38 protein-coding genes are annotated in these 47,915 nt (G+C 68.4%); 17 read left to right on the top strand and 21 right to left on the bottom strand.

The window, feature by feature from the left end:
* Nucleotides 1-34 precede the first annotated feature (34 nt).
* Nucleotides 35-688, bottom strand: a complete 654-nt coding sequence (locus AC13GI_RS20080) for a YceH family protein (protein ID WP_099819467.1) — start codon at nucleotides 686-688, stop codon at nucleotides 35-37.
* A gap of 100 nt (nucleotides 689-788) precedes the next feature.
* Here AC13GI_RS20080 and AC13GI_RS20075 point away from each other — a divergent pair, with 100 nt between their 5' ends.
* The 6 genes from AC13GI_RS20075 (at nucleotide 789) to AC13GI_RS20050 (ending at nucleotide 7,738) form a co-directional block, all read left to right on the top strand.
* Nucleotides 789-1,709 (top strand): 5'-nucleotidase, lipoprotein e(P4) family, encoded by a 921-nt coding sequence (locus AC13GI_RS20075; RefSeq protein ID WP_089241807.1) that lies wholly within the window; start codon nucleotides 789-791, stop codon nucleotides 1,707-1,709.
* Nucleotides 1,706-2,431: an orotidine-5'-phosphate decarboxylase gene (gene pyrF / locus AC13GI_RS20070; protein WP_380657634.1), complete on the top strand. Its 726-nt coding sequence runs from the start codon at nucleotides 1,706-1,708 to the stop codon at nucleotides 2,429-2,431. The genes AC13GI_RS20075 and pyrF overlap by 4 nt, the downstream gene beginning before the upstream one ends.
* Before the next feature lie 219 nt (nucleotides 2,432-2,650).
* Nucleotides 2,651-3,475, top strand: coding sequence for a S1 family peptidase (locus tag AC13GI_RS20065; RefSeq protein ID WP_482996323.1), 825 nt, complete (start codon nucleotides 2,651-2,653; stop codon nucleotides 3,473-3,475).
* Nucleotides 3,476-3,792: 317 nt separating this feature from the next.
* Nucleotides 3,793-4,746 (top strand): hypothetical protein, encoded by a 954-nt coding sequence (locus AC13GI_RS20060; protein ID WP_380657638.1) that lies wholly within the window; start codon nucleotides 3,793-3,795, stop codon nucleotides 4,744-4,746.
* A complete protein-coding gene (gene plsB, locus AC13GI_RS20055) occupies nucleotides 4,746-7,382 on the top strand; it encodes a glycerol-3-phosphate 1-O-acyltransferase PlsB (protein ID WP_099819471.1) in 2,637 nt (878 codons plus the stop codon). Before AC13GI_RS20060 ends, plsB begins: the two co-directional genes overlap by 1 nt.
* Nucleotides 7,379-7,738 (top strand): hypothetical protein, encoded by a 360-nt coding sequence (locus tag AC13GI_RS20050; protein ID WP_099819472.1) that lies wholly within the window; start codon nucleotides 7,379-7,381, stop codon nucleotides 7,736-7,738. Before plsB ends, AC13GI_RS20050 begins: the two co-directional genes overlap by 4 nt.
* A 288-nt stretch (nucleotides 7,739-8,026) precedes the next feature.
* On the opposite strand, the gene AC13GI_RS20045 is transcribed toward AC13GI_RS20050, so the two are convergent.
* Complete coding sequence (locus tag AC13GI_RS20045; protein ID WP_482996324.1) at nucleotides 8,027-8,230, bottom strand: YdcH family protein; 204 nt, start codon at nucleotides 8,228-8,230, stop codon at nucleotides 8,027-8,029.
* A gap of 90 nt (nucleotides 8,231-8,320) precedes the next feature.
* Here AC13GI_RS20045 and ttcA point away from each other — a divergent pair, with 90 nt between their 5' ends.
* From ttcA to AC13GI_RS20030, 3 genes are read left to right on the top strand one after another with little or no spacing between them, the layout of a single operon-like run.
* Nucleotides 8,321-9,217 carry a tRNA 2-thiocytidine(32) synthetase TtcA gene (gene ttcA / locus AC13GI_RS20040; protein WP_099819473.1) on the top strand — a complete coding sequence of 299 codons (897 nt, stop codon included), beginning with the start codon at nucleotides 8,321-8,323 and terminating at the stop codon, nucleotides 9,215-9,217.
* A gap of 36 nt (nucleotides 9,218-9,253) precedes the next feature.
* Nucleotides 9,254-10,159 (top strand): recombination-associated protein RdgC, encoded by a 906-nt coding sequence (locus tag AC13GI_RS20035; RefSeq protein ID WP_089241793.1) that lies wholly within the window; start codon nucleotides 9,254-9,256, stop codon nucleotides 10,157-10,159.
* A 59-nt stretch (nucleotides 10,160-10,218) separates the two neighbouring features.
* Nucleotides 10,219-10,998, top strand: a complete 780-nt coding sequence (locus AC13GI_RS20030) for a M48 family metallopeptidase (RefSeq protein WP_482996325.1) — start codon at nucleotides 10,219-10,221, stop codon at nucleotides 10,996-10,998.
* 413 nt (nucleotides 10,999-11,411) lie between these two features.
* Here the strand turns inward: AC13GI_RS20030 and AC13GI_RS20025 are convergent, their stop codons facing one another.
* On the bottom strand, nucleotides 11,412-12,281 hold the full coding sequence (locus AC13GI_RS20025) for a methylglyoxal synthase (protein ID WP_099819475.1): 870 nt from the start codon (nucleotides 12,279-12,281) through the stop codon (nucleotides 11,412-11,414).
* Nucleotides 12,282-12,443: 162 nt separating this feature from the next.
* Between AC13GI_RS20025 and AC13GI_RS20020 the strand changes: the two genes are divergently transcribed.
* Nucleotides 12,444-14,867, top strand: a complete 2,424-nt coding sequence (locus AC13GI_RS20020) for a hybrid sensor histidine kinase/response regulator (protein WP_482997161.1) — start codon at nucleotides 12,444-12,446, stop codon at nucleotides 14,865-14,867.
* Here the strand turns inward: AC13GI_RS20020 and AC13GI_RS20015 are convergent.
* From AC13GI_RS20015 to AC13GI_RS20005, 3 genes are all read right to left on the bottom strand, one after another.
* The gene (locus AC13GI_RS20015) at nucleotides 14,853-16,298 is read right to left on the bottom strand and encodes an FAD-dependent oxidoreductase (protein WP_380656285.1); all 1,446 of its coding nucleotides are present in this window, start codon (nucleotides 16,296-16,298) and stop codon (nucleotides 14,853-14,855) included. The genes AC13GI_RS20020 and AC13GI_RS20015 overlap by 15 nt on opposite strands.
* A gap of 28 nt (nucleotides 16,299-16,326) precedes the next feature.
* Complete coding sequence (gene gltB, locus AC13GI_RS20010; RefSeq protein ID WP_482997160.1) at nucleotides 16,327-20,781, bottom strand: glutamate synthase large subunit; 4,455 nt, start codon at nucleotides 20,779-20,781, stop codon at nucleotides 16,327-16,329.
* Between the two features lie 172 nt (nucleotides 20,782-20,953).
* Complete coding sequence (locus tag AC13GI_RS20005; RefSeq protein ID WP_100554325.1) at nucleotides 20,954-21,343, bottom strand: I78 family peptidase inhibitor; 390 nt, start codon at nucleotides 21,341-21,343, stop codon at nucleotides 20,954-20,956.
* Nucleotides 21,344-21,459: 116 nt separating this feature from the next.
* Here AC13GI_RS20005 and AC13GI_RS20000 point away from each other — a divergent pair, with 116 nt between their 5' ends.
* Entirely contained in the window at nucleotides 21,460-22,521 is a 1,062-nt protein-coding gene (locus AC13GI_RS20000) for a DNA topoisomerase IB (protein WP_380656277.1), read from the top strand.
* Here the strand turns inward: AC13GI_RS20000 and AC13GI_RS19995 are convergent.
* Nucleotides 22,509-22,817 (bottom strand): putative periplasmic lipoprotein, encoded by a 309-nt coding sequence (locus AC13GI_RS19995; RefSeq protein ID WP_099819480.1) that lies wholly within the window; start codon nucleotides 22,815-22,817, stop codon nucleotides 22,509-22,511. The two genes, AC13GI_RS20000 and AC13GI_RS19995, sit on opposite strands and share 13 nt — an antisense overlap.
* Before the next feature lie 216 nt (nucleotides 22,818-23,033).
* Here AC13GI_RS19995 and AC13GI_RS19990 point away from each other — a divergent pair, with 216 nt between their 5' ends.
* Nucleotides 23,034-24,161: an SDR family oxidoreductase gene (locus AC13GI_RS19990; RefSeq protein ID WP_482997159.1), complete on the top strand. Its 1,128-nt coding sequence runs from the start codon at nucleotides 23,034-23,036 to the stop codon at nucleotides 24,159-24,161.
* Here AC13GI_RS19990 and AC13GI_RS19985 read toward each other — a convergent pair.
* Nucleotides 24,158-25,216: a serine hydrolase domain-containing protein gene (locus AC13GI_RS19985; protein WP_482997162.1), complete on the bottom strand. Its 1,059-nt coding sequence runs from the start codon at nucleotides 25,214-25,216 to the stop codon at nucleotides 24,158-24,160. The genes AC13GI_RS19990 and AC13GI_RS19985 overlap by 4 nt on opposite strands.
* Before the next feature lie 229 nt (nucleotides 25,217-25,445).
* Here AC13GI_RS19985 and AC13GI_RS19980 point away from each other — a divergent pair, with 229 nt between their 5' ends.
* Together AC13GI_RS19980 and AC13GI_RS19975 are read left to right on the top strand one after the other, a co-directional pair.
* Nucleotides 25,446-25,832, top strand: coding sequence for a BlaI/MecI/CopY family transcriptional regulator (locus AC13GI_RS19980; RefSeq protein ID WP_025876036.1), 387 nt, complete (start codon nucleotides 25,446-25,448; stop codon nucleotides 25,830-25,832).
* A 3-nt stretch (nucleotides 25,833-25,835) separates the two neighbouring features.
* The gene (locus AC13GI_RS19975) at nucleotides 25,836-27,779 is read left to right on the top strand and encodes a M56 family metallopeptidase (RefSeq protein WP_482997158.1); all 1,944 of its coding nucleotides are present in this window, start codon (nucleotides 25,836-25,838) and stop codon (nucleotides 27,777-27,779) included.
* Between the two features lie 69 nt (nucleotides 27,780-27,848).
* Here the strand turns inward: AC13GI_RS19975 and AC13GI_RS19970 are convergent, their stop codons facing one another.
* Complete coding sequence (locus tag AC13GI_RS19970; protein WP_482997157.1) at nucleotides 27,849-28,172, bottom strand: I78 family peptidase inhibitor; 324 nt, start codon at nucleotides 28,170-28,172, stop codon at nucleotides 27,849-27,851.
* Between the two features lie 189 nt (nucleotides 28,173-28,361).
* On the opposite strand from AC13GI_RS19970, the gene AC13GI_RS19965 reads away from it, so the two are divergent.
* Nucleotides 28,362-28,916, top strand: a complete 555-nt coding sequence (locus AC13GI_RS19965) for a hypothetical protein (RefSeq protein ID WP_482997156.1) — start codon at nucleotides 28,362-28,364, stop codon at nucleotides 28,914-28,916.
* A 52-nt stretch (nucleotides 28,917-28,968) separates the two neighbouring features.
* On the opposite strand, the gene AC13GI_RS19960 is transcribed toward AC13GI_RS19965, so the two are convergent.
* From AC13GI_RS19960 to AC13GI_RS19950, 3 genes are all read right to left on the bottom strand, one after another.
* Nucleotides 28,969-29,988 (bottom strand): ribonuclease H-like domain-containing protein, encoded by a 1,020-nt coding sequence (locus tag AC13GI_RS19960; protein ID WP_482997155.1) that lies wholly within the window; start codon nucleotides 29,986-29,988, stop codon nucleotides 28,969-28,971.
* On the bottom strand, nucleotides 29,985-32,474 hold the full coding sequence (locus tag AC13GI_RS19955; protein WP_482997154.1) for a DEAD/DEAH box helicase: 2,490 nt from the start codon (nucleotides 32,472-32,474) through the stop codon (nucleotides 29,985-29,987). The genes AC13GI_RS19960 and AC13GI_RS19955 overlap by 4 nt, the downstream gene beginning before the upstream one ends.
* Nucleotides 32,475-32,553: 79 nt before the next feature.
* Nucleotides 32,554-33,696: a hypothetical protein gene (locus AC13GI_RS19950; RefSeq protein WP_482997153.1), complete on the bottom strand. Its 1,143-nt coding sequence runs from the start codon at nucleotides 33,694-33,696 to the stop codon at nucleotides 32,554-32,556.
* A 239-nt stretch (nucleotides 33,697-33,935) separates the two neighbouring features.
* Here AC13GI_RS19950 and AC13GI_RS19945 point away from each other — a divergent pair, with 239 nt between their 5' ends.
* Nucleotides 33,936-34,457 (top strand): hypothetical protein, encoded by a 522-nt coding sequence (locus AC13GI_RS19945; RefSeq protein ID WP_482997152.1) that lies wholly within the window; start codon nucleotides 33,936-33,938, stop codon nucleotides 34,455-34,457.
* A gap of 37 nt (nucleotides 34,458-34,494) precedes the next feature.
* Nucleotides 34,495-35,169 (top strand): hypothetical protein, encoded by a 675-nt coding sequence (locus AC13GI_RS19940; protein ID WP_482997151.1) that lies wholly within the window; start codon nucleotides 34,495-34,497, stop codon nucleotides 35,167-35,169.
* A gap of 121 nt (nucleotides 35,170-35,290) precedes the next feature.
* Here the strand turns inward: AC13GI_RS19940 and AC13GI_RS19935 are convergent, their stop codons facing one another.
* The 9 genes from AC13GI_RS19935 to AC13GI_RS19895 are packed head-to-tail and all read right to left on the bottom strand — an operon-like array spanning nucleotide 35,291 to nucleotide 47,630.
* Nucleotides 35,291-37,096 (bottom strand): hypothetical protein, encoded by a 1,806-nt coding sequence (locus AC13GI_RS19935; protein ID WP_482997150.1) that lies wholly within the window; start codon nucleotides 37,094-37,096, stop codon nucleotides 35,291-35,293.
* Nucleotides 37,093-39,258, bottom strand: coding sequence for a hypothetical protein (locus AC13GI_RS19930; RefSeq protein WP_482997149.1), 2,166 nt, complete (start codon nucleotides 39,256-39,258; stop codon nucleotides 37,093-37,095). Before AC13GI_RS19930 ends, AC13GI_RS19935 begins: the two co-directional genes overlap by 4 nt.
* Nucleotides 39,255-40,376: a BatA domain-containing protein gene (locus AC13GI_RS19925; RefSeq protein ID WP_482997148.1), complete on the bottom strand. Its 1,122-nt coding sequence runs from the start codon at nucleotides 40,374-40,376 to the stop codon at nucleotides 39,255-39,257. The genes AC13GI_RS19930 and AC13GI_RS19925 overlap by 4 nt, the downstream gene beginning before the upstream one ends.
* On the bottom strand, nucleotides 40,373-41,269 hold the full coding sequence (locus AC13GI_RS19920; RefSeq protein WP_482997147.1) for a DUF58 domain-containing protein: 897 nt from the start codon (nucleotides 41,267-41,269) through the stop codon (nucleotides 40,373-40,375). The genes AC13GI_RS19925 and AC13GI_RS19920 overlap by 4 nt, the downstream gene beginning before the upstream one ends.
* Before the next feature lie 7 nt (nucleotides 41,270-41,276).
* The gene (locus tag AC13GI_RS19915; protein WP_482997146.1) at nucleotides 41,277-42,260 is read right to left on the bottom strand and encodes an AAA family ATPase; all 984 of its coding nucleotides are present in this window, start codon (nucleotides 42,258-42,260) and stop codon (nucleotides 41,277-41,279) included.
* A 13-nt stretch (nucleotides 42,261-42,273) separates the two neighbouring features.
* Nucleotides 42,274-42,981, bottom strand: a complete 708-nt coding sequence (locus tag AC13GI_RS19910) for a DUF4159 domain-containing protein (protein WP_482997145.1) — start codon at nucleotides 42,979-42,981, stop codon at nucleotides 42,274-42,276.
* The gene (locus AC13GI_RS19905; RefSeq protein ID WP_099819496.1) at nucleotides 42,981-44,315 is read right to left on the bottom strand and encodes a TldD/PmbA family protein; all 1,335 of its coding nucleotides are present in this window, start codon (nucleotides 44,313-44,315) and stop codon (nucleotides 42,981-42,983) included. Before AC13GI_RS19905 ends, AC13GI_RS19910 begins: the two co-directional genes overlap by 1 nt.
* A gap of 21 nt (nucleotides 44,316-44,336) precedes the next feature.
* Nucleotides 44,337-45,971, bottom strand: a complete 1,635-nt coding sequence (locus AC13GI_RS19900) for a TldD/PmbA family protein (protein ID WP_482997144.1) — start codon at nucleotides 45,969-45,971, stop codon at nucleotides 44,337-44,339.
* A gap of 27 nt (nucleotides 45,972-45,998) precedes the next feature.
* Nucleotides 45,999-47,630, bottom strand: coding sequence for a TldD/PmbA family protein (locus AC13GI_RS19895; protein WP_482997143.1), 1,632 nt, complete (start codon nucleotides 47,628-47,630; stop codon nucleotides 45,999-46,001).
* Nucleotides 47,631-47,915 lie beyond the last annotated feature (285 nt).

Here is a 47,915-nt window from a genome sequence, read left to right as displayed (position 1 = left end):
CCACCGTGCCGACCAACGGTCGGCACCCACCGCCTCAGCCGCCGCGCAGTTCCGCCAGCTGGGCCTGCAGCTCGGCCACGGCCGCTTCCAGCTGGGCCACGCGTTCGGCCAGGCCGGGCTCGGCCGACTCGGCACTGCCGCCACTGCTGGCGTACTTCGCTGCCAACGCCGCGCCGTCCACTTCACCGCACAGCAGGTGCATGTAGCGGTCCTCGCGCTGGCCGCTGACGCGCGGCAGCACCACCAGCAGGGCACGCTGCTGCAGGCGTTCGATCGCGTGGCGGGCTTCGTCGGTATCGGCGAAGCGATGCAGGCGCTCGGCACGGGTGACCAGTTCGCCCAGGGTCTGCGGCCCGCGCAGCAGCAGCAGGGCCAGCAGCACGGTCTGCTGCCGGGTCAGGTCCAGCGCGCTCTGCAGGCGGTGCTCGTAGCGGTCGGCGCGCGAGGAGAAGTGCTGGCGGGCCAGGCCCAGGGTCTCCAGCTGGCGCAGCGCATGCTCCACGCTGCCGGCGCTCACGTTCATCACCGGCTCGCGGGCGGTCTTCTGGTTGGCGGCCGATTGCGCGGCGTTGACCGTCAGTGGGTAGGTGTCCGGGGTGGTGGCTTCCTTCTCCACCAGGCAGCCCAGCAGGCGGGCCTGTACGGCATCCAGCAGCGGAACGTCGGGGGTCTGGGCAGGATCGGTCATGGCGGCTTCCGGAAGACAACAGGTCAACCACCAAGCATAGCCGTCCCGGCGGTGCCTTTGCCGGTAAAATGGGCCGGTATATCTGATTGCCGGTGAATCCATGCGTCGTCCTGTGTCCCTGTCTTTGACCCTGCTCGCCACCGCGGCGCTGGGCCTGTCCGCCTGCAAGCGCGTGGAAGCGCCTGCCGAAGCCGCCACCCCGCAAGCGCCGGCCGCTGCCGCCAAGGCCGACGGCGCGCTTGACGCGACCGCCAACGACAACCTCAATGCCGTGCTGTGGATGCAGCGCGCGCAGGAATACAAGGCGATCACCGAGCAGACCTACCGCGCGGCCGCCGACCACCTGGACGTCGCGCTGAAGGAAGCCCACTGGGATGCGCTGGTGCCGGAAGAGCGCGGCAACGAGGCCAAGGGCCTGAAGCCGGCCGTGGTGCTGGACGTGGATGAGACCGTGCTGGACAACTCGCCTTACCAGGCGCGCCTGGTGCGTGACGGCAAGGAATACGACGAACTCAGCTGGGACCAGTGGGTTGCCGAAAAGAAGGCCAAGGCCATTCCCGGCGTGGTCGATTTCGCCAAGGCGGCCAACGCCAAGGGCGTGACCCTGCTGTACATCTCCAACCGCGCCGTGCACCTGAAGGACGCGACCCTGGCCAACCTGCGCGAGCAGGGCCTGCCGGTGGCCGATGACAGCGTGTTCCTCGGCTTGGGCACCGTGGTCGAAGGCTGCGAGCAGGCCGGCAGCGAGAAGAACTGCCGCCGCCGCCTGGCCGGCCAGAAGTACCGTGTGCTGATGCAGTTCGGCGACCAGCTGGGTGACTTCGTGGAAGTGACCGCCAACACCAATGATGGCCGCGACGCGCTGCTGCAGCAGTACCACGACTGGTTCGGCGAGCGCTGGTGGATGCTGCCCAACCCGACCTACGGCGGCTTCGAGCCGGCGCAGTTCAACAACGATTACGCGCAGTCGCGCCAGGCCCGCCACGACGCCAAGCGTGCCGCGCTGGACTACGCGCCGTGAGCCGCGCCCCGCTGCCGCTGCGTGACGACGAGCGTCTGATCTTCGCGCTGGACGTGCCTGACCGCGTGCAGGCGCTGGAGTGGGTCGACCGCCTTGGTGACAGCGTGGCGTTCTACAAGATCGGCATGGAACTGCTCGCCTCCGGTGAGTACTTCCAGGTACTGGACGAACTGGCGCGCCGCGACAAGCGGGTGTTCGTCGACCTGAAGTTCTTCGATATCCCCGCCACCGCCGCGGCGGTGATCAAGCGCCTGGCGCAGTGGCCGGTCAGCTACGCCACCATCCACGGCTGGCACCCGGCGATGATGGAGGCCTGCGCGGCCGCCAACGGCGGCGACATGCGCTTGTTGGCGGTGACCGTGCTGACCTCGATGGGCCGCCCGGACCTGGCGCAGATGGGCATCGACCGCGAGCCGGTGGAGGTCGTGGTCGAGCGCGCGCTGGCCGCACAGGCTGCGGGCATCGACGGCGTGATCGCTTCCGGCCAGGAAGCGGGTCCGATCCGTGCCGCGACCGGCGCCGGTTTCTCGATCGTCTGCCCGGGCATCCGCCCCGGTGGTCCGGTCGGCGATGACCAGAAGCGCACCGTGGGGGTGGCGCAGGCGTTTGCCGATGGCGCCGATGCCATCGTGGTCGGTCGTCCGATCCGCCTGGCGACCGATCCGCAGGCCGCAGCACGGGCGATCCAGCAGGAAATCGCGACGGCTTTGGCCGCGCGCTGATCCCCGCTCCGACGGCGGTCACGCTGGCACTACGAACGCCATCCCGCCGAATGCGGGATGGCGTTCGCATTTGTGCCTGTTGCCCTGACGCACCCGACCCCAGCCCGGGAAACTGTGCGCCACATCGCGCTGCGCGGTTGGAGCGGCCTCTATCACTCGATGCACCAGCACGGACCGCGGCCGTGCCGGTTCCAACCATCGACAGAGGAATACACGGATATGTATCGCAGCCCCTCTTTGCTGTTCGCCAGCCTGTTGGCCGCCGCCATCGTCTTTCCCGCTGCGGCGGCACCCCAGCCCCGCGAAGCGCCGCGCATCATCGGCGGCGAGGCTGCCAGGCCCGGCGACTACCCGTTCATGGTCAGCATCCAGCGCCTGTCGTTCGGTGACAGTGACCACGGTCGCCACTGGTGTGGCGGCACGCTGATTTCCCCCTCATGGGTGCTGACGGCCTCGCACTGCGTGGACGGCGATCGCCCCGCTGATCTGGCCGTGCTGGGTGGCGTCACTGCGCTGTCGACCGAACCGTCGGCACGCGCATCCAACGTCACGGCCATCCACATGCATCCGGCGTTCAACAGCGGCAATTCGCTGGAGCATGACGTCGCCCTGATCCATCTGGGTACGCCGTTGGCCGATGCGCAGCCGGTGGCGCTGCGGTTGCGGCCCGATGCCAGCTATCTGAAGCCCGGCAGGCAGTTCACGGTGATCGGCTGGGGCGACACCGATATCACCGACGGGCGGCTCTATCCCACCCAGCTGCAGACGGTGCAGACCCCGTTTGTGCCCTTCGCCGAGTGCCAGCAGGCGTATGCAGGCGAGTTGGCACGCGGCAAGGTCATCTGCGCCGGCCGCGAGGGGGTCGACAGCTGCCAGGGCGATTCCGGCGGTCCGCTGCTGCTGCGCCTGCGCGAGGGCTGGACCCAGTTCGGTGTCGTCAGCTGGGGCGAAGGCTGCGCGCTGGCCGGGTATCCCGGCGTTTATGCCCGAATCGCCGAAAAACATGCCGTAGATTTCATAGAAGCGGTCTGGAAACGCGATTGATTCAATGAAATCAATGGGTTGAGTGATGTTTTGTCATGTGTTGCGTTAACTTTGCGGGCAGCGTAGGATCGCCGCCATCCGGTCTTCGGGCCGGACATGCGCCACAACACTGTCCACCGGCCTTGCGCCGGTTTGAAGAGTCTGCGATCCCTGTGATCCGGGCTCTTTTTTTTGTCCGTCCGGTGCGGGCAGGACCCGTCGGCGCATGTCGTGAATCCACCGCGCAGCGCAGGCCATGGCGGAAACCGTGACGCCCCGGCTTGCCGCTGTCATGTCGCAGGCCGCAAGATGCGGACCGGTCCGGGGAGTCCGATTGCATGAGCGTGGTAGTGCGAGGAAGGTCTGCGCGGGGATGGGGGTTGGCGGCCATGCTGCTGCTGGCCATCGCCGCGTGCCGTGAATCCGGCAGTGATCCGGCCGCCGCGCCGGCCGAACCTGTCGCCGCCGTACAGGCGATGGCGCAACGGCTGGCCGAGGACGACCTGGTCGGCTACGCAAAACTGTCGGTGCCGCCCAGCCAGTACCAGCGCCTGCAGCAGGCCTGGGCCGATGGCCACAGCCAGTGGCCGCTGACCGGACTGCCGCTCGGCGACCAGCTGCTGCCGATGCTGGCGGCGCTGCGCGAGCCCGGCGCCACCGTGCAGCTGCAGCACAGTTTTGACCGCCAGCTGGCCGGCCAGGCCCGCGCCGTGCGCCAGGCCGCGCAGTCGATGGGCAACTTCGGTGTGCAGTACCTGCGGCACCAGAAGGGCTACACGCCTGGCCAGCAGGCGCATTACATCCAGCTGGTGCAGACCCTGGCCGCGTGGGCCCAGGACGCGCCGATCAGCGACCGCGCCAGGGCCCGCAGCAGCATCGCCGCGCTCGTCGGTGCCGCGGCCCAGGTCGGCTTCCAGGACGACGCCGGCCTGCAAGCTGCGGGGATGGAAGGCAGCCTGCAGCAGCTGGCGCCGTTCATCCACACGGTCAAGGCTGTGCTGGCCAGCTACGGGCTGGGCGTGGACGAGGCGCTGCGCAGCGTGCGCGGCGAGCTGTTGTCGGTGGAAGGGGACAACGCCCTGGTGCGCCTGCAGTACGAGCTTGCCGGCCGCGCAATGACCGTGCAGGTGCCGCTGAGCCGGCGCGAGGGCCACTGGTACCTGACCCGCACCCTGGCCGATACCGACGCCCTGTTGCGCCAGGCCGATGCCGCCCGCGCCGCCGCTGCTCCGGACCCTGTGCCCGCCCCCGCAACCGATGGGGAAGCGGCAACGCCATCGGCTAAGCCATAATGACGTCGATGTCGAAACAGAACCCGCTGCCGTTCCCCGGCGAAGAATCCCAGCCGACGCCCGCCGACACGGCGCCTGCGTCCCCCTCGACCGACGCCGGCACGCCGCCAGCGGCGACGCCTGTGCACGCGCGTCCTGCCGGTCGCCGCCCGCTGTGGGCGCGCCTGCTCGGGCGTCTGGTGGAACCCTGGCTGTCGCTGAAGATCGAGCCGGAAGACCCGGGCCAGTACAACGATGGCCGCCCGGTCATGTACGTGCTGGAAGACTACGGCCTGTCCAACGCACTGATCCTGGACAAGGCCTGCCGCCAGGCAGGCCTGCCGTCGCCGCTGGTGCCGCTGGCGGGTGACCCCACCGGCCGCAAGCGCGCTTACCTGGCGCTGTCGCGCCGCAGCTCCAGCAACTCGCTGATTCCCGAACAGCGCGGCGCCAAGACCCATTCCGATTCGCTGGCCAAGGTCCTGCAGGCCCATCGCGTGCGCGACGATCTGGACGTGCACCTGGTGCCGGTATCGATCTTCGTCGGTCGCGCCCCGGACAAGCAGAGCGGCTGGTTCGCCGTGCTGTTCTCGGAAAACTGGGCGCTGGTCGGCCGTTTCCGCCGCCTGCTCGGCCTGCTGCTGAACGGCCGCAACACCATCGTCCGCTTCGCACCGCCGATCTCGCTGCGCTCGACCATCGACGAGGGCCTGGAGCCCGAGCGTACGGTGCGCAAGCTGCAGCGCGTACTGCGTACCCATTTCCGCCGCATCCGCGAGTCGGTGATCGGTCCTGACCTGTCGACCCGGCGCCTGCTGGTGGACCAGGTGCTGGCCGCCGAGACGGTGCGTGAGGCGATCGCCTCCCAGGCCAAGCGCGACAACAGCAAAACCAGCGATGCCTGGAAGAAGGCGCACGCCTACGCCTGGGAAATCGCCGCGGACTATTCCAGCCCGGTGGTGCGCTCGGCAAGCTTCATGCTCAGCCACGTGTGGAACCGCATCTACGCCGGCGTGCTGGTGCACCACCTGGACAAGTTCAAGGCCGCCGCACCGGGCCACGAAGTGGTCTACGTGCCCAGCCACCGCAGCCACATGGACTACCTGCTGCTGTCCTACCTGCTGTACGACCGTGGCATCGTGCCGCCGCACATCGTGGCCGGCATCAACCTGAACCTGCCGGTGGTCGGCACCCTGCTGCGCAAGGGCGGTGCGTTCTTCATCCGCCGCTCGATCCGTGGCAACGCGCTGTACTCGGCGGTGCTCAGCGAGTACGTCGCGCAGCTGGTCGCAGGCGGCTATTCCATCGAGTACTTCGTCGAGGGCGGGCGCTCGCGTACCGGCCGCCTGCTGCAGCCCAAGGGCGGCATGATCTCGATGACCCTGCGCGCGTTCCTGCGCCAGCCGCGCAAACCGGTGCTGTTCCAGCCCATCTACATCGGCTACGAGAAGCTGATGGAAGGTGGCAGCTACCTGGATGAACTGTCCGGGCGGCCGAAGGAAAAGGAATCGATCTGGCAGCTGCTGTGGGGCATCCCCAAGGTGCTCAAGCAGAATTACGGCCAGGTGGTGGTGAACTTCGGCGAACCGATCGCGCTGAACGACGTGCTGGCCGAGAAGGCCCCGGAGTGGGGTGGCGAGGCGGTGTCCGAGGACGAGAAGCCCTCGTGGCTGTCGACCACCGTCGACACCCTGGCAGAGCGCATCCAGGTGCGCATCAACGGCGCCGCCGACGTCAATCCGATCAACCTGCTGGCGCTGGCCCTGCTGTCCACGCCCAAGCATGCGATGGGCGAGGCCGACCTGATCGCGCAGATCGAGCTGTGCAAGACCCTGCTGGTGGAGATGCCGTATTCGGGCCGGGTTACGGTGACCCCGCACTCGCCGGAGCGGATCATCGCCCACGCCGAAGAGATCAACGTCCTCACCCGCATCAAGCACCCGCTGGGCGACGTGCTCAGCGTCAGCGGCGATACCGCGGTGCTGCTGAGCTATTTCCGCAACAACGTGGTGCACCTGTTCACCGCGTCGTCGTGGGTGGCCTGCTGCTTCCAGAACAACCGCCGCATGAGCCGCACCGGCCTGGTCCAGCTGGGCCGCACGGTGTACCCGTTCCTGCAGGCCGAACTGTTCCTGCCGTGGACCGAGGACGAGTTCGCCCAGCGCATCGACCAGACCATCGACGTGTTCGTGCGTGAGGGCCTGCTGCAGAACGTCAACGAAGACGACGGCGGCATCCTCGCGCGCAACACCGGGCAGACCGACGAAGTGTTCCGCCTGCGGGCGATCGGGCATTCGCTGCAGCAGGCGTTCGAGCGGTATTACATCGCCATTTCGGTGCTGGTGAAGAATGGCCCGGGCACGCTCGGCGCCGCCGAGCTGGAAAGCCTGTGCCAGCAGGCCGCGCAGCGCCTGAGCCTGCTCTACGCGCCGGCCGCGCCGGAGTTCTTCGACAAGTCGCTGTTCCGCGGCTTCATCCAGAAGCTGCGCGAGCTGCGCCTGGTGTGGCCGGACGAGAACAGCAAGCTGCTGTTCGACGAGCGCCTGGATGCCTGGGCCAAGGATGCCAAGTTCATCCTCGGCCGCGAACTGCGCCACACCATCGAACGGGTCAGCCCGGAAGCGGCGCGCCCGGACGAACCGGCACCGCAGGATTGAACCTGCGGCGCCTGTCGGGCCTGGCCGCGTTGATCGCGGTCGGAGGCCTTGCGGTTGTTGCTTCAGTGCAGGCTGCAGAGGCCTGTGTGGACGATACCCTGCCGGGGCGACTAGCCGATGCGCCGGTGCGGCTGTGTGTCGAGGCAAAGGCCGGGCAACCGGCGCGCTACCGTCTGTGGCTGGCTGGCGAGGTGCGTATCAGCGGTGATGAACCGGCTGCTCGGCAGGGTCTTGCCGGGGACTGGTACGGCCATCCGCTGGGGCTGCGCTGTACCGGTGCTAGCAACGTGCGTCGCTGCGACCTGACCGTGGACGGCGAAGCGGCCTGGAATGCGGAGCTGGTGCTGCCGCGTTGATGCACGGCCCCATCCACGCATGGCGTGGATCTACCGGGATGTCCCGGCGTGGCGTGGATCCAGGTGTTGCCGGGTCGCGTCATCCACGCATGGCGTGGATCTACCGGGATGTCCCGGCGTGGCGTGGATCCAGGTGTTGCCGGGTCGCGTCATCCACGCATGGCGCGGATCTACCGGGATGTCCCGGCGTGGTGTGGATCCGTGTGTTGCCGGGCCGGGCCGGGCCATCTGCTTTCGGGGCGGCGTGGGCCTGCAGTAGATCCACGCCATGCGTGGATGGGCCACCGGTTACGCCGGTTCGTCCGGAATCTGCAGGCTTTCCAGCTTGGTGATGCAGTCCTTCAACTGCAGCTTGCGCCGCTTCAGCCGCTTGAACTCCAGCTCATCCTCGCCGTTGGCGGCCATGCGCGCGATCTGTTCATCCAGCGACCGGTGCTCGGCGCGCAGGGTGAGCAGGCGTTCGACGATTTCGGCGGGGTTGTAGGTGTCCACGGTCTCCGAGCATACACAGCGACGATGACTACCGGGAGAGGGGAATCCCGACCCCGGGTCCGGGCTGCCGCAAGCCGGTAGAATGGCGCCATGTCCGCCGTGATCTCCCTGCCCGATCCCCCGCAGCGCGCTTCGCGCGATCCGCGCGTGGCCGGGCACCGGGCGGACAAGCTGGGCAAGCACCTGCGCCGCCAGGTCGGCCAGGCCATCGCCGACTTCGGCATGATCGAAGCGGGCGACAAGGTCATGGTCTGCCTGTCCGGCGGCAAGGACAGCTACACCCTGCTGGACCTGCTGCTGCAGCTGCAGAAAAAGGCGCCGGTGCCGTTCGAACTGGTGGCGGTGAACCTGGACCAGAAACAGCCCGGTTTCCCCGAGCATGTCCTGCCGGAGTACCTGGCCGGGCTGGGCGTGCCGTACCAGATCATCGAACAGGACACGTATTCGGTGGTCAGCCGGGTCATCCCGGAAGGCCGGACGATGTGTTCGCTGTGCTCGCGCCTGCGCCGTGGCGCGCTGTACAACCACGCCAAGGTGCATGGCTTCAGCAAGATCGCGCTGGGCCATCATTGCGATGACGTGGTGGCGACGTTCTTCCTGAACCTGTTCCACCATGCCAAGCTGGCCGCCATGCCACCGAAGCTGCTCAGCGACGATGGCCAGCACGTGGTGATCCGCCCGCTGGCGTACGTGCGCGAGCACGACATCGCGCAGTACGCGCAGGCCCGCCGTTTTCCGATCATTCCCTGCACCCTGTGCGGCAGCCAGGAAAACCTGCAGCGTCGGCAGGTCGGCCTGATGCTCAAGCAGTGGGACCAGGACCATCCCGGGCGCATCGAACAGATCGCACGTGCGATGGCCGACGTGCGACCTGCGCAGCTGGCCGATGCCGCCCTGTTTGATTTCATGGCCCTGGGCCGCCGTGGCGATGCGGCGCATGCCGATGCCTGGCTGGCCGACGCAGTTCCCGAGACGCCTGCCGTTTAAGGTCGGGCGCCCTTCTTCTTCAGACACCGGAATTCCATGTTCTTTCGCAACCTGACGTTCTTCCGCTTCCCGACCTCCACTGATTTTTCCGAAGTCGATACCCTGCTGCCGCACGCCCTGCTGAAGCCGGTCGGCGCGCTGGAAATGAACTCGCGTGGTTTCATCTCGCCGTTCGGCCGCGAAGAGAAGGAAGCGCTCTCGCACCGCATTGCCGAACACCTGTGGCTGACCGTCGGTGGCGAGGACAAGATCCTGCCCGGCGCGGTGGTCAACGACCTGCTCGAGCGCAAGCTGGAAGAGATCGAGGAGAAGGAAGGCCGCCGCCCCGGTGGCCGTGAGCGCAAGCGCATGAAGGACGACCTGCTGCATGAACTGCTGCCGCGCGCCTTCGTGAAGTCCTCGCGCAACGACGCCTTCATCGACCAGTTGCACGGCTACGTGGTGGTGGACACCTCCAGCCGCAAGACCGGCGAGTACTTCATGTCCGACATCCGTGGCCTGCTCGGCAGCTTCCCGGCGATGCCGCTGAACGCCGAAGTCGCGCCGCGCTCGATCCTGACCGGCTGGATCGCCGGCGAGCCCCTGCCCACCGGCTTCAGCCTGGGCGAGGAGTGCGAGATGAAGGATCCTGTGGAAGGCGGCGCGGTGGTCAAGTGCCAGCACCAGGAACTGCGCTGCGACGAGATCGACAAGCACCTGGACGCCGGCAAGCAGGTGACCAAGCTGGCCCTGGTGTTCGAGGACAACCTGTCGTTCGTGCTGGGCGACGACCTGATCGTGCGCAAGCTGAAGTTCCTGGACGGTGCGCTGGACCAGCTGGAGCACGCGGACGAAGACGGCCGCCGTGCCGAGTTCGACGCCCGCTTCGCCCTGCAGAGCGCGGAGATCCGTCGCCTGTTCCTGTTGCTGGAAGAAGCCTTCAAGCTCAGCAAGGCTGACTGAACAGGCAGGCCGTCGGCCGCCGGTCATCCGGCGGCCCCGCACGGCGCTATGCTGGGAGCATGAGCCGTCTGCTGCGCCGCCTGATCTCGCCGGTCCCTGCCGCCACCGTACAGCGCGACACCGTTCGCCTGCGGCTGGAGGATGTCGAGATCGAGGTACTGCGTGTGCGCGATCCGCGCGCGCGCCGGATCAAGCTCAGCGTCGATGAGCGCGGTGCACGACTGACACTGCCGCCGCGTGCCAGCCTGGTGATGGGCGAGCGTTTCCTCGAACAGCATCGCGACTGGCTGGGCCTGCAGCTGCGCGTTTACCAGGGACACGGCCTGCCCGCCGCGTTGCAGCCCGGTGTTGAAGGCGTGCTGCCGCTGCGCGGCGAACTGTTGCCGCTGCGCTGGCAGGAAGGGCGCTACGCGCGGTTGGAAATCGACGAACACGGTGCCTGCGTGCAATGGCCGAGCCGCGGCGGCGATGCGACCCTGCGTCGCCTGCTGCGCGAGTTCTACGAAGCACAGACCCGCGCCGATGTCGGCCGCTGGCTGCCGAAGTACCTGCCCGGCCTGCCGCGCGCACCCAGCCGCCTGCGCTTGAAGGTGATGTCCTCGCAATGGGGCTCGCTGGCCCCCGACGGCAGCATGGCGCTGGATCTGGCCCTGGTACTGGGCAGCCCCGCCGCGTTCGAGTACGTGCTGGTGCACGAACTCTGCCACCTGATCCAGGCCAACCACTCGCCCGCGTTCTGGCACGAAGTGGAACAACGCTTCCCCGACTGGCGCGAACAGCGCGACTACTTCCAGCTGGAAGGGCGCAGATTGAAAGCAATGCTTCGGCAGCTGCTGTAGCGCTGTGATTTTGTAGAGCCGAGCCATGCTCGGCTATCGCGCGCGGCGCGGATGTTCAGCCACCGCGACCAAGAGCAGCCGAGCATGGCTATGCCGGTCGTCCTGACCGGCACCCTCCGGGCCGTCGCAAGCGACGTTGGCAGCGGCTCCTGCCGCTACCTTCGGCACTACAAAAGCGCGCGCAGCGCGCGACCCGCGTTGCTCCTGCTCTTCTTTTTCTCTTCCGTGGTGAGCACGGAAACCCTCCGTGGCCGGGCGGGGTGGGTTGCGCAGGGGCGTGAGCCGCATGGATGCGGCGACCGAGCTTACATGGACGTACTTGCAGCGACCCCTGCGCAATCCACCCCGCCCGGCCAACCACGGCTTTTGATTTGAACGGCCACCACGAGGGGCTCAGCCGTTGGCCGAAAACCTCATCGACCCACGCGCAATGCCGCCGCCTCGGCCCATCGCGCCGCCACCCGCGGAGCGGTGATGCACACCGCCTGATCGGTCACCGTGGTCACCGCCCGCTCCAGCAGCTGGATGTCCGCCTCGTGCTGGCGCGCCACATGCGGATCCTCGAAGAAGATCGCGCGCTGGCAACGGCCTTCCAGCACGCGGTCGGCAATCTGCGCGTCGCCGCCCATCGGGCCACTCTGGTAGCGCGTCACCCACGCCGTATCCGCGGGCCAGCCGCGGCTCCAGGCCAGCTCGTTCAAGCGCTGGCCGGTGGTGCCGGTGGCTACCCGTTCGCCGAAGCGCGCCAGCACGTCGAAGTGTTCATCGGCGAACGCCAGCATCGCCGGCTTCATCGCATCGTGCGCGATCAACGCCAGCGTCTGCCCTTCGAACGCATGCAGGTCGTCGGCGCCGGCATCGGCAGCCAGGCCCGCATGGACGCGCTCCACCTCGATCCAGTCGCGGGCGGTGGCCACGGTGGAAATGAACGGCTTGCCGTGGATCACGCACTGGCGCTTGAGCGCGGTCGCCTCGGGGAACACCGAGGAGGGGTCGACCGGATCCATCAGGTAGACCGCACCGTCCAGCGTGCGCTCGGCGCCCATGCCCACCACTTCGGCCACCAGCTTCATCAACCCGCCTTCGCGACCGTACGGATAGCGCTGCAGGCCGTCGTAACCGGCAAGGAAACCGTTGCGCTGGATCGCATCGTGGGTACGGCCGACCGCACACAGGGTCACGCCCAGTTCGCGCAGCCCGGGTTCGCTGGCGCGCAACCAGCGGAACAGTGCCGCGCGCGCGTCGTGATGATGGAGACGGTTGGCGGCCAGGCCGATGCGCATCGAAAGCTCCGGGATCGGTAGAAGCGGCAGTGTATGTCGCTATTGGCGGTTTCGGAGGGTTTTACACATTTCCTCATTGTTGCTGGGAAATGCGTCGCTAGCGTGGCAGGAGGTCGTATCGCAATGCGGCCACGCCCCTGCTGCGACATGAGGATGTCCACCGTGAATGTCGCTGGCCGCCTGGCCCGCATCGTCGTCCTGTCGCTGTTGTCGGCGCCGGCCTGGGCCGGGCAGTGCGAAGGTCCCATCCTGCTTGCCTATCCCGCCGATCGTGCACCGTTGTCGTCCAGTCAGCACGACCAGCCACACGGCCTGGTGGCCGCCTACCTGGCGCTGCTGCAGGAGCAATACCCCACGCTGCGCGCCACACCGGTCGCGGCGACGGCGCTGGCCGCCGCCGCGCTCCCGCCCGGGACCCACGCCGTGCTCGGTTGGCCGCGCGCGCAGAAGCCGAAAGGCTGGGTGGCCAGCGTGCCCTACCTGCAGGTGCCGCAGGTGATCGTGCGACGCCCCGACGCGCCGCCGATCATCGGCCTGGGCGGACTGCACGGTCGCGGCGTGGCCAGCCCCGACATCGTGCCGCTTGCCAGCAGGCTGGAGGAAGCCGGCGCGGACGTGCCGCTGCTGCAGGTGGCGGCGCTGGACGAGGCATTGCAGCTGCTGATCAGCGGTCAGATCGATGCGGTGGTGGGCAACCTCGTGAACGTGGAAGCCACCCTGCGCAATCAGCCGGGCGGCGCGCTGGACGTAGCGGCGCCGGCCGGCTTCAGCGACGCACTGGTCCTGGCCACGCTGCCGGCGTGCGCGCATCTGGTGGTCCGCTTCAACCAGCTGCAGGCAGGCATGACGCCGGAGCAGCGCGAGGCGTTGCGGGCCCACTGGATCTCGACATCCCCTCGCCGTGGCCTCGCGCCGGTGTCGCCCCTGCGCGGGTCGATCGCCGTGCTGCTGGTGCTGCTGACACTGTGCCTGGTGTATGCGTTCGGCTACTGGCGGCTGCACCGCGAAGGCCTGCGCAGGCAGGCGCTGGAACAGCGCCTGCAGGAGGTCACCGCCAACCTGCCGGCGGTGGTGTACCAGGCGCGGCGCAGCAGTGCCGGCGAGTACAGCGTTCCCCACATCGCCGGCGACGTGCATGCCCTGTTCGGGATCAGCGTGGACACCGCGCGGGTGGACCATGGAAGCCTGCTGGCTGCAGTCCATCCACAGGACCGCCGCTCGGTGCTGGCCTGCGTTGATGCCGCCGCACTGGTGCGCGGGCCCATCGACATCACCTTCCGCACGCGCGGCCCCAACGGCTGGCGCTGGGTACGTTCGCACGGGCGGCCGATTGCCTGCAGCGACAGCGGCGTGGAATGGAGCGGATACTGGATGGACGTGACCGAGGCGCGCGCACGTACGCAGGCACTGAACGATGCCCGGCGTGACGCGGAGCAGGATGCCGCCGCGAAGGCCCATTTCCTGGCCACCATGAGCCACGAGATCCGCACGCCGATGAGCACCTTGCTGGGAATGCTGGAGTGCTTCGGCAGCAGCGCACTGGATACGCGCCAGCGCCAGGTGCTGGCGACCATCGATGATGCAGCGCAGATGCTGCGCCAGATCCTCGATGACGTGCTGCACAGCCAACGCCTGCAGTCCGGCCCGCAGCCACCGCAGTGCCTGCCCACCGACCTGGCCGAGCTGCTGCGGGCGGTGCAGCGCCTGCTGGTACCGGTGGCGGCAAGCAAGGGGCTGCATCTGCGCTGCGAGGTGGATCCCGCGTTGCAGCGGGGATCGTTGGCCGATGCGCTGCGCCTGCGCCAGATCCTGTTCAACCTGGCGGGCAATGCGCTGAAGTTCACCCTGCAGGGTGGGGTGGACCTGCAGGTGCGGGTGCTGCAGCAGCACGAGCAGGGCCAGCAGCTGCGACTGCAGGTCACCGACACCGGCGTGGGCATCAGCCGCGAGCGCCAGCGGGCGGTGTTCGCAGCGTTTACCCAGGCCGAAGCGTCCACCACCCGGCGCTTCGGTGGCAGCGGCCTGGGCCTGGCGATCTGCCGTGAGCTGGCGGCGTCGATGGGCGGGCAACTGCACCTGTGCAGCACGCCGGGCGCGGGCACCACGGTGTGGCTGGACCTGTACCTGCCGGCCTGCGAGGCGCCATTGGCGGAGCATCCTGGCGGTGCGGCTGGCTTGCCAGCGTTGCCGCCGGTACGGGTACTGGTTGCCGAAGACCATCCCACCAACCTGCAGCTGCTGGTCCAGCGCCTGCAGGAACTGGGACTGCAGGTGCATGCCACCGCCAACGGCGAGCAGGCATGGCAGGCGTGGCAGGCACACCGCTTCGCGCTGGTCATCACCGATTGCCACATGCCGGGCATGGACGGCTTTGCGTTGGCCCGCGCGATCCGCGCCGATCCACGGGCCGACGCGGCGCAGGTGCCGATCGTCGCGTTGACCGCCAGCGTGCTCGACAGTACCCGTCAGGCCTGCCTCGACGCTGGCATCGATCGTTTCATCGCCAAGCCGGTCGAGCGCGACGCACTGCACGCCACGCTCGCCGCGGTGCTGACACCGCTGGCCGGTCTGTCAGTGCGCCAGTAGCCGGGCGATGCTGGCGGCAGCGTCGCGACCTTCGGCCACCGCGGTCACCACCAGGTCGGCACCCCGCACCGCGTCGCCACCGGCGAACAGGCGCGGATGGGCGGTCTGGAAGGGCAGCTTGCCCTTGCCTCCAGCAAGGATGCGGCCATTGGCCTGGCCTTCCACGCCGTGCTCGGCCAGCCACGACGGCACGCTGGGCGAGAAGCCGAACGCGATGATCACCACGTCCGCTTCCAGCAGCGACTCGCTGCCCTCGATCTGCACTGCGTTCTGGCGGCCGTTGGCATCGGGCTCGCCCAAGCGCGTCTCGATGACGGTAACCCCGATCACTTCGTCATCGGCGCCGGCTTCGATCGACAGCGGCTGGCGGTTGAACAGGAAGCGCACGCCTTCCTCGCGTGCATTGGCCACTTCGCGCGCGCTGCCCGGCATGTTGGCCTCGTCGCGGCGGTAGGCGCAGGTGACCTTGGCCGCGCCCAGCCGCACCGCACTGCGCACGCAGTCCATGCCGGTATCGCCACCACCGAGGACCACCACGCGCTTGCCATTGAGGTCGGGCAGGGTGATCTGGTCTTCCCAGCCGGCGATCGGCCGGCCCTGCGGATCATCGCCGCCGACGATGCGGCTGTTCTGCACCAGGAACGGCAGCGCCGGCAGCACGCCCTTCAGGTCCTGGCCGTCGAGGCCACCATCGGTGTAGCGATACGCGCCGGTACCGACAAACACCGCATCGTGGGTGTCCAGCAGCTGCTGCAGGCTGATGTCGCGGCCGATCTCCACGCCCAGGCGGAACTGCACGCCCATGCCTTCGAGCACGTCGCGGCGGCGGCGGATCACGTCCTTGTCCAGCTTGAAACTGGGGATGCCGAACTGCAGCAGGCCACCGACCTGTTCGTAACGGTCGTAGACCACCGCGGTGATGCCGGCATGCGCCAGGCGGTCGGCACAGGCCAGGCCTGCCGGGCCGGCACCGATCACGGCCACCGTGTGGCCGGTGGGCTGCACCGCCGTCATGTCCGGCCGCCAGCCGGTGGCCAGTGCGGTGTCGACGATGTACTTCTCCACCGCGCCGATGGTGACCGCGCCAAACTCCTCCAGCGTGCAGCTGCCTTCGCACAGGCGATCCTGCGGGCACACCCGGCCGCACACTTCCGGCAGCGGGTTGGTGCTGTGGCACAGCGTGGCCGCTTCATGGATGCGGTTCTCCTGCACCAGCTGCAGCCATTGCGGGATGGCGTTGTGCACCGGGCACTTCCAGCTGCAGTAGGGGTTGCCGCAGTCCAGGCAGCGGCCGGCCTGGTACTGCGCATCTTCCTTGCCGAACTTTCCGTACAGCTCACCCCAGTCGCCGGAGGTGCGCAGTTCGACCGGGATGCGCTGCGGCATGGTCCGGGGCAGGTCGAGGAACTGGAAGGCGTGCTTGCGGCTCATGATCGTCTCGGCAGTGCGGTGCGCGCGCTCACGCGGCGCGGCGCAGGGTTTCGGTCAGCGACTCGATGCTGGCGGCCTTGGGTTTGACCAGCCAGAACTTGCCGATGTAATCGCGGAACTCATCCATGATCTGCTGCGCCCAGATGCTGCCGGTCAGCTCGCGATGACGGCCGATCAGGCGGTGCAGGTGCTGGCGGTAGTTCTCGAAACCTTCGGCGGATACACGATGGATGTCGATCAGCTCGTGGTTGTAGCGGTCGACGAAATCGCGGTCCACATCCAGCACGTAGGCCAGGCCGCCGGTGAAGCCGGCGCCGAAGTTGAGGCCGACCTTGCCCAGCACCAGCACCACGCCGTCGGTCATGTACTCGCAGCAGTGATCGCCTGCGCCTTCCACCACCGCCAGTGCGCCGGAGTTGCGCACGGCGAAACGTTCACCGGCGCGGCCGGCGGCGAACAGCTCGCCACCGGTGGCGCCGTACAGGCAGGTGTTGCCGATGATCGCGGTGCTGCGTGCCTCGAAGCGTGCGCCACGCGGCGGGCGCACCACCAGGCGGCCACCGGCCATGCCCTTGCCGACGTAGTCATTGGCTTCACCTTCCACTTCCAGGTGCAGGCCGCCGACGTTGAAGGCGCCGAAGCTCTGCCCGGCGCTGCCACGGAAGCGCAGCTCCAGCGGCGTTTCCGCCATGCCCTGGTTGCCGTGCGCGCGTGCCACCGCTCCGGCCAGGCGGGTGCCGATGCTGCGGTCGGTGTTGTGGATCAGGAAGCGATGCTCGCCGCCGCGCTTGTGCTCGATGGCTTCGGCCAGCAGGCCGTCCATCTGCGTGGCCAGGCTGTCCGGTGATTCGTACAGGCGCTGTGCGGCGCAGTGGCTGCCCGGGTAACTGGCGTCGGCCAGCAGCCGCGACAGATCCACGCGCACGTCCTCGCGCGGCGAGACCTCAAGCTGGCGCAGCAGGTCGGTACGGCCGACGATCTCCTGCAGCGAACGTGCACCCAGCACCGACAGCCAACCGCGCACTTCCTCGGCCAGCAGGCGGAAGAAGTTCTCCACGCGCTCGGGCTGGCCGGTGAAGTGGTTCTCGCGCAGGCGCTCGTCCTGGGTGGCCACGCCGGTGGCGCAGTTGTTGAGGTGGCAGATGCGCAGGTACTTGCAGCCCAGCACGATCATCGGCGCGGTGCCGAAACCGAAGCTGTCCGCGCCCAGCAGCGCCGCCTTGACCACGTCCAGGCCGGTCTTCAGGCCGCCGTCGGTCTGCAGCAGGGTGCGCCCGCGCAGGTCGTTGGCCACCAGCGCCTGGTGCGCCTCGGCGATGCCCAGTTCCCACGGCACGCCGGCATAGCGGATCGAGCTGACCGGCGACGCGCCGGTACCGCCGTCGTGGCCGGAAATGGTGATGAGGTCGGCGCCGGCCTTGACCACGCCGGCAGCGATCGTACCGACGCCGGCATGGCTGACCAGCTTCACCGACACCAGCGCGGTCGGGTTGACCTGCTTGAGGTCGTAGATCAGCTGCGCCAGGTCTTCGATGGAGTAGATGTCGTGGTGCGGCGGCGGCGAGATCAGGCCGATGCCCGGCCGCGCATAACGCAGCCGTGCGATCAGTTCATTGACCTTGTGCCCGGGCAGCTGGCCGCCTTCACCGGGCTTGGCGCCCTGCGCGACCTTGATCTGCAGCACTTCGGCATTGACCAGGTATTCGGCGGTGACGCCGAAGCGGCCGGACGCCACCTGCTTGATCTTGCTGCGCTTGTCGGTGCCATAGCGTGCCGGGTCTTCGCCACCTTCGCCGGAATTGCTGCGGCCACCGAGGCGGTTCATCGCAATGGCCAGTGCTTCATGCGCCTCGGGCGAAAGCGCACCGAGGCTGATCGCTGCGGTATCGAAGCGCGGGAACAGCTCGCTGGCCGGGGCCACCTCGTCCAATGGCGTCGGCGTCGCCGCCGGCACCAGCTGCAGCAGATCGCGCAGCGCCGAGGGCGGGCGTGCATGCACGGCGTCGCAGTACTGCTGCCACGCACGCGGGTCACCGCTGCGCGCCGCGCGCTGCAGGGTGGTCACCACGTCCGGGTTGTACATGTGGTATTCGCCGCCGTGCACGTACTTCAGCAGGCCACCGACATCCACGCCCTGCTGCGCATCCCAGGCCTGCGCGCACAGTTCACGTGCATCGGCATCCAGGCGCGCGAAGCCGGCGCCACCGATGCGCGAGGCGGTATCGGGGAAGCACAGATCCACGACCTCCGGCTCCAGGCCGATGATCTCGAACAGCTGCGCGCCGCGATAGCTGGCCACGGTGCAGATGCCCATCTTCGAGATGATCTTCGACAGGCCCTTGTAGATGCCCTTGCGGTAGCGGCGGCCGATCTGCGACTGCTCACCGCCCTTGCTGAGCTTGAGGATGCCGCGACGGCCGAGGTCGAACAGGGTCTGGTAGGCCAGGTACGGATAGACCGCCGTGGCACCGAAGCCGAGCAGGCAGGCCATGTGGTGCGCATCGCGCGCGCTGCCGGTCTCGACGATCAGGTTGACGTCGCAGCGCAGGCCCAGGCGTGACAGGTGGTGGTGGATGGCACTGGTGGCCAGCAGGGCGTGCACCATCGGCCGCCCGGCCACCGGGTAGCGGTCGGACAGCAGCAGCATCACCATGCCATCGCGCGCGGCCTGTTCGGCTTCGACGCAGATGCGTTCGATGCCTGCACGCAGGCCTTCCTCTTCGCTGTAGGACAGGTCGAGCAGGCGGTTGGCCTGCACGTACTGGTCCATCTTCAGCAGCTGGCGCAGCTTGCGCTGGCTCAGCACCGGCGAATTGAGGATGACGTGGTTCACCGTCTCCGGGCCGGCATGGAAGATGTTGGTCTCCTTGCCGAGCTGGGTGGACAGGGACATCGCGCAGTCTTCGCGCAGCGGATCGATCGGCGGGTTGGTGACCTGCGCGAAGGCCTGGCGGAAGTAGTCGTACAGCGGACGGCTGCGCTGGCTGAGCACGGCCATCGGCGTGTCATCGCCCATCGAGCCGGTGGCTTCCTGTTCGGTCTCGGCCAGCGGCCGCAGCACCTGCTCCACTTCCTCGCTGCTGAGCTGGTACAGCTTGTGGTAACTGCGCAGGGTGCTTTCGTCGAAGGGTTCCTCCACCAGCGAGGGATCGATCAGTTCGGTCTGCAGGTAGGTGACGCCCTGCTGCAACCACTGCTTGTACGGTGCACGGCCGCGGTTGATGCGATCGATGGCTTCCGAATCGAGCAGGTCACCGCGCTTGAGGTCGATGGCGATCATCTCGCCCGGACCGAGCTTGCCCTTGCGCACCACGCGCTCGGTCGGCACTTCCCACACACCGGCTTCGGAGGCGACCAGGAAGTGGCGATCGGCAGTCAGCATCCAGCGTGCCGGGCGCAGGCCGTTGCGGTCGAGGGTACACACGGCGTAGCGGCTGTCGCAGGCGACGATGCCGGCCGGGCCGTCCCACGGTTCACTGTTGAGGCCGTGGAATTCGTAGAACGCAGCCAGATCCGGGTCCTTGAATTCCAGCGACTGCGTTGCCGGCGGCACCAGGATGCGCAGGGCCTGGATCAGTTCCATGCCCGCAGACACCATCAGTTCCAGCATGTTGTCCAGGCTCTGCGAATCCGAGCCGTGCATGGAGATGACCGGGTCGAATTCGCCGATATCGAAGCGCGGCGTCTTCCACACCTTGCTGCGTGCCTGCGCCCAGCGCCGGTTGCCTTCGATGGTGTTGATCTCGCCGTTGTGGGCGAGCATCCGGAACGGGTGCGCCAGCGGCCAGCGCGGCAGCGTATTGGTGGAGAAGCGCTGGTGGAACACGATGGCGCTGGAGGCCAGTTCGCGGCGCTGCAGGTCCGGGAAGAAGCGGCTGAGCTTGTCCGGCAGCACCATGCCCTTGTAGCTGATGGCGTTGGGGCTGAGCGTGGTGACGTAGTAGTCGGCATGCGCGCGCAGCAGCTGCTCGCTGCGGCGACGGGCCAGGAACAGGGCCAGGCCGAAGCCGGCGTCATCCTGGCCGACGCCGGCGTCGACAAATACCTGTTCGATACGCGGCAGGGTATCGCGCGCCAGTTGCCCGCAGACGCTGTCGTCGGTCGGCACCTCGCGCCAGCCGGCCACCTTGCAGCCCACCGCCTCGATCTGCTGCTGCAGCTGTGTGCGGCAGGCCTGGGCGGCATCGGCATCGTGCGGCAGGAACACCAGGCCGGCAGTGAAGCGCGCGCCGACGGCAATGCCCGCTTCACTGGCCAGCAGTTTCAGGAAGGCATCGGGGCGGCGCAGCAGCAGGCCGCAGCCATCACCGGTGAGGCCGTCGGCGGCGACACCACCCCGGTGGGTCATGCGCGAAAGCGCGGCGATGGCGGTATCGACCAGCAGACGCGAAGGCTGGTCGTCGAGCTGGGCGACCATGCCAAATCCACAGGCATCGCGCTCGGAGCGCGGGTCGTAAAGCCCTTGGCGGTTGCGGGGGGCCATCTCTACCTCGATGCGTAATGAAATGAGCAGGGACACTCGTGCCCGCTCACTCCCTGGAGCGCATCATGAGGCCACCGGATGCCTCGACTAGATCACAGGTTGCTGCAACGCCGCAATACACGGTTGCAGGCGCAACCAAAGCGCCGGCAAACGCATGCCGGCGCGGGATGGGTCAGCCGCAGCGGACGCCGCTGACCACGTCCTTTGCGTCCACCTCGATGTTCAGGCGGTCGCCCACGAACTCCATCGTGGTGACGTCATTGGGGTGCAGGACGCGGATCTGCTTGGCCGCTGCATCTTCCTGGGCCTGCTTGCCCAGTGCTTCGGTATAGGCCTGGCCGACCAGGCTCTGCACCTGGCTGGCGTCGCAGTTGCCAACTGGCGGTGCTTCGGTGGCCTTGCCGGCTTCATCGGCCGGGGCCTTGGCGGCTTCGGCGGCCTGCTGTGCGTGGGCGGTGGCCGAGTCCTGCTCATCCAGCGACGGCGCCTGGCAGGCGGTCAGGGCCAGCACGGCCGGCAGCAGCAGGGCGGAGAGGGAACGGGCGCGGATCGGGAACGACATCATGACTCCGGAAGGGAAGGGACGGTGAAAGGCCGAGCATAGCGGCGAACCCACCCTCACGTGTTTGTCTTGCGTTATTGACGTGGCCACGCCGCCCCGCTCGGCAGACTGACGGCATGCCCGCTACCCCCACCCCCGAACGCCAGGCCGCGCGCGCCGCCGGCCTGCGCTACGTCGATGACACCCAGCCCGGTTTCAGCCGTGTCCGCGCCGGCAAAGGCTTCTCCTATCGCGATGCCGACGGTCATGCCATACGCGATGCCGCCACGCTGCAGCGCATCCGCTCGCTGGCCGTGCCCCCGGCCTATACCGCGGTGTGGATCTGCGCCCATGCCAACGGCCATCTGCAGGCCACCGGCCGCGACGCGCGCGGGCGCAAGCAGTACCGCTACCACGCCGACTGGGCGGCGGTGCGGGATGCCGGCAAGTTCGACCGCATCATCGCCTTCGGCCAAGCGTTGCCGGCGCTGCGACGGCGCCTCGGCCGCGATCTCAAGCGCAGTGGCTTCCCCCGTGAGAAGGTGCTGGCGGTGGTGGTGGCGCTGCTGGCCGACACGCTGGTGCGGGTGGGCAACGAGACCTATGCGCAGGAGAACAAGTCGTACGGCCTGACAACGCTGCGCAACCGTCACCTGGACCTGCTTCGGGGCGGCCGGGTGCGCATGCGCTTCCGCGGCAAGTCCGGCCAGTTGCATGAGGTGACGGTGGGCGACCGTCGGCTGGGCGCGCTGGTGCGCGGCGTGCAGCAGCTGCCGGGACAGGCCCTGTTCCAGTACCGCGACGACGCGGGCGAGGTGCAGCCGGTGGATTCCGGCGCGGTGAACGACTACCTGCGCGAGGTGATGGGCGAGGATTTCACCGCCAAGGATTTCCGCACCTGGGGCGGCACGATGGCGGCAGTGCAGGCCTTCGCCGCCACCGAGCTGCCCGAACCGCCCAGCCAGCGCGCGCTGGCCAAGGCGCAGCGCGAGGTGGTGTGCCAGGTGGCCGCGCGGCTGGGCAATACGCCAGCGGTATGTCGCAAGGCCTACATCGATCCCTGCGTGTTCGCCGGCTGGGAGCGCGGCGAGCTGACTGCACTGGCGGGCCTGCGCGGCCCGCGGCAGTGGGAACAGGCGACACTGAAGGTGCTGCGCCGGGCGCGGCGGCTGAGCCGCAAGGCAGGTCAGCCGCAGTAGATCGCGGTGATGTTGTTGGTGCGGCCCTTTTCGATGGTCAGGCGCTCGCCGCCCTCGCTGGCCGGCGGCACGCGCGGACCGTCGTGACGCAGCACCTGCACGTGCAGGCTGTCGCTGTCGACGCGGGCGCGCTCGACGGTGGCATCCGATGCCGCCAGGCCGACCGCACCGCGCACCATGTCCGAATGGCACTGGCCGGAAATCACCCCGTCGATCGGCTGGATCTGGGCGACGGGGCTGCTGCTGCAGGCGGCGAGAGCGAAGCAGACAGTGGCGGTGGCAATGGCATGTTTCATGGGGACATTCCTCGTGTTGTGGCCTGCAGGGTGCGACGACACGCGTGGTGGCGGAATGAATGCCGTGCACGCGACGGACACGGTGCGCTCACTGCCGCCAACAGCCTGCGTGGAGACACTGCACGAGCGGCGCACGCCGCCCCCGGTACTGCGGCGCACGCGCCCCGGTAGTGCCGGCCGCTGGCCGGCAACCCCCATCCCCCCGAGGAGACCTGCATGGCCACCACCAAGAAGACCCCCACCCGCCGCAAGGCATCGCCGAAGGTGCGCAAAGGCACCCAGGCGGCGCCAGCCACCGCCGAGACCACCGCATCCGAGCGCCCACGCGTGGTGAAGACCGCCACCCGCAAGGCCGCCGCTTCCGATCCGCGCGCGGCGCGTGTGGCCGCGCGGCAGCGGCGCCTGCAGGACCAGGAAAAAGCGAAGGACGTACGCGCAGCGAAGAAGGCAACGAAAAAGCCGACAAAGAAGACCGCTACCCAGGCTGGCCCACGCCGTCAGCCGGAGACGATGCCGGCGCAGCAACTGGCCAAGCCAGGCCATGAGCATGCACTGCAACTGGCACCGCGCTTCCTGGCACCGGACTATGTCGGCAGCGGCAAGCTGCAGGGCATGCGCGCGATCGTCACCGGTGGCGATTCCGGCATCGGCCGCGCGGTGGCGGTGCTGTTCGCCCGCGAAGGCGCCGATGTTGCCGTGCTGCATCTGGACGAAGCCGAGGACGCCGAGCTGACTCGCCAGCACGTGGAGAAGGAGGGCGGCCGCTGCGTAGTGATCGCCGGCGACGTGCGCGACCCGCGCTTCTGCAACAAGGCCGTCAAGCAGGTGGCCAAGGCCTTCGGTGGCATCGATATCCTTGTCAACAACGCGGCGTTCCAGCTGCACTGCGAGCGCCTCGAAGACCTGGAAGACGCGCACCTGCAGGAAACGCTGCAGACCAACATCGGCGGCTACATCCAGATGGCGCGCGCGGTGCTGCCGCATCTGGGCGAGGGCGCCAGCATCATCAACACCGGTTCTGAAACCGGCCTGTTCGGCAGCAAGGCACTGATCGATTACTCGGCCACCAAGGGCGCGATCCATGCGTTCACCAAGGCGCTGGCCAGCCAGCTGCTGCCGCGCGGCATCCGCGTCAACTGCGTGGCGCCGGGCCCGGTGTGGACGCCGTTGAATCCGGCCGACAAGCAGGCGAAGGATGTGGCCGAGTTCGGCAAGGACAGCGACATGGGCCGGCCGGCACAGCCGGAAGAGCTGTCGCCAGCGTATGTGTTCCTGGCCTCACCGGCCTGCGCCAGCTACATCAGCGGCGTGATCCTGCCGGTGATGGGTGGGCCGCGCGGTTAGCGCGCGGCGGAATAGAAACCGGCAATACGCGGGATGAACTGCTGCGGATTGGCACCGACCAGATTGGTCAGCACGACAACAGCGAGGTCGCGCTCGGGATAGACGATGAAAGCCGAGCGCGCGCCGCCCATGCCACCCACCTGCAGGTCGGGCGCGGTGTTGAACACCGGCCAGCCGGCGGCCCAGTCGCCGGTGCTGCCATCGTTGAGGCGCTCGGCCGTCCACATCTGCTGCACCGCGCGCTGCTCCAGCAGGCGACCCTCCTGCAATGCAACCAACCAGCGTGCGGCGTCATCGGCCGTGGTGAGGATGCCGCCCCCCGCCCACAGGCTGGGCGGCATGTCGTAGAACCAGTGCGACAGCCGTGGCGTCGCATCCTTGGCATCGGTGGCGCGTGGCAGGTAGCTGTACATCGTCGCTGCGTCCGGGATCAGATCGTAGCTGTCACCGAACGTGGTGCGCGGCATGCGCGCGGTGGAGAACTGGCGTGTTGCCAGGAAGCGTTCGTAGGGCATGCCGGATTGCCGCGCGATGATCCGCGCCAGCAGCACGTAGTTGGTCTGGTTGTACTGGAAGCGCTCGCCCGCTACGGCCTCTGCCGGCAGCGCGCGGACTGCCTGCCATGCGTCCTGTTCAGAACCACCGCCCAGCAGTCCGTCTGCATCGAGGATGTCGGGCAGGCCGGAGGTGTGGGCGAGCAGCTGGCGCACGCGCACCGCCTGCCAGCTCGCGGGCAGGTCGTCGAGATAGCGGGAGGCGGGCGCGTCGAGATTCACCCGCCCATCCTGTGCCAGCTGCGCCAAAGCGACGCCGGTGAAGGATTTGCTGGCAGAGTTGAGCGGGAACCGCGTGCTGCGGGTAGCGACCACGCCGTTCTCGACGTTGGCCAGGCCGTAGGTTTCCGACAGCACCATCTGGCCATCCTTGACCACGGCGATCTGCAGGCCGGGGATGCGCTGTTCCTGCATGGTCTGGCGGATGAAACGACGGGTCTGGTCGTTGGCCTGGTCCTGGTTGGCGGAGACAGCGGCGAAGGGCAGCAGGCTGATGATCATGAGCAGGGTGGGTAGCGTCTGGCGAGGCATGCGGGATCCCGGAGGGCAGGAAGATCGGCGGCGATGACGGCGGCCGCAGGTGACAGGCCATGGGTCGGATGCGCGCCCGGCGGAAAAGGTTTAAGCCGGCCGCGTGCCCTACCGTTCGTCGGCCCATGACTTCCGGGGGGTTGACTACAGGTGTCGTCATGGCAACAGTAGCGACACGTGTAGTCAAGGGAGTGTTGTCATGCGTGGCAAGACCATCGGGGACCAGGAACTGGCCCTGCTGCAGTATGTGGACGAGCAGGCACCGGCCAGCGTCGGCGAGGTCGCCAGTGGCTATGGCGAACCGCGCGGACTGGCCCGCTCCACCGTGTTGACGATGATGGAGCGCCTGCGCGCCAAGGGCTACCTGCAGCGCCGGCAGCAGCAGGGTGTCTACCGCTACCAGCCCACCCGCGGCCCGGAGAGCGTGCTGCAGGGTGCCGTCGCCCAGTTCGTCGACAACACCCTGCAGGGCTCGGTCTCGCCGTTCGTGGCGTACCTGTCGCAGCGGCAGAAGGTCAGCGACAACGAACTGGCCGAACTGGAAGCGCTGGTGGCCGAACTGCAATCGCGTCGCCAGGAGGACTGAGCCATGGATACCTCGATGTTGATTCCGATGCTGGAACGGCTGGGCTGGACCAGCCTGCAGACCCTGCTGCTGGTGGCACTGGTGTACCTGCTGTGCCGCGCGTTGCCGGCACTGTCGGCGGCCACCCGTTGCCGCCTGTGGTGGCTGGTATCGCTGCAGGCCGTGGTCGGCCTGTTGTGGAGCCAACCGCTGCAGCTGGCCTGGTTGCCTGCACCCGACGCGGTCGCAATGACGACCGTGGATCTTGCCGCGGACGCGGTGTATCCGATGGCACCGGAGGCCGCCGCGCAGTTGCTGGCGAACGTGCCGATGGGCGATGTCGGCAGCACCCCGGTTGCCTGGTGGGCAGTGGCGCTGGCTGCGCTGTGGATGTCCGGCGTGCTGCTGATGGTGCTGCGGACCTTCGGCGAATGGCGCCGTTGCCGTGCGCTGCTGGCAGCGTCGTATCCGTGCGAGGACCAGGCGCTGGTGCAGGCGCTGCAGCTGGCCTCGGATGCGCACGGCCTGCGCCGCGCACCGCGCCTGTGGATGAGCGACCAGGTGGACGCGCCGCAGCTGGTCGGGCCGTTCCGTCCGGTGCTGCTGTTGCCGGCGGGAATGAACGCGCTGCAGGGCGATGCGCTGGATCTGGCACTGACCCACGAACTGCAGCACCTGCAGCGTCGTGACCTGCAGTGGGGACTGCTGCCGGCCCTGGCCCAGCACCTGTTCTTCTTCCATCCGCTGCTGCGCCTGGCCGTGCGCGAATACGCCCAGGCCCGCGAGGAAGCGGTGGATGCGGCCGTGGTCGGCCAGCATGGCGCCAGCCGCCACGCCTATGGCCGCCTGTTGCTGCAGCTGGGTGTGGCGCCGCAGCCGCACCTCGGCGTGGCCAGCGCAGCGCCCAGCACCACCAGCCTCAAGCGCCGCCTGCTCTCGCTGCAGTCACACCGCGCGTGCCCCCGCCTGCTGGCCGTCGGCCTGACCCTGGTGGTGTTGGCCGTGGGTGTGGCGCCGATGCGCCTGGTGGCCGCGCCGGTTCCGCCCGCGCCGCCGGCACCGCCGCGCGCTGTACCTGCGCCGCCGCCGCCGCCCGCAGCACCTTCGGCACCCTCGGCACCGCCAGCACCGCCTGCCGCAGCGGTACCTGCAGAGCCGGCCGACTGGGCCGAGCCGGCAGAGCCCACCGAACCGGCCGACGTCGATGAAGACGAAGAACAGGACGCACGCACCCATACGCACTCGAAGACCACCATCGTCACCCATGGCCAGCTTGATCTCGGCACGCCGCCGCAGCAGGCCTTTGTCCTCGTCGATCACGGCCAGGCATTCGCCAACGCCGGCATGGACGACGTGATGCAGGCGCGCAGCCGCATTGGTGACGGCCCGGCGCTGTGGTTCCGTCAGGGTGACAAGCGCTATGTCGTGCGCGATCCGATGCTGATCCAGTCGTTGCAGCGTGCCTACGCCGGCGCCGTCGATCTGGGCCGCCAGCAGAGTGAACTGGGGCGCCAGCAGAGCGCGTTGGGCCGTCAGCAGGGTCAGCTCGGCCGCGAGCAGGGCGAGCTGGGCAGGCTGCAGGGTGAAGAGGCGCGTGAGATCGCCCTGGCCGCCGCACGTGCTGCGCGCAGTGCGCTCAACGATCGCGACATCAACCGTGAAGCGGCAGCCGAAGCGGCGCGGGCCACCCGTGGCGCGGTGGATGATGCGGCGATTGCACGGCAGGCAGCGGCTGAAGCACAGCGCGCGTCACAGGTTGCCCGCAACCAGGCGCTGCAGTCCGAGCGCAGCCGCGAGATGAGCCGTCTCGCCAGCCAGCAGGCCGCGCTGGGAAGCCAGCAGGCGGCACTGGGCAGCAAACAGGCGGCACTGGGCGAACGCCAGGCGCGGCTGCAGGCACAGGCGTCGAAACAGGCAGAGCAGGTAATCGCGCGTGCGCTGGCCAGCGGCAAGGCCGAGCAGCTGTAACCCGGTAGTGCCGGCCGTTGGCCGGCAATGTGGGGGTGCCGGCCAGCGGCCGGCAAGACCCCGGATCGATCAGCCGCAGCTGGCGCGCTCGATGCGGTTCTGCGCGTCCACCTGCACGGTCACGCGGTCCTGGCGGAAGTCCATGGTGACCGCCATCCCCGGTTTGACCACGCGTGCATTGCGCGCGCCGCTGTCGGCCACCAGCTTCTTGATCGTCGCTTCGTCGGCGGTCTTGCCGGTGAAGGCTTCCAACGCATCGGGCCTGCATTCCTGCGGGCCATCGGACACCTTGGCCGGCAGGCTGCCGGTACCGGCGGTGCTGCCGCTGCCGGCATGGCTGCACGCCGCGAGTGGCAGGATGGCCGCAAGCAGCAACAGGGAGGATCGACGCATGGGAATACTCCTGGGTGACCTTCGGTAGCGGCAGTGTCGCCGGGACGTGTGTCAGTGGTGTCAACGCCACCTGAACCCGTACCGCGCAAGCACCGCAACGCACGCCACCGTGCCCACGACCGATCTGATTGAAGCCTGTGCGGGCAGCGGTTAGTGTCTTCCCCCCCAGGAAATCCGAGGTGCAAACCCATGGTTGAGCGTGTCCAGCGATTGGCCGATGCGGTGTCGTCTATTCCTGGCGTGCGCAGCGCGTCGGTGACCAAGCATGATCTGTCGGAGATGGCCGTAGGCGAACTGTCGCAATTGCCCTATGCAGACCTGCCGCTGGCCGTGCTGCGGCGTAGCAAAGGCAGCTTGCCCCATGAACTGCTGATCGGTATCGAGTTCGACCTGAACGGTGGCGCGGAAGGGTGGCTAGCGCTTGAGTTCTTGTCCTGGTGGGTGCGCGATGCTGCGAGGAGTGGTTCGCTGATGCAGCTGCGCAGCCTGGCACTGCCGCCGCTGGAGCAGCAGTTCGGCGAAACGCTGAAGTTCACCATCGACTGGTTCCATGCAGACCCGGAACAGGACATGGAACGGCTGTTGGTTGCCGTGGACGAACTGGCCGCGCACCTGGCGTCGACTCTGGACCACTACGCCATTGCCGAACGGATCACCGCAGCGGCGAGCCAGACGTCCAACCCAGGCACCGCGCCTGCGCAAGGTGGATTTGTTGGACGCCTGCGGAATCTGTTTACAGGCTGAAGCGCCAGGGAAAAGCCGCAGCGGAGCTGCGGTGCGTTGCACTGCACACGATCTACCCGGCAACCAGCGCCAGCGTCTCCCGTTCGCGCTGCTCTTCCCGCACCAGCCGCTGCAGCAGCAGCGCCAGGGTCACCACGTCCTGGTGGTTGTGGTCGGCCACCCGGCGCAGGTTCAGCGCATCGCCGCCGCGCAGGTAACGCAGCCAGGCAGCGGGAGCTTCCGAACCGGGCAGATCGTCCTCGCGCACCACGCGCAGCAGTTGCCGCTCGATGGTGGACAGCTTGCAGTTCTCCCACGTGCCGCGATAACGGCGGCGGGTGGGATACAGCAGGTCGACGTGGTCCCGTGCAGTGATGGGATCGGCCTGCCGGGCCAGCCGGTAACGCGTCTTCAGCAGTGGTGCGTCGTAGCTGCGGCCGTTGTAGCTGCAGAACACGGTATGCGGCTGCAGCCAGCGGGCGAAGGTGGCCAGCATGGCCTCTTCAGCGGCCATCGTGGAGATCAGCAACTGGCGGATGCGCAGGCCCTCGCCGCGCTGCGGGCACACGTGCCAGTCGGCGGCGCCGATCATGAAGGCGCGGGTGCCGGTGCCGCCGGCCAGGCCGGTGGTTTCGGTATCGAAGAACAGCAGGTCGCGCGCAGCCACGTGCTGGTCTTCGCGCTTGGCGAACGCCAGCGACAGCGGCATGGTGGGAATCGGCTGTGGCTGCAGCGACTCGATCAGGAACAGGCCGGGCGCGATCTCTTCACCGGGCAACTGCCGGTCCTGTGCACTGGCACGTGCCGGCGCCGGGCCGCCACGCGAGCGCATGCCGAGCAGGCGATGCAGGCTGCCGACCTCGGGCCGTCGCAGTGCTGGCGGCGCAGGCGTGGAGGTGGCGGTGCCGGTCGGCTTGTGGCGGATCTCCTGTTCCACCCAGGCAAACACCGAACGCTCGGCCGGTGGCTGCCGCGCATCGTTGGCGGCCACGGGGGCCGGTGGCGTGTCCTGCGCCGGCGCGGCAGGCGTGCCCGCTTTCGGGTCACCGGCCTGCTTCCGCAGCAGGCGCAGCTTGTCCAGGCTCAGGCTCACGGGGCGATCAGCTCCATCGGGTCGCGTGTGCTCACCACCACGTCGGCGACATGCTGGCAGGCATTTGCATCGAACAGGTCGAGCACGCGCAGCGCCAACGCACGCGGTGAGGTTTCGTCTTCTTCCTGCGCGGCCAGCACCGGGCCGACGCAGGCCGGACAACCCGCCCTGCAGTCGCAGCGCTGTACCAGTTCGCGCGCGCGTTGCACCAGCTCGGCCTGGCGCTGCCACAACGGCTCGCTCAGGCCGACGCCACCGGGGAAGTTGTCGTACAGGTACACGGTCGGCACGAACTCCTGCAGCAGTTCCACCGCGCCCGGCTCGCCATCGCTGCCACGCAGCTGGCCGCGGCCGCTCTGGTCGGCAATCGCGATCCAGGTGCCATCGCCGTTGCCCACCGACTTCTGCAGGTCGCGCGCATCGGCCATCACCGCCACCGTGGCGACGATGTGCAGCGCATAGGCCGCGCCGAGGAACCCATCCAGCGCATCCTGCTTGCTGGCGAAGGCGCGCAGCAGCAGCGCCTGCGGCAGCTGCCACCACACTGCGGTGGTGTGCAGTTCCTGGTCGGGCAGGTTGACCGGACCGTAGCCGATGTTCTCGTGGGTGTAGTAGCGGATCTTCTTGTAGCCGGCCACGCGGCGCACCACGTGTACTTCGCCATGGTGCGAATCGCCACGGCCGGCCACGCCACCATCGAAACGGTCCAGCACCTTGAGCTTGGTGAAGTCGATGCTGTCGGTGTAGTAGTCCACGTGGGTGCGGGTCACGTAGGCCTTGCGGCCTTCCCAGTCCAGCGTCTCCACCTGGTAGGGGGTGGACTGCACCATGTGGATGGCGCCTTCGTACAGGGTGAGCGCGGCAGCCGAATAGTCGACCTCGGCGATGATCTGCTGGCGGCCATCGCTGCGGTCGACCACCACGAAGTTGCCGTCGGCCACCGCGCGCAGGCTGACCGCGTTGGCCGGGTAGCTGTCGGCGATCCACTCCCAGCGCTCGCCTTCGCGATGGATCACCTCGGTTTCGGCCAGTGCTTCCAGGAACACTTCCGGATCGATCGGGCCGAAGCCATCGCCGACCCGGAACGGCAGCTCGAACGCCGCGCAGCGGATGTGGTCGAACAGGATCAACGGCTGGTCGGGCGCGATGCGCGCGTGTTCCGGCGACGCTTCGGCGAAGAAGTCCGGATGGCGCACCACGTACTGGTCCAGCGGCTGCGAGCTGGCCACCATCACCCCGAGGGCAGGCTGCTGGCGGCGGCCGGCGCGGCCGAAGCGCTGCCACGTAGCGGCCACGCTGCCGGGATAGCCGTTGAGGATCACCACGTCCAGGCTGCCGATGTCCACGCCCAGCTCCAGCGCCGAGGTGCTGACGATGCCGTCGATGTTGCCGGCACGCATCGCACGCTCGGTCTCGCGGCGCTCGGTGGGCAGGTAGCCGCCGCGGTACGCGCGGATGCGCGGTGGCTTGCGCGGGTCGTGGTCGAAGATGTCCTTCAGGTACTTGGTCAGCACCTCCACCATCAGCCGGGTCTGCGCGAATACCAGCGTTTTCAGCCCGGACTTGATCGCGATGCGGGCGATGCGGTTGCTCTGCGAGCGCGCCGAGGCACGCAGGCCCAGGTCGGGGTTGATCACCGGCGGGTTCCACAGCAGTACCTGCTTGGGGCCGCTGGGCGCGCCGGATTCGGTGATGGCAGTGACCGGCGCTTCGATCAGCGCCTCGGCATGCGCCTGCGGGTTGCCGATGGTGGCCGAGCACAGGATGAACTGCGGTTGCACCCCGTAGAACGCGCAGATGCGCTTGAGCCGGCGCAGCACGTTGGTGACGTGGCTGCCGAACACACCGCGATAGGTGTGCACTTCGTCGATGACGATGTAGCGCAGGTTCTCGAAGAACTGCGCCCACTTGGTGTGATGCGGCAGGATCGCCTGGTGCAGCATGTCCGGGTTGGAAACCACGATGTCGCCATGCAGGCGGATCGCCTGGCGTGCATCGCCGGGGGTGTCACCATCGAAGGTAAAGGCCTTCACCCCGAGGTCGCCGGCGCGGTTGAGCTCCAGCAGCTCGGCCACCTGGTCCTGGGCCAGTGCCTTGGTCGGGAACAGGTACAGCGCCTTGGCCTTGTCCTGCATGGCGGCGCTGACCACCGGCAGGGTGTAGCACAGCGACTTGCCACTGGCGGTGGGGGTGACGATGGCCACGTGTTCGCCGCGCTGGCTGGCGTCCCAGGCCTCGGCCTGGTGGCTGTACAGCTGCTCGATGCCGCGTGCCTTCAGTGCCGCCGCCAGGGCCGGTGGCACGGACTCGGGAATCGGCGCATAGCGGCCTTCGCGGCCGGGAATGGCGAAGCTGCCGGTGATGCGGTCCTGGTAGCGGCGCTGCAGGCGTGCGCTGAGCAGGGCGCCATCGCGGGCGGGCAGGCCATCGCGGGTAGCGAGCTGCTGCTCCGCATCGGCGGTGCGCTTGGCGAGTTCGTAGGCCATGGGAAGAGGATTTTCGGGGGATCACATGGCACCACAGATGGGTCTCAGCATGTGAGACACGGCGACTGGAGGGCGTGAATCATTCAGTGCCTGGGGCCGGGCGTGCCTCGAACGCGGCGCTACGCGCGGCAGTGCGGCTGACCGACCGACGAACGCACACAACGAGCATCAGCGCGTGCCAGGCCGCCGCCAACAGCGCGAACATCTGCCAGTGGAGTACGCCCGGCCAGCCCAGGTCCAGCCGCTGCGACAGGGGCGCCCAGAGGGCGCCAAGCACCAGCAGAAGCAGCAGCATGACGAGCCAGGCCAGATGCCGGAATCCCCCGCTGGACGGGTAGCGCAGCCGGTCGCTGGCCAGGCACCAGCTTGACCCTGCGGCCAGCACCTTGCCATCACCTTCGCGTACATCCAGGCGCAGCGCACGGCCGGTGGAGAATCCCGCGACGTCCAGCCACTCCCATGGAAGCTGCACGCGCAGGTCGCTGCCCAGCAGCCACGCCTGCGATGTCTGTGCGTTCCGCTGGTACGCGCGCAGGCGCCCTTGCACCTGCAGCACGCGCTGTGCCGTCGCCGGGCCCCTGCGGCGCGGTCGACCCAGCCAGACTGCCAGGCCGGCGAGGGCGAGCAGGGGTACACCTGACAGGTAGCTGACGTCATGCGGCAGGGACATGCAGAGCAGGCCGGACGCATCGGCAGCGGCCCATAGCGCCAGCACCGCGATCAACAGCGCAGGCAGGCGCAGCCCGGGTCCGCGTCGCATCGCGATTTCTTCCGGCGTCTCCAGACGCTCGCCACGAAGCTGGCTGACGGCTGCAACCGGCCGCATTGCGGTCACATGGAATCCATTGAGACGCACCACAACGGCCCAGCGCTCGCCCAGCACCACTTCGGCGTCATTGTCCGCAGCAAGGTGTGGGCATGCCTGCCGCGGCAGCAGCACGGGAATGCCGCCCAGCAGGCCGTCGGAGACCGGGTAGTGGCGGCTGACGGCGCCTCCGGTGAACCTTCCGCGCAGTACCCGCACCTGGTCGCCATGGACGCAGCCGGTCAGTGCGCGCACCGTTGCCAGCGCCGTGTGTTCATCGGCCTCCAGCGTGCGCAGCACGCTGCTCCGGCGCAGCGAGGCCAACCCTGTGCGGACGCGGGACGTCCATTCGGCAACGGCGGCTACGATCATCGCCAGCAGCGAGGCGAGTACGACCAGCAGTGCAGCGCGGGACATCAGCGGCCGAACCGCTGCAGCGACATGGAGGTGGAGGGAGGTGCCATGGTCGACATCGGGGCGGGGAAACAGCGCAGCTTGTCGGCCCAGCGCCCCGATGGGAATGACGATTGTTGCAAACGTCGGCGCAGCAGCCGGGTCCGGTGAAGCGGGATACAGCCTGAACGCCCACGTGGTTGCCAACGAAATCTGAAGCCTGCATCCGTATCCTTGGCCGCTGGACGCAACCAACAGGGTGGATGGCTGTGGCACGACGTGGAACGCAGGGAGCACTTCTGGCCAGCCTGCTGCTGACCGGCATCGCGCAGGCGCAGCAGGCCGCGCCGGTGACGCTGCCCGATCCTGCGCCTGCTCCCCCTGCGGACGTACCGGCGGCAACCACCGCGCCGGTTTCCACCACCCTGCCGCAGGACAACGTCACCACGCTGGGTGAAGTGCGTGCGCTCAAGCCTGAAGACGACCAGCCGCTGGACCTGTACCGCTTCAAGAACCCGCTGAAGGCCGAGAACAACCGCTTCAGCCGCAACTGGAGCGAGCCGCCGTCGCCCGAACAGGTCAGCATGGCCGGTGGCTACATCATGATGGGCGTGGTCAAGGGGGTGATGGCGGCCGCGAAGGGAGTGAACAAGCTCACCGGTGGCCCGGACCAGATCCAGTCGGCCATCGCCCGGCCGCCACCGGAACTGAGCGCGGAGCAGCAGCGGCGCGCGCTGCAGTTCTGCGCGCAGCAGGACGGTTGCGGCGCGCCGCCGCAGAAGTAGGCGGTATCCTGAGGGCCTTCCCTTCGAGGCTGCCTGGATGCTGCGACGTACCCTGTTCCTGCTTGCGACGCTGAGCCCGCTTGGCGCATCCGCCAGCGACCTGACCGATGGCGGTTCCTGCCGCAATGGCGCGTTTCCTTCGGAACAATCGGGCTTTGCCCTGGCCAGGGTGGTCGGCACGCCACGCCTGTACCTGCTGGGCGACATGGATGGCTGTCCCGCGAAGGGCGAACCCGCCTGTCGCCAGCGCAGCTACGTGGTGAGTGGCGATACGGTGGTGACCGGGCGCGATCTTGGCGGCTACCGCTGCGCGTTCTTCCCGAACAAGGTGGGTGGCAGCGCAGGCTGGGTGGATCGCAGCAAGCTGCAGGCGTTGCCGGTGCCCGCGCCTACGCTGCAGGCCTGGTCGGGAGACTGGAAGGACAGTGACAACGGCCTGCGGATCCGCGTGCGCGACGGCCAGCTGCACGTGCAAGGCGATGCCTACTGGCCCTCGGCCAACCCGACGCCGGCCGAACGCCCGGGTGGCCCGAACATCGGCGCGGTGAGCGCGCAGGCGGTGCCGCGTGGTGCCCAGGTCGACTTCGTGGAGGACACCTGCACGGTGCACGCGCAGCTGCTGGGGGACGTGCTGATCGTGGCCGACAACAGCGAGTGCGGCGGCATGAACGTGCGCTTCAATGGTGTGTACCGGCGCGCGGCGAAACGTTGAACGGCGCATTCCGTCGATTCACGCATGGCGTCAGTAGATCCACGCCATGCGTGGAGGGTGTCTGCGATCCAATCGGTGGGGTCAGAGCCCCTTCGCACGCGAAAGGGGGCCGACCCCGGGCTCAACGTCGTCGCTCAAGCCACCACAGCAGCGATGCGCACAGCACGAACGCCAACCACCACGGCCAGCGCGACCCCGGCACGCGCTGGTCCGCCTGCGCGGTAGCCGGTGCGGCAGCGGCCAGCCGTTGTGTGGTGGCATCGATCATCGCCTGCCGGTGCAGCGCCGGGGCCTGCTTCGGATCGAACACGTAGCGCCAGTGCGGGCGGTCGCCGTGCTGCAGGCGCTGCCAACCGGCCTGGCGCGGCCACCAGCCCGCGCATCGCGCTGTGCTGGTACCGCTGTCGACGATCAGCGGCACGCCCTTGCCGTGCGTGTCGAAGGCCTGCAGCGGTGCCTGCACGCCACACAGCGACTGGCGTTCGCCGGCCCAGGCCAGTGCCTGGGGCGACCATGGGCCTTCGCTACCGGGCTGCGCGCGTGCCAGGGTGGCAAACACTGAGCTCCACAACTCGCCGTGGCGATCCTCGCGGCCGGCCAGTACCCAGCGCCAGCTGTCAGTGATCGGCAGCACGCCGATACGCCCCTTGCCGACGGCGCGCCAACCGCCGATGGGCTTGCCGTCGCGATCCTGCAGCAGGGCGCGGCTGTCGACAGCCTGCAGCGCCAGGGACTCCAGCGGCGGCAGTGCCGCTGCGTGCGACGCGCGGTCGGCGTCTTCGCCGTCACCGGTGGCCAGGGTGCCGGCGGCCAAGGGCCCGCGACGTGCCTGCAGCATCGTCGCGTCACCCTCGGCGGCCATTGCCGCGACCTGGCTGCCGGCATCGCCCTGCAGCGGCAGGCCCAGATCGCGCAGGCGTTGCCGTGCGCTGGTCGATGGCGCGCCGGTACTGCGCACCAGCAGGCCCAGGCCGTCGCGCAGGGCCTGGCGCACGGCCGCCATCTGACCGGCGCCGAGTGCGGCCAGGCTGCGCTCGTCGAGCAGCAGCAGGTCGCTGCGCGCCAGCGTGGCTGCGTCCAACGCCACGCTGCCATCGCCCAGGCTGAGACCAGCGCCGGTCTCGGCCTGTACCTGCACGCGGATGCCGGCATCGGTGGCCCAGCGGCGCAGGTACTTCAGTTCGGCGCCCGGTGCAGCAGCGCGCACCAGCAGGCGCAGCGGAGTGGCAGCCAGTGTCTGCTGCGGCACCGGCATGCTGTCGGCCACATGGCCCGGCGCATCCAGCAGGCGCAGCTGGAACACGCTACGGCCTTCGGCGCGGGCGATGCCGCTGAGCTGCACCCGGCCATCTACTGCCAGCGGCGCACGATCGACCACCGCGCCGGCCGGGTCCAGCAGCTCGGCCTGCGCGCGTTGCACGCCGCGTGCCTGTGCGTGCACAACGAAGCGTGCGCCGGGAGCTGCGTCCGCAGGTGGCTGCAGAGCCATCCATCCGCTGGGTGCAGGCGCTGCCTGCCAGCGCGTATCGGTGGGCAGTGCGGCATCGCGATCACGCGCGGCCAGGCCGGCACCGACCAGGGTCACCGTGGAGGATGGATGACGGCGCAGTGCCGTGGCCAGGTCCGGCACGCGCGCTGCACCGGCCATGGCCGGTGCTTCCGGCAGCAGCACCCGGGTGGCGCCGGCCGGCAGTGCACCCGCCTTGTCGGCCTCGGCGCCAATCACCACCAGGCCGGCCAAGGGAACGCGTTGTGATGGCGGCAGCAGGCAGACGTACAGCAGCGCAGCGGCGGCGGCCTGCAGCGTGAGTACGGCGATCAGATGGCGGCGACCCCGCGTCGGCGAACGCAGCTGGCGCGCACTGGCGACGAGCACGATCAGCCCCAGCACGAGCGCGATCCACACGTTCACTGCCGATGTGCTCATGGCTGCGCCTCCAGCGCGTCGAGGTAGCGCTGCCCCATGGCATCGGCGGAATTGCGCCGCATCACCTGCGGCAGGGGCCGCTGCAGTGCGCGCCACAGCTGCGCACGCAGGCGCTGTCGGCACTCGGTGCAGCCGGGTTCGATGCGCAGTTGCTCGATGGCGGCAGCCAGGTCCAGTGCGTCCGGCAGGAAGGCGCTGTTGCGCTGTTGCCAGGTTGCCAGCATGTCCAGGTCGGGCGTACCGCTCTCGTCGCCCAATCGCTGCCAGGCCTCGACGACGGCCGGGTCCGGGGGCGTGCGTGCGGCCAGCGGCAGTGCGCGGCTGGCCAACCCGGCACGGTCGCCGCTCAGGCGTCGGCTCTCGTCGATCGGCGGCAGCTCCGGGCCTACGCGGGCCAGGTAGATGCGCTCGGCCTGCTGCACCTGCTTGATGAACGCCAGCGCTTTGTAGGCAAACGGCAGGGCCTGCTCGGGGCGCCCCTGGCGCAGTTCGCCTTCGGCCGACCACATCTGGTCCAGCGCTGCCTTCAGTGTGGCGCGCGTCTGCGGGTCAAGCAGCGTCGCCGCCTCGGCGTGGTCGTGGGTATGCCCGTACTCGGACAGCACGTCGGCGGCGCTGCCGAACACCGGTGGCGTGTCGCTGCCGCTGGCTGCGCCGCCGTGGTCGTGGCCGTGCTCGTCGTGTGCGCCGGCCTGCGCCTCGTGATCGCGCTCACGCTCGTCGTCGTGCGTGTCGGCCGCGGGCGTATCGCTGGTGGGCAGGTCGCTGGTCGGCGGTGGCTTCGGCGCGCCCTCGCTTTCCTCGCCCAGGAACTGGCCGTAGCGCAGGCGCAGGATGCGCTGGTCGACGCCGATCGCATCGCTGCGCTTGACGAAGGTATCGGCGGCCACGCTCCGGCGTTCGCGGATCAACGCCTCGGCATCGATGATGATCTGCCGCTGGCTGCGGAAGTACGCTGGCAGGGTCTTCTTGATACGGCCTTCCAGTTCGGCACCCAGCACCGCTTCGGTGCTGGGCAGGCGCAGGATCACGCTGCTGCTGCGGCCGACCTGTGCTGTCGGCGCGTGGTTGTCGCGCACTTCCAGCTGGGCGATCACATCGTTGCCAGACTGTGCGCCCAGAGCGGCCAGGTCGAGGGTGTGGGCAAAGCGCCGTGCCGTGGCCTCGCCGCTGCCGTTCAGGGTCACGTTGCGCCGGACGAAGGTGATGTTCTCGCCGCTGCCCTGGGTGGTGGTGATCGACAGCGTCGCCTGCGGGAGGACGCCATGATCGTCGCTGGCCTCGAAGCGCAGCGCCCACTGCCGCTGCCCGGGGCTGCCCAGCACCAGGCTGGCAGCAGGGTCGATCACACGCACCGTGGGTGCACGATCGGCCACTACGTCGAGCCGATGCAGGCGGGTGTCGGCCAGCGCCGGTTCGCTGACGACGCGATACAGCAGCGGGGTGCGCGCCACGTCCTGCGCCTGCCATTCACCGTCGTGCTCGCGCAATGGCAGGCGACGGCCATCATGAAACTGCAGCCAGGCCTTGCTGGGTGCACGGTCGAAGCGCAGCGACCAGGACAGGCGACTGTCGGCGGCGACCTTGGCGTCGAGTGCGTTCTGCGTACGCGTGGGTTGGCCGGTGTAGGCCGGTGCATCGATGTGCAGGCGGGTGGACTGAAGACGTAGTGGACCGGCCTTGGCGTTGCTTTGCGGTGTCGCAAGGGCGGCGGTGCCCGGTGCGGCGTTGTGCGGCCAGCCCAGTGCCAGCCCAGCGACGGCGATGCCGCCGATCCAGCACAGCGCCACCGCCCTGCGCGGCCAGCGTGGTCGCAGCTCGGGGAGATTGCGTTCAAGCGCCGCCAGCACGTGCGTGCGCTGGCGTTGCTGCAGTGGATTGAGCGTGCCGGCGTTGGCGAACAGCAGGTCGGCGCTGTCCTCGCTGGCACCACTGGCATCCAGCCTGCGCTGCAGCCAGCGCCGGTCCAGCTGCCGGGCGCGGGTCGTTGCCACGGCCGCAATGAGGAGCAGGGCCACGGTCGCCACGACGCAGGCGATATCAAAACCCGACAGGCGCAGCGCCAGTGCCGCCGCCGCCAACGCCCATGGCAGGCCCAGCAGCACGGTGATCGCGGCCCGGCGCCGGCGTGCGCGTTGCCATGCCTGTTGCAGCGTCTTCATGGGGCAGCCCTGCGTCGCGCGCTGCTCGCCATCCAGCGCTCAAGCGCGAACAGCAGCACGATCATCAGCAGCAGCCAGGAGGTCGGTTCACGCAGGGGCGGCGTTGCCGCGGGCAACGTCGCGCGACGTGGTGCCTGGTCCTGCGCATCACCGAGGTGCGGGGTCGATGGCGGTTGCAGGGCCTGCAGCAGGTCGCGCGGCAGGCGGTCATCGCGCAGTGCACGGTTGCGGGCCACGTTCCATTCGCCGGGAAGATGCAGCAGGCGGCCCGTGCCGATGCGCTGCTGCCACAGCAGCGGTGCATTGTCTGCATCACGCAGCAGGACGGCTGCGCCCGCGGGCGGCTTGGCAGCGGTCAGCACCGTGCCGCCCTGCTGCAGCCACTGCTGCCAGGTGCCAGGCAGTACATCGGCGCCGGTCCACACGCCAATCTCGCCGCGACCCGGCAACGCATCGTCGGCCAGGGGCGCAGCCAGCGGTTGCGTACTCCATGCGCGCTGCAACGCGCCCAGCCAGTGCTGCGCTGCCGCTGGGGCATCACTACGCGTACGCAGGCGTGGCGCCACGGCGGCGTGCGGCACTGCAGTGACGGCCAGCGTGTGCGGCTGCCACTGCACCTCGCGCGACAGCTGCAGGCGGGCACCATCAAGGCCGGGCAAGGGATCGGGTACGTGTACGGTCAGCGCGGTGCCGGCCGGCAGCTGCGCATCCAGCTCGCGCAGCAGGCTGGGCAGGGAGGCAGCGTCCACCGGCGTGGACTGGTCGATGGGCGGGAAGCCCGGCGCCAGCCAATGCCAGTTGCGTGCATCGGCGCTGCCGCGCAGTGCGTTCGCGTCCAGGCCCGGTGCCACCACCGTCCACGCCGCTGGCACCGGTTTAGGACCGGTCAGTGCTGGGCGCGCCAGCAGCAGGGCCAATGCGGCCAGCAACAGCAGGCGCACCAGCAACAGCGGCCAATCATCGAAGCGGATGCGTTGGCGCGGTCGTATCTGGGCGCGCAGCCAGCGTAGCGCAGCGAAATCCAGCGGCGTATAGGGATGACGACGGGCGAGGTGGATCAGCAGTGGCAACAGCCATGCAGCCAGCGCCGCCAGGCCCAGCGGAAACAGCAGGCTCATGCGCCGCCCCTGCGGCCGAACAGCGCCTGCAGCGGCTGGTCCAGCGGCTGGTCGAGCCAACCGGTGGCGGTGGCGATGCCACTGGACTGCAACCGCGCCTGCAGCGCGGCGTGGGCCTCGGCGAAGCGCTTCAGGTAGTCGGCGCGGATCGCGGCGCCATCGCCCAGCAGTTCCTCGCCCGTTTCCGGATCGCGGAAGCGGTGACCAGCATCGAAGGGGAAATCGCGTTCGTCGGCGGTCAGCACCTGCAGCAGCATCACCTCGCGGCGCGTGCTGGCCAGCTGCTCCAGCAGCACGATGCCCGCGTCATCGAAGCCATCGCCAATGGCCAGCAGCAGATCGCCGGGGCGCACGCGTTCCCACAACGGTCGCAGGCGCTCGGCGCCCGGCCATCCGCCACGCGCCTGCAGGGCATGCAGTTGCAGGTGCACGCGGTCGCGCTGGCGCGCGCCATGCGCGGCCGGTACCAGTTGCAGGCCTTCGCCATCGATGGCCAGCAGGCCGAAGCGATCACCCTGCTGCAGCGCCAGCTCGACCACGCAGGCTGCCAGTTGCCGCATGTGGTCCAGGCGGCTGCGTGCCGGTGCCGCGCGATCGGCCTGGCCAGCCGAGGCAGTGGCATCGAGCAGCAACCAGACGGTGATCGGGCTTTCGCGCTCGGATTCACGCACGAAGAAGCGGTCCGAGCGCGCGTACAGCTTCCAGTCGATCTGGCGCAGTTCGTCGCCGGGCTCGTAGGCGCGGTATTGGGCGAACTCGAGGCCGGCACCGCGGCTGCGGCTGGCGTGCTGGCCGATGCCGCTTGCGCCGCTGGCCAGGCGTGGCCACAGCCGCAGCGCACGCAGTCGCGCACGCAGGTCGGGTGGCAGCAGCAGCGGCGTGCCGGCGGTCACCAGTGGATCAACCGGGGAATGGAACGGCCTGCAGCAGTGCGGCGACCACATCGTCAGCCCGCTTCTGCTCGGCTTCGGCGGCGAAGGACAGCAGCAGGCGATGACGCATCACCGGTGCGGCCAGCGCCTGCACATCCTCGCGGGTGGCGGCGAAACGTCCCTGCAGCAGTGCGCGCGCCTTGGCGGCCAGCACCAGCGACTGCCCGGCACGCGGGCCCGCACCCCATTTCACCCACTGGTTGATCGCCGCCGGTGCGCCCTCGCCGGGACGGCTGGCGCGGACCAGACGGGTGATCCAGGCCAGCACGTCGGGGCTGACATGCACCTGGCGTACCGCCGCCTGCAGCGCGATCACCGCGTCGGCATCCATCACCTTGGGCACGCTTCCAGTGGCCCTACCGGTGGTCTGTTCCAGGATCTGCCGCTCTTCTTCCTCGCTGGGGTAATCGACCAGCACATGCAGCAGGAAGCGATCCAGCTGTGCTTCGGGCAAGGGGTAGGTACCGGCCTGTTCGATCGGATTCTGCGTGGCCAGCACGAAGAACGGTGCCGGCAACGTGTAGGTCGTGCCGGCGTAGCTGACCGTGCGTTCCTGCATCGCTTCCAGCAGCGCGGCCTGGGTCTTCGGCGGGGTACGGTTGAGCTCGTCGGCCAACAGCAGGTTGGTGAAGATCGGGCCCTGCTGGAAGCGGAAATGGCGATGGCCGGTACCGTGGTCTTCTTCCAGCAGTTCGGTGCCGAGGATGTCGCTGGGCATCAGGTCCGGGGTGAACTGCACGCGCCGGAACTGCAGTTCCAGTGCCTGCCCCAGCGAGCGCACCAGCAGGGTCTTGCCCAGCCCCGGCGCGCCTTCCAGCAGGCAGTGGCCACCGGCCAGCAGGCCGATCAGCAACTGCTCGACCACCGTGTGCTGGCCGACCACGGCGTGGGCGAGCGCAGCGCGCAGATCGTGCAGGCGCGGCAGCAGGGAATCGAGGTCGGGGGAGGTCATGGGCGTGGTCCGTTCAATTGTTCAATGCGTACATCACGATGTTGACGCCGAAGCGGGTGTTGTCTTCGGCCAGGAAACGCTTGTTGCGCCAGTCGTAGTCCCACTCGCAGCCGTAGTCCTTGTTGCTGTAGAGCAGGCCCAGCCGGCCATCGACCTCGATGCCCTTCAGGTAGTCGTGCACCAGGTCATCGCCCCAGCCGTTGAGCTCGAAGCTGGTGGCCGGCGGGCCGTCGAGGAAGCGGAAGAAGCTGCGGTACAGCGCGTGGCTGTTGGGCAGCTTCTGCAGCGCCTTCGGCCCGAACAGCCGGCCCATCTGCGCTTCGAACGAGGTGGCGAACAGGCCATCGATATCGTGGTTGCAGTCGTCGACGAAGACGAAGCCCCCATTGCGCACGTAGCGCACGAAGTTCTGCCGTTCGGCGGCGTTGAACTCGACCAGGGTGTGCCCGGCCAGGTAGCAGAACGGCGCCTCCAGCATGCGCGGGTCGGCCAGGGCCACCACGCGTTCCTGCGGGTCCACCCGCAGGGAGGTGTAGTCGATCAGCGAGGTGATCAGGTTGGACGGCATGCGCGCGTCCACGTCCCAGTCGCCGGAGTCGTACTGCAGGCGGGTGAACCAGAAGTCGTAGCGTGAACTGCGCGGGCCTGCCTGCGCCCATGCCGGCAGGGCTGCCGCCGAAGCGGCAGCGGCCAACCAGCGCAGGCAGGCCCGGCGATCCATCAGACCGCGTCGGACAACGAGGTAAAGGTGAAATCGCGCAGCTTCATCGGCGGGATCATCATCACGAAGCTGGATTCGTCACCGGCCACGCGCACCGGCTTGCCCAGCTCTTCGATGTTGTTGAGCATGATCACCGGCGATTCGTTGAAGCGGAAGTTCTTCACCGGGTACTTGATCTGCCCGTTCTCGATGTAGAAGGTGCCATCGCGGGTCAGGCCGGTCAGCAGCACGGTCTGCGGATCGACCATGCGGATGTACCAGGTGCGGGTGACCAGGATGCCCTTCTGGGTGCCGCGCACCAGCTCGGCGGTGTTCTTGTCGCCACCACTCATCAGCAGGTTGCCGGGCGTGGCCTTGGCGGTCTTGCCCTGCTTCTGCGCCCAGAAGCGCGAATAGTCGAGGTTGGCGATCTTGCCGTTCTCGATGATGGCGATGCGCTCGCGCGGCATGCCTTCGCCATCCCACGGCAGCACCGGCGCTTCCGGGTGCCACGGGTCGGCATGCATGTTCACGCGCGGATCGTAGACCTGCTCGCCCAGCTTGTTGCCGCCGCCCTTCTTCGACAGGAAGCTGCGTCCTTCATCGGCCGAGCGTGCGCTGAAGAAGTTCATCATGAAGCTGATCAGGCCCGCGGCCGCCGCCGGCTCCAGGATCACCGTGTACTTGCCGGGTTCCAGCGCCTTGGCTTCCTGCGACTCGGTCGCCTTGCGCATCGCGATGCGGATGTCCTGGTCGGCCTTGAAGTCGGCCGCGTCCTTCAGGTTGCGACCCACCCAGCCCGAACCACGGCCGTCTTCGGTGCGCACGGTGCAGGTGTAGTCGAAGTTGGTGGTGCGCTGGTAGCCGAAGTTGCCGTTGCTGTTGGCCGTAGCGTAGAAGCCCTGGCCGTCTTCCAGGAAGCCTGCAGCGATCAGCCCGTTGCCTCGGCACGGCGCGATCGAATCGGCGGCGACCTTGGCGCGGAAGGCCGGATCGATGGCGGCAGTGGATTCGCTGAAGGTCGGGCTGGCGCGATAGCTCTGCTTGCCGATGGCCGGCATGAACTCCGGGTTCTCCGGGGCCAGCCGGGCCAGGTCTTCGGCGCGGCGGACCACGCGCTGCAGCGCGGCGTCGTCGAACTCGTTGATCGAAGCGGTACCGACGCGCTTGCCGAAGGCCACGGTAACGGCCAGTTCGGTGTTGTCGACGATGCCACTGGTGGACACATTGTTCAGGGCGAAACGGATGTTGCCGTTGATCGACCCGGCCAATACGGCGGTGCACTCATCGGCCTTGGACAGGGCGATGACCTTGTCGAGGATGGCCTTGGCCTGGGCTTCGGTGAAGATACTCATGGTGTAAGGGCTCCTGACCGATCAGCCGAGGCTGCGTGCGGTGTTGATGACGTTGATGCCGTTGAAGCGCGCGGTCGAAGACCCGTGCGAGACCGCCGAGACCTGGCCGGGCTGGCCCTTGCCGTCGAAGAACGAACCGCCCAGGCGGTAATCGCGCTCGTCGGCGACGGCGCTGCAGGCATTCCAGAACTCCGGGGTGCGGATCTGGTAGGCCACGTCCTCAAGCATGCGGGTGATCTTTCCGTTCTTGATCTCGTAGAACAGCTGGCCGCCGAACTGCGCGTTGTAGCGCTGCTGGTCGATCGAGAACGAACCGTCACCGATGATGTAGATGCCGTTCTCCACGTCCTTGATCATGTCCGACACGCTCAGCGGCGACTTGCCCGGCGCCATCGACACGTTGGCCATGCGCTGGAACTGCACGCTGGACCACGAGTCGGCGTAGCAGCAGCCATCGGATTCGGTCTTGCCGAGGATGTGGGCCTGGTCGCGGATCGTCTGGTAGTCCACCAGCTTGCCGTTGCTGATCAGGTCCCAGCGCTTGCACTTCACGCCTTCATCGTCGTACGCCACCGCGCCGAGGCTGCCCGGCTGGGTCTTGTCGGCGAAGATGTTCACGTGTTCGCTGCCGTACTGGAAGTGCTGCTCGCGCTTGTCCAGGGTGGCGAAGCTGGTACCGGCATAGTTGGCTTCGTAGCCGAGCACGCGGTCCAGTTCCAGCGGATGGCCGATCGACTCGTGGATGGTCAGCCAGGTGTGCGACGGATCCAGGACCAGGTCGTACTTGCCAGGCTTCACCGACGGCGCCTTCAGCTTCTCCTGCGCCTGCTTGGCCGCTGCGATGGCATCTTCCTTCATGTCGTAGGACGAGCTGTAGTTGACCACGCCGTTGGGCGTCAGCACCTTGCCGGCAGGGGCGCCATCCAGATACTCATAGCCCAGGCCCATCGGCGCGGACAGCCCTTCGCGGGTGCGGAACTTGCCGCTGGCCTTGTCGATGGCGGTGATTGTCATCGGTGCCCAGATGCGGTGCACGTCCTGGTCGATGTAGGAGCCGTCGGTGGAGGCGAAGTACTTCTGCTCGTTCACCAGGAACAGCATCGAATTGATGAAGCTGGCGCCAGCGCCCATCGCCGCGGCGTTGACGTCCAGCAGCAGGTCGACCTTCTCCTTGATCGGTACCTCCATCGCATTCTTGCGGATCGGCGTCTTCCAGCTGACCTCGCCCACGCCCGGCGCCTTGGCCAGCTGCACCGGCGCGGTCTGCACGCCCGCGTTGGCCTTGGCGATGGCTGCGGCCTGCTGCGCGGCACGGGCCACGTCGGCAGTGCTGAGCGCATTGGTGGCGGCAAAACCCCAGGCGCCGTTGACGATCACGCGGATGCCGACACCGGTGGACTCGGTGTTGACCACGTTCTGCACCTTGTCTTCGCGGGTGATCACGAACTGCCGCAGGTAGCGGCCGATGCGCACGTCGCAGTAGGTGGCGCCGGCGCTGCGTGCGGCCTGCAGGGCGGCGTCGGCCAGGCGCTTCTTCAGCGCGGGGTCGAGGCTGGACTGCAGCTGCTCGGCGGCGATCGCCTTGCCGAAGAACGACGGCACGATCAGGCCGCCAGCGGTAAGCCCGGTCAGGGCCAGGAAGTCACGTCTGTGCAAGGCTGCTCTCCATGAAGGACGGGTGGCTCAAGCGCCGAGACTGCGCGCGGTGTTGATGATGTTGATGCCGTTGAAACGGGTGGTGGACGAACCGTGCGAGACCGCCGAGACCTGGCCGGGTTGGCCCTTGCCGTCGAAGAACGAACCGCCCAGGCGGAAGTCGCGTTCATCGCAGATGGCGCTGCAGGCGTTCCAGAACTCCGGCGTGCGGATCTGGTAGGCCGCATCCTCGACCATGCCGGTGATCTTTCCGTTCTTGATCTGGTAGTACAGCTGGCCGCCGAACTGCGCGTTGTAGCGCTGCTGGTCGATGGAATAGGAGCCACGGCCGTGGATGTAGATGCCGTTCTCCACGTCCTTGACCATGTCCTCGACGCTCAGCGGCGCCTTGCCCGGTGCCAGCGAGACATTGGCCATGCGTTGGAACTGCACGCTGGACCACGAGTCGGCATAGCTGCAGCCATGCGAAGCGTCGCGGCCGAGGATGTGCGCTTCATCGCGGGTGGCCTGGTAATCGACCAGGATGCCGTCGCGCACCAGGTCCCAGCGCTGGGTCTTCACCCCTTCGTCGTCGTAGCCGACCGCACCGAGGCTGCCCGGCTGGGTCTTGTCGGCGAAGAAGGTGACGATGTCGCTGCCCCAGCGGAAACCGGCATCGCGCTTGTCCAGCGTGGCGAAGCTGGTGCCGGCGTAGTTGGCTTCGTAGCCGAGCACGCGGTCCAGCTCCAGCGGATGACCGACGTTCTCGTGGATGGTCAGGAACAGGTTGGACGGATCCAGCACCAGGTCGTACTTGCCGGGTTTCACCGAGGGCGCCTTCAGCTTCTCGCGTGCGTGGCGGGCGGCGGCGATGGCGTCCTCGACCGGATCGTAGGAATCGCGGTACGCGGTGATGCCACCGGGCAGCTGCACCTTGCCACGCGCGTCCCCGTCGAGGAACTCGTAGCCCATGCCCATCGGCGAGGACAGACCGGCGCGGGTGCGGAACTTGCCGCTGGCCTTGTCGATGGCGGTGGCGGTGAACGGCAGCCAGATGCGGTGGATGTCCTGGTCGATGAACGAGCCGTCGCTGGAGGCGAAGTACTTCTGTTCGTTGACCAGGAACAGGGTGGAATTGATGTAGTCGGCGCCCGCATTCAGCGCGGCCGCATTGAGCGACAGCAGCAGCTCGACCTTGTCCTGGATCGGCACTTCCATCGCATTGCGGCGGATCGGCGTCTGCCAACGCACCTCGCCCACCGCCGGGGTGGGTGCCAGCTGCACCGGGCGGGTCTGGATGCTGGAATTGGCGCGCGCGATCGCGGCGGCCTGCTCGACGGCGGTGCGCACTGCCGATTCGGTCTGCTGATGGGTGGCGGCGAACCCCCAGGCCCCGTTGACGATCACCCGCACGCCCACACCGGAGGACTCGCGGTTGGTCACGTTGCCGACCTGGTGTTCGCGGGTGATCACCGACTGGTTGAGGTAGCGGCCGATGCGCACGTCGCAGTAGCTGGCCTTGGCCGCGCGTGCGGCGGCAAGGGCGACCTCGGCCAGGCGTCTGCGTTTGGCCGGGTCGACCGGGGCCAGCAACTGTTCGGCTGCGATCAGCCGCGAATGCGGCAGGATCAGGCCCGCCAGGCCCAGACCGGAAAATGCCAGGAACTCACGTCGTTGCACTGCGTCTCTCTCTCACTTCCGTGCGGCCGGCAAAGGACCGATCCGATCACGTCAACTCCTCGACTTTCGCCAGCAGCGGGCATTCGGGCAAGTGACTGCAGTCATGGTAGGGGTGGGTTTCGGCAGGGCTGCGCCCTGCACCTGCAGAGGCCAGGGCCAGAGCAACGTCAAAAGGCGGCATTCCGTGGGATGGCGGGGCGGTGTCGGATTGCGGGGACGCCGCAAGTACGTCCCTGTAGGCTTGGCCGCGGCATCCATGCCGCGGACACCCCGCAATCCGACACC

The sequence above is a fragment of the Stenotrophomonas sp. 82F1 genome (assembly GCF_056861525.1).
This window is presented reverse-complemented; position numbering and strand designations above follow the sequence as displayed.

Bases quoted from the DNA above. Each gene is read 5' to 3' on its own strand.
- AC13GI_RS20025 (WP_099819475.1), bottom strand. From the start codon at position 12,281: ATGCGCATCGGCCTGGCCGCCAACCGTCTCCATCATCACGACGCGCGC.
- AC13GI_RS20000 (WP_380656277.1), top strand. From the start codon at position 21,460: ATGCCCGCTACCCCCACCCCCGAACGCCAGGCCGCGCGCGCCGCCGGC.
- AC13GI_RS19980 (WP_025876036.1), top strand. From the start codon at position 25,446: ATGCGTGGCAAGACCATCGGGGACCAGGAACTGGCCCTGCTGCAGTAT.
- AC13GI_RS20065 (WP_482996323.1), top strand. From the start codon at position 2,651: ATGTATCGCAGCCCCTCTTTGCTGTTCGCCAGCCTGTTGGCCGCCGCC.
- plsB (WP_099819471.1), top strand. From the start codon at position 4,746: ATGACGTCGATGTCGAAACAGAACCCGCTGCCGTTCCCCGGCGAAGAA.
- AC13GI_RS19950 (WP_482997153.1), bottom strand. From the start codon at position 33,696: ATGTCCCGCGCTGCACTGCTGGTCGTACTCGCCTCGCTGCTGGCGATG.
- AC13GI_RS19965 (WP_482997156.1), top strand. From the start codon at position 28,362: ATGGTTGAGCGTGTCCAGCGATTGGCCGATGCGGTGTCGTCTATTCCT.
- ttcA (WP_099819473.1), top strand. From the start codon at position 8,321: ATGTCCGCCGTGATCTCCCTGCCCGATCCCCCGCAGCGCGCTTCGCGC.
- AC13GI_RS19990 (WP_482997159.1), top strand. From the start codon at position 23,034: ATGGCCACCACCAAGAAGACCCCCACCCGCCGCAAGGCATCGCCGAAG.
- AC13GI_RS19915 (WP_482997146.1), bottom strand. From the start codon at position 42,260: ATGACCTCCCCCGACCTCGATTCCCTGCTGCCGCGCCTGCACGATCTG.
- AC13GI_RS19975 (WP_482997158.1), top strand. From the start codon at position 25,836: ATGGATACCTCGATGTTGATTCCGATGCTGGAACGGCTGGGCTGGACC.
- AC13GI_RS20030 (WP_482996325.1), top strand. From the start codon at position 10,219: ATGAGCCGTCTGCTGCGCCGCCTGATCTCGCCGGTCCCTGCCGCCACC.
- AC13GI_RS20075 (WP_089241807.1), top strand. From the start codon at position 789: ATGCGTCGTCCTGTGTCCCTGTCTTTGACCCTGCTCGCCACCGCGGCG.
- gltB (WP_482997160.1), bottom strand. From the start codon at position 20,781: ATGGCCCCCCGCAACCGCCAAGGGCTTTACGACCCGCGCTCCGAGCGC.
- AC13GI_RS19905 (WP_099819496.1), bottom strand. From the start codon at position 44,315: ATGAGTATCTTCACCGAAGCCCAGGCCAAGGCCATCCTCGACAAGGTC.
- AC13GI_RS19910 (WP_482997145.1), bottom strand. From the start codon at position 42,981: ATGGATCGCCGGGCCTGCCTGCGCTGGTTGGCCGCTGCCGCTTCGGCG.
- AC13GI_RS19995 (WP_099819480.1), bottom strand. From the start codon at position 22,817: ATGAAACATGCCATTGCCACCGCCACTGTCTGCTTCGCTCTCGCCGCC.
- AC13GI_RS19945 (WP_482997152.1), top strand. From the start codon at position 33,936: ATGGCTGTGGCACGACGTGGAACGCAGGGAGCACTTCTGGCCAGCCTG.
- AC13GI_RS19985 (WP_482997162.1), bottom strand. From the start codon at position 25,216: ATGATCATCAGCCTGCTGCCCTTCGCCGCTGTCTCCGCCAACCAGGAC.
- AC13GI_RS19935 (WP_482997150.1), bottom strand. From the start codon at position 37,096: ATGAGCACATCGGCAGTGAACGTGTGGATCGCGCTCGTGCTGGGGCTG.
- AC13GI_RS20015 (WP_380656285.1), bottom strand. From the start codon at position 16,298: ATGAGCCGCAAGCACGCCTTCCAGTTCCTCGACCTGCCCCGGACCATG.
- AC13GI_RS19955 (WP_482997154.1), bottom strand. From the start codon at position 32,474: ATGGCCTACGAACTCGCCAAGCGCACCGCCGATGCGGAGCAGCAGCTC.
- AC13GI_RS20005 (WP_100554325.1), bottom strand. From the start codon at position 21,343: ATGTCGTTCCCGATCCGCGCCCGTTCCCTCTCCGCCCTGCTGCTGCCG.
- AC13GI_RS20035 (WP_089241793.1), top strand. From the start codon at position 9,254: ATGTTCTTTCGCAACCTGACGTTCTTCCGCTTCCCGACCTCCACTGAT.
- AC13GI_RS19940 (WP_482997151.1), top strand. From the start codon at position 34,495: ATGCTGCGACGTACCCTGTTCCTGCTTGCGACGCTGAGCCCGCTTGGC.
- AC13GI_RS20060 (WP_380657638.1), top strand. From the start codon at position 3,793: ATGAGCGTGGTAGTGCGAGGAAGGTCTGCGCGGGGATGGGGGTTGGCG.
- AC13GI_RS19930 (WP_482997149.1), bottom strand. From the start codon at position 39,258: ATGAAGACGCTGCAACAGGCATGGCAACGCGCACGCCGGCGCCGGGCC.
- AC13GI_RS20080 (WP_099819467.1), bottom strand. From the start codon at position 688: ATGACCGATCCTGCCCAGACCCCCGACGTTCCGCTGCTGGATGCCGTA.
- AC13GI_RS19970 (WP_482997157.1), bottom strand. From the start codon at position 28,172: ATGCGTCGATCCTCCCTGTTGCTGCTTGCGGCCATCCTGCCACTCGCG.
- AC13GI_RS19925 (WP_482997148.1), bottom strand. From the start codon at position 40,376: ATGAGCCTGCTGTTTCCGCTGGGCCTGGCGGCGCTGGCTGCATGGCTG.